The organism is Pseudoalteromonas sp. 23_GOM-1509m (genome assembly GCF_000518425.1).
Taxonomy (GTDB): Bacteria; Pseudomonadota; Gammaproteobacteria; order Enterobacterales; family Alteromonadaceae; genus Pseudoalteromonas; species Pseudoalteromonas tetraodonis.
This window is the reverse complement of record NZ_KI912433.1, coordinates 44571-102241: the sequence shown is the minus strand read 5'-3', so window position 1 is coordinate 102241 and position 57671 is coordinate 44571. Positions and strand designations below refer to the sequence as shown.

Sequence of the window (57671 nt, the reverse complement as noted above, 5' to 3'; positions counted from 1 at the left end):
AGGCAGTAAGCTAATGACTTTCCGGTGCCTGTGCCTGCTTCAATAACACAAATACGTTGTTTTTTATGGTATTCACCGGCTAATGTTTTGGCGATTTCAGCAACTAAATAGTTTTGACTACTGCGAGGGCGGTAATCGGTTAGGTTATTTGCAACATGCTGGTGTACTTGTCTAATTGTTTTTTTAAGTGAGCTCGATAGCATGTGATGATTAACCTAAAATATGTATATAATTACAGTGTATATATTAAGTGGGATCGAACATTGACACAAGCAATCTATCAGGGCTTTATTTTATCAAGGCAACAATACAGCGCTAAAAATACGCAAGGTATTACTTTGTGTTATTGGCTAAGCTCTGATCATGGCCCACTTAAAGTTATTATTGAAAACCAGCAAGCGCTGTTTTTCATCCCATTGTCAGCGCAACATACTGCAAATACTTTACTCGCACAGGCAAATATAAAAGCGCAGTTTAATAAGGTTGAGTTGTGTCATTTTAGTGGCAACGAATGTGTTGCCTGTTACTTTAACGATATAAAAAGTTTATATACTGCACGCGCTCTTTTAGAGCAAGCAATGCCTATTTACGAAGCCGATGTACGCCACAGTGACCGCTTTTTAATGGAGCGCTTTATTAAAGGAGGTGTGTGGGTAACGGGTAACGCCACAGCTAAAAATGGCTTTATTGAAATTAGTGACGCAAAGTTAAAAGCAAACAAAGATTACACGCCAACGCTTACATCTATTTCTTTGGATATAGAATGTAATGGCGATGGGGTGTTATTTAGTGTAGCACTTGTGGGAAATGGCCTAGATTGCGTATTGATGATAGGGGAGCCGCAGCAAAGTGATTCGACATTTGAAATAGACTGGTGCTATGACGAAATTAACCTGCTTACCAAGTTGCAGCAGTATATTATAAATAACGATCCTGATGTTATTATTGGTTGGAATGTTATTGATTTTGACTTTAGTTTATTGCAAGAACGCGCAGAGGCGTTAGGACTTACCCTTAACTTTGGCAGAGATAATCAACCTTTGTATATTAATAAAGGCCATTACACCCGATTAACGCTTCCTGGGCGGTGCGTCATTGATGGCATTGATACATTAAAAAATGCCACTTACCGATTTGACAGCTTTTCATTAGCCAATGTTGCAGAGCGTGTGCTTAACGAATCTAAATTAATAAAAACCGACAACCGACTAACTGAAATTGTTCGTCAATTTAACGAAGATAAGCTTTCTCTAGCGGCTTATAATCGTCAAGATTGTATTTTGGTTAATCAAATTTTCGAAAAATTAAAGCTATTTGAATTTGCCATTGTCAGAACCCAAATAACAGGGCTCGAACTGGAACGCATGGGTGGCTCGGTTGCCGCATTTACAAACTTATATTTACCGTTATTACATCGCAGTGGTTATGTTGCCCCCAACTTAGGTGATCATGGGCTCTCATTTGAGAGCCCTGGTGGCTATGTGATGGAGTCGACCCCAGGGCTGTATAAAAACGTTTTGGTATTGGATTTTAAAAGCCTATACCCTTCAATTATGCGTACGTTTTGTATTGACCCGCTAGGTTTAATCGCAGGGTTAAATGCACCAGAGCATGCGGTTGAAGGATTTAATCAGGCGTTATTCTCAAGAACGCAGCACCATCTCCCCAAATTAATTGCCCACCTCACCCAAACACGGCAAGAGGCAAAAGACACTAATCAACCTATGCTCTCGCAAGCGATTAAAATTATTATGAATAGTTTATATGGCGTACTCGGCTCTAAGGGTTGTCGGTTTTACGACCCGCGTTTATCGAGTTCTATCACGTTACGTGGCCATGAGATAATGCAAACAACCCGTAAATGGATAGAAGTGCAAGGCTTTGAGGTGATATATGGTGATACCGACTCTACGTTTGTAAAACTTTGCGAAGATAAAAGCCCTCAGGAGTGTAACGAAATTGGCTGCCAACTTGTTCATCATATTAATACCATGTGGCAAGCTGATTTAAAACAACGCTATGATTTACAAAGTTATTTAGAAATTGAATTTGAAACTCATTACAGTCCGTTTTTTATGCCAACTATACGAGGTAAAAAAACAGGCTCTAAAAAGCGATATGTAGGGCAAGTAACCAAAAATAATGAAAAAAAACTGGTATTTAAAGGTATGGAAACGGTACGTAGTGACTGGACTGAATTTGCACAAGAATTTCAAACCGAATTATTTGAGACGTTATTTACTGACAACTTCGAAATACAGCAACTGCACGATATTATAAATAGCTACACTCAAAAACTTTATAATGGTGAGTTCGACCGTAAATTAGTATATAGAAAGCGGTTAGGGCAGCACCTTAACGATTACATCAAAAATATTCCTCCTCATGTTCAAGCTGTTAAAAAATACAAAGCGAATCATCCTGAGTTTGAAATAAAACGCGGGCAGGTGATTGAATATGTTTACGCAGTAACCGGCGCTGAACTTTATAACGGTAAAAACATACTGAACTATCCACTGTACATTCAAAGACAGCTCGACCCTGTTGCGCAAATGATATTAAGCGCATTAAACACAGCATCTGAATCTACACAAGCCTCGTTGTTTTAGCTTAACTATGAGCTTAAAAAGTCTTTTATAGTTAATTATTCGCCTATAAACTTCAAAGGTGAATAAAAAATTTAAAGGTAAATTAACAATTGTGGCCTTGGTTACAATTTTATCTAAAAAGAATACAAAGCGTAATTTAAAAAATAATTTATTCAAACTCATAAAAATCAATTGGTTACCATGATGTTGTTTTTAATTCTCAAGTTTGTTTCTAAATCGTATCCATAAATTAATTTAAAAAACTAATAAAATACCGCCAAAAATGATAATGAAAAGTCATGCAAAGTGCTTTTAAGGTTAATTTAATGTTGACCGCGTTGTGTTTGAAGTATTATCATCTGAAGCGTGATCACAAATTAATTAACAAGGTGTGATCAAAAAAATACAAAAACAAATAGTATTCTAGGGAGAATCAAATGTTAAATAACAAAGTTTCAAAAGCAGTTCGCTTAGCGATCGCTTTTGGTGCAGCTTCTACTGCTGCTTTCTCAGCAAGTTCATTTGCTGCAGAAGAAGGCGCAGAAAAAGTTGAACGTATTCAAGTTACAGGTTCACGCATCAAGCGTACTGATTTAGAAAGTGCTAGCCCGGTTTTAGTTCTTAGCCGTGATGATTTAAATGTTAGTGGTCAATTAAGCATCGGTGACATTCTTCAACAAATTCCAGCTGCGGGTGCTGCACTTAATACTGCCTTTAATAACGGTGGTACTGGCGCAACAAACATGGATTTACGTAACTTAGGCGCACAACGTCTTCTTGTATTAGTAAATGGTAAGCGCTGGGTTTCATCTTTAGGTTCTACAGTTGATTTAAACACAATCCCATCGTCAGCGATTGAACGTGTTGAAGTTGTTAAAGACGGCGCTTCTGCTATCTACGGTTCTGATGCTATTGCTGGTGTTGTAAATATCATCACTCGTAAAGATTTTGAAGGTGTTGAGGTTTCTGTATACGGTGGTGAAAACTTAAAGTACAACGATGGTCGCCAGTATTCTGCAGACATCACTGTTGGTACTACTTCAGACCGCGGTGGCTTAATGTTTAATGCTAGCCATGTAACTCAACAAGAAATTTGGGCAGGTGATCGCGATATTTCTTCTATGGGTAACAGCTCTACAACTGAAAAAGGCCGTTTACGTCTTACTTCAAGTGCAATCAGCCCTGAACTTCGTGATAGCTTACTTGCTCAAGGTTACACTGAAAACAACGCTGGTAAGTCAAACGCTGGTTTTGATTTAGTTCCTAATGGCGCAGGTTCAGCTGTAGGTTTAGATTCATTCCGTGACCGAGCTGGTGATGTTTACAACTACGCGCCTGAAAACTACCTTGCAACGCCACAAGAGCGTAACAGTTTTTATGTTCAAGCTTTTTATGACTTAAGTGATGACGTTCGTTTCGTATCAGATTTCATGATGACTAACCGTAAATCTTCACAGCTACTTGCAGCGATGCCATTAACAATTGGTGCATCTTTTGGTGCAGCAGCTAGCCGAGTAGACATCCACGAAAATAATATCTACAACCCATTTGGTGAAACACTGTATGGTGATGCTTCTCGCTCAGGTGTAGAAGGTTATATCCCATTTGCTGGTCAACGTCGTTTTGTAGAAGCTGGTAACCGTATTTACAGACAAAATGATACTACTTACCGTGCAATGGTTGGTTTAGAGGGCGGTATTGGTGATACATCTTGGGTTTGGGATGCTTCTTACATTTATGGTAAGAATAGCCAAGACGTTTTAACAACAGGTCTACTTAACCTTACTCGTATAAACCAAGCATTAGGTGACAACTGTAATGCATCTACTTCTTGTGTACCACTTAACCTATTTGGTGGTGCTGGCTCAATTACAGAAGATATGGTTGATTTTGTAACATTTGACAGTGTTTCTCGTGAAGGTTTAGAACTTAAAGATTACACAGTAAACTTTGCTGGTGATGCATTTGAGTTACCTGCAGGTGTTGTAGGTATGGCCGTTGGCTTTGAACGTCGTGAAGAGTCAGGTTACGATACGCCTGATCCACTAACTCAAAGTGGTGAAACTTCAGGTAACCAACGTGATGCAACTTCAGGTGGCTTCCGCTTAGATGAAGCTTATGTAGAACTTTCAATTCCAGTATTTGATGGTTTAACTATTGCACCAGCAATTAGATTCTCTGACCACAGCGCATATGGTAGCAACTCTACAGCTAAAGTTGGTGTTGAATACCGTCCAATGGATGATTTACTTCTTCGTGGTACTTGGGCTGAAGGTTACCGAGCTCCTTCAATCTCTGACTTATATGCAGGTAATGCAGATGCATACCCTACATTAACAGACCCGTGTAACTCTGTAGAAGGTGTTGTTCCAAGCCTACCTGGTTGTGCTGGCGTACCAAATGGTTACACGCAAGCTAATACACAGATCCGTGAAACTCGCGTTTCTTCTCCAGATTTACAACCAGAAGAATCAGAATCTAAAACGTTTGGTATTGTTTATAACCCAAGCTATGTTGATGGTTTAGAATTCACAATCGATTACTACGATATCGAAGTTGAAAACTCAATTGGTCGTTACGGTTCTAATCGTATATTGAACGAATGTACTTCAGGAAGTAATGCATCTTCTTGTGATTACATTGACCGTGATGCTAACGGTAATATCGTTGATTTACGTAACTTCCTACAAAACTCAGGTACCTACAATGTTGAAGGTATAGATTTTTATACTGCATACAAGTTTGATACTGAGTACGGTAGCTTCAGAACATCTCTTGATTTGTCTTATGTAATGACTAACGAGTTCGATGGCGAAGATCAAGTAGGCGTACAGTATGGTGATGCTGGTTATCCTGAATATAAAGGCACATTTGCTCTAGATTGGTCTCAAGGTGACTTTGATGCGCATTGGCAAACACGTTATGTTGACCGTATGCAAAACTACTATGACATAGCTTACGGCGCAGAAAATTACCCAGGTATGGCTGATTACATTGGTTCTTACTTTGTACATGATGTATCTGTAGGTTATGCGCTAGACGCTTACAACACTAAAATTAGTGTAGGTATTGAGAACTTATTCGCGAAAGAACCTTCTCGTGAATACACTAACAATGACTTTGCAATCTCAACTAACAACTTCTCTGTTACAGAGTACGACGTTAATATGGATCGCTTTGTATATGTACGAGCTACAATTAAGTTCTAATAACTTAGAAACTTAAACTTTATTTAAAAGCCACTTTTTAGTGGCTTTTTTATTTTTGGAATATTTATGATTCAACTAAATAAAAATATTGATGTAGTTAATTTACATAGGGAATACTCTAAAAATAAGAGAATTATGGTTGATAGTGTTTTAGAGTTTGATGGTTTTTCTAAAATTACAGAAAAATTAAAACACAATATTCCTTATTTGAATGCATATTCTTTAAATGGCCAATACATTCAATCATCAGATGATGAATTAAAAAATATGTCTCCCAATAAAATGAGAGCGCTTCAGCAGACTATTTATGAAAATGCGAGTAAAGGGGTTGGCTTTTTTTATGGGCGATATGAAATAACTCAGAATGAAAAAGATGAGTTACTAAAGGAGCTATTTAATTATCTTAATGGCCAAGAAGTTTTAAAATTGATTAGTGATGTTACAGGTGTAAAGGGTTTAAAAAGTGCAAGTGTGCAATTAACACGCTATGTACCAGGAAATTTTTTGACACGACATAATGATGTACTCCCTACAAAGCAAAGAGCAATCGCTTTTGTTTTTGGTTTTACACCACAGTGGCACCCAGACTGGGGTGGTTTGTTACATTTTTATGAAATGGATGGAATGCTGACAGAGACGTTTATGCCCAAAAGTAATGTTTTATCCCTTTTTGATGTGCAATTACCACATTCTGTTTCTTATGTAACTCCATTTGCTCGTGCTGCAAGATACTCAATTACTGGCTGGTTTAACTTAAAATAATATTATTTAAGCGATGCCAAGTTAGTTTTATTAAGACTAATTAACATCTTTATTAATATGAGTAATAGGTAATCAGTAAAATTCTATTTAGACGAGGAGCCATGTAATTCTAAGAAATTGATAGATGAAAAAATTATTATTTGCTCTAAATAAAGCAAGTATTGTGATAATAAACTCATACAAAATAACTACTTAAGTCAAATTAAGTTATTTAGTATTTAAACCTTATAATTAGCCCAAGCTTTTGATACTAAATAATTAATTTTTTTAAAAGTATACTTTTAATTTAAATCGTTTATTTAACCTTTGAAAGAACTTGGTGATAATGTAAAAAAATAAAGTTAAAAATTGTGTTCTTGTAACTTATGTGTAAATGGGTTGTTGACCTTGTGCATAAATTAAGCTTAAGATGTTAAATAACAGACAGGTTTTAATGCTGATATTTGCCTGTTTAGTTAAATAAAAAATATAATAACACCTTAGGGAGAATTTAATGTTGAACAATAAAGTTTCAAAAGCAGTTCGCTTAGCGATCGCTTTTGGTGCAGCATCTACAGCTGCTTTCTCAGCAAGTGCATTTGCTGCAGAAGAAGAAAATGCAGAAAAAGTAGAACGCATTGAAGTAACAGGTTCACGTATATTACGTGAAGGTGCAATTTCACCATCACCGGTAACTGTAATTACAGGTGAGGATTTGGTTAGCACTGGTGCGATGAATATCGGTGAAGTATTAAATAAACTGCCAGCCTTAGCGACTACTTATTCACTTGCAAACTCTGGTCGTTTTATCGGCACTGCGGGTATTAGCTTACTAGATTTACGCGGTATGGGCAGTGCTCGTACTCTGGTACTTGTTGATGGTAAGCGCCATGTTGCAAGTGCTCCAGGTACATCTTCGGTTGATACGAATACAATTCCTAGCTCTTGGATTGAGAAAGTAGAGATTATTACTGGTGGTGCATCGGCTGTTTATGGTGCCGATGCGGTAACGGGTGTAGTTAACTTTATATTAAAAAAAGATGTTACAGGTTTTAATGTATCAGCAACAAAAGGCTTTGCTGATAATAGCTCATATCAAAATGAAAAATTCACTGTCTCTTATGGCCAAGACTTTGCAGAAGGGCGTGGTAATGCCGCTTTCTCTTTAGAGTACAACGCACAAGACTCATTAAATGCGCTTGATAACCCATGGACTGCAACATCCTACGCATCACTACCTTATGAAGTAGTAACAGGTCAAGCTCGCCCTGACGATCAACTCGATAGTGAAGAATACCCAGATAAAATCGTAATGCCAAATGCTGGTTACTACCTAATTTCTAATCAAGGTACTGTATGGAACCCGTTTACTGGTGGGATTATGGGCAAGTTCAATGGTGATAGTACCCTTGGTGATGTCTATAGTGGTCCGATTGCAGATGGCTCTTTTTGTGCGAGTCCGGGTTGTGATTTCATTAATCTACGTCAATATTCAGAGATACAGCCTAAATTTGATCGTATTAATTTTAATTTTAAAACAAATTATGATGTTACAGACGAGCTAAACGCATACTTCCAAGCTAAATACTCTAAAACAGAGGGCGAGAATGTAGGCCAACCGTTCTTCCGTTTTTACTCTGGTGCAAACCTGATACAACGCGACAACGCATTTTTAACACCTGATGTTGCACAATTAATGGATGATAATGATTTGCCATTTATTGGTGTGAACAAAATGTTTAACGATATAGGTCGTCGTCTTGAAGAAAATACTCGTGAAACAACTCGGTTTGTAGCAGGTATTCAGGGTTATATCAGTGATGACTGGGCAATGGATATCTCTTTAGTGCATGGTAAGTCAGAAATTGAACGTATTAACGGTGCAAACGTTATTATGGATAATTATGCTAATGCGATTGACGCTGTGTTTGATGACAATAACAATATTGTATGTCGTGACGCAGCAGCTCGAGCTGATGGATGTGTTGCTGCAAATATAATGGGTGATGGAGCAATTAGCCAAGAAGCTATTGACTATGTGACAACGACTTCAATTGGTACATCAGAAATCAAGCAAACAGTTTTTAATGCAACATTTAGTAATTCGGCAATTTATGAACTACCAGCGGGTATGGTTGGTTTTGCTGGTGGTGTTGAGTACCGTGATGAGACAAGTGTGACGATTGAAGATGCTTTTGCTAAAACTGGGGCTACATTCTTTAATGCACTTGGTGAAACGGATGGTGGTTATGATGTAACAGAAGCTTTCTTCGAACTATCAGTGCCACTGATTGAAGATGTATTTCTAATAGATACATTAGTATTTGATACCGCGGTTCGTTACGCTGATTACTCTACTATTGGCGATGCAACAAGCTGGAAGTTAGGTCTTGATTGGACTATTACACCAGAATTACGCGCTCGCTTTACCTTATCTGAAGCAATGCGTGCGCCTAATATCGACGAGTTATTTTCTGGTCAAAGTCAGTCTTTCGCAGGTGTTGACGATAGCTGTAAAGTTTCAGAGCTTGCACAATTAAGTGATGCAGGCCGAGCTATTCGCGAATCTAACTGTGCTGCTTTAGGTGTTCCAGCTGACTTTGATTCAAATTATGATAGTGCAACGCTAGAGACATTAGTTGGTGGTAATCCAGACCTACAACCAGAAGAATCTAGATCTATTACCGCTGGTATTGTGTACCAACCTGAGTGGTTAGAGGGTTTCAGTGTAACTGCCGATTACTGGGAAATTGATATTGATGACACAATCAGTGGCATTGGTTTCCAAACAATTATCGATCGTTGTGTAGATTCTCCAACCGGTATTGATAACCAGTTCTGTAAACTAATTACGCGTGACCCTAATACTAGTGAAATTACACTTCTAAAAGGTTTTGCGCTTAACATTGCACGCAGTCTTAACTCTGGTGTTGACTTTGAGTTTGGCTATGACTTCGACGCTTTAGGTGGTAGCTTCGGTACTAGCTTTATTGGTACTTATTTGATTGAAGCAAAAGACTTTCCATTCTCAGCTGAGCCAGAAAATTACACTGATTATGAAGGTGTTTTAGGTGATGAGACATGGCAGGGTAGTATCTCAGTTGATTATACATATGAAAACCTTGTTGTAGATTTCAGCACTCGCTTTATTAATGGTGTTGAGTTATACGATCATAAATCAATCGAAACAAACCCGAATCCTTCAAATCAAATGCGTTACGGTTCATACTTTATAACTGATGCTTCAGTCGCTTATAAATTTGATAGCGGAGTAGGTTTTAAGTTAGGTGTTGATAACTTATTCAATCGTGGATTACCGGGCTCAACAACCGGTACGGGCGCAGGTTCAGCGATTTATGATAATATCGGTCGTTTTGCCTACCTACAAGCTACATACAAATTCTAAAGCTACTAATTATTAGTATAAAAATTTTATACTAATAAAGTTCCTTAGAATTGCTGGTAAGCTCAGTAAATAATTAAATACCCTTAATGATGTTGATTAAGGGTTTTTTTTTATATTTATACATAATATAGTGCTCTAAATTTATAAATAGTTTCAAAGTTAGCTGATTATTTATGAATATAAATATTAAAACGAATGTGAAATAGAGCTGTCTTTCTAAAAATTAACCATTGATTAGATTAAGAATTCTTACCTTTGATGACCTACACCCTCAGACCCTACCAGAGCGAGGCGGTTGAACGCACCGTTTTACACTTTAGAAAAACTAACGAACCTGCCGTTATTGTGTTGCCTACGGGGGCGGGTAAAAGTTTAGTCATAGCTGAGCTTGCGCGTATTGCTAAACAAAAAATATTGGTGTTGGCGCACGTAAAAGAATTAGTTGAGCAAAATGCTCAAAAGTATAAAAGCTTTGGTCTTGAGGCGAGTATATTTTCCGCAGGTCTCAAAGAGAAGTCGTTAACCCACCAAATTTCCTTTGCCAGTGTGCAGTCGTTATCGCGTAATTTAGACAAACTTAATGAGCACTATTCATTACTCATTATTGATGAGTGCCACAGAGTGAATGGCGAAAAGAAAAGCCAATATGGTAAGGTTATTAATGCACTTAAATCTCACAACCCTGAATTAAAAGTATTAGGCTTAACAGCAACGCCTTACCGCCTTGGGTTAGGCTGGATTTATCATCATCATTACCATGGGTTTGTAAGAGGCAATAAAGAGAGTCCATTCAAACACTGTATTTTTGAATTACCTTTGCGCTATATGATTAAGCATAACTACTTAACTCCCCCTAAAGAGGTTGATGCTGCGATTAGCCATTATGACTTTTCATCTTTAACTAGCAATGCATTTGGGCAATATAGCAATGAGGATATGAATGCGCTGTTAAAAAAATCGACCCGTGCAACTCAAACAATTTTACAACAGGTTATACAATACAGTGAAAATCGTTACGGCGTGATGATTTTTGCAGCTACGGTTATGCATGCACAAGAGATAATGACTTATCTACCAGAGGATCACAGTGCGCTGATCACGGGGGATACGCCAAATAGCGAACGCGATAAAATAATAAAGCAGTTTAAAGCTAAACAGTTAAAATATTTAGTAAATATATCAGTACTGACGACGGGTTTTGATGCCCCTCATGTTGATTTTATAGCTATTTTACGGCCCACGGAGTCGGTAAGTTTATACCAGCAAATTGTCGGTCGAGGCTTGAGGTTGGCAGAAGGTAAAAACGATTGTTTAGTGATTGATTATGCAGGCAATGGTTTTGATTTATTCTACCCAGAGGTGGGAGATAAAAAAGGCGATAGCGATAATGAACCCGTGCAAGTCCTGTGTCCTGGGTGTGGCTTTGCCAATATATTTTGGGGAAAAACAGATGCTGATGGCAAAGTAATCGAGCACTTCGGCAGGCGTTGTAAAGGTTTGCTAGAAGATGATAACGGTTTAAGCGAGCAATGCGATTACCGCTTTCGTTTTAAAGAGTGTGAGCAGTGCGGCGCACAAAATGATATTGCTGCTCGAAAATGCCATGATTGTGACGCTGTGATGGCCGACCCTGATGATAAGCTGCGCAATGCGTTAAACCTTAAAGATGCATTAGTCCTACGTTGTAGCGGCTTGAGTGTGGTAAAACTTAAAGAGCAATTGTTAAGAATTACTTATTTTGATGAAGACGGAGCCAGTTGTGATGAAACTTTTGATTTATCAAACAAAGGTGCTCGGTATTACTTTAATCAGCAGTTTGGTAAGCGTGTAAGTCTGGGCCAATCCCCGATTGAATTTGTCAGTGCAGAGCAAGTTATGAAAGCGCAGTTTGATTTAATACCACCGGATTTTGTGATTGCGCGAAAAAGTAAAAAATATGGCTGGAAAGTAGCAGATAAACTTTTTGATTATAAAGGCAGCTTCAGAAAAGCAAACCAGCTAAGTCGATAGACTAAGCTGGATATCATTCATCATTCATCATTTAAATTAGGGATTATGCCTCTTCTGCGTCTAATCCCCAACCATCACCATAGCCATTAAAGCTGTTCGCTATGCTTTCAATGTATTGTTCTGCTTGGCCTAACAGTGCATGTTCAGGCACCATTTGTACATGGGCAATTACTTCCCAAACGCCGGTATCTTTGCATTTTTCAACATCAGCAGTTTGCACTAATTCATCGTTTACAATCTCAGTTGCAAATTTTTCGGCATCAACCTGTTGTTCAAATAAAATGTAAAAATCAATTTGTTGCATTTTACTTAAATCTACACCAGCGGCGGAAATTTCAGCAAGTAGCTGGCCATTGTCATCATCAGGGAATTGCATTAAAAAACTCATTAATTTTATTTTGTACTCGTTATAGCTATTGTAACCAAAATAAACCGTTAACGCGTACTAAATTTTGACTGCATCTTTGAGTGTTAATTGCGATTAAGTTAATGTTAGGCTCATTGTGGCTATGGTAGTATATCTCTGTCTAGCGGTTTATTTTATGGATACCACAGTAAGGATATTTACTTGTTCAATCAGCTTTTAAAGTTTTTTTGTTTTTTTTGCTTGTTAGTAAGCCTGTCTTCTATTGCCTCTGAAAATATAATTGAAGATTATGAAATTAAAGGGATCAGTGGCGACTTAGAAAATAACGTTGCACTTTATTTAAAACAACTTGTTGGTGAAAAACCAACCCGTACACTTCGTCGGTATGCAAAAACGCAAGTTGAGAACAGTATCAAAGCCTTAGGTTATTATAGTCCAGTAGTAAATATTGATTTTGATAAAGACGAGCGCGAACTTGTTGTAAATATAGAGCGAGGCCCAGCCACACGTATTGAGTCACTTAATATAACGGTTAATGGTGAAGCAAAACAGGATCCGTTCGTTCAAAAAACGATTGAAGATCTTAATTTAAAACAAGGTGATATTTTAAATCATGGGGTTTATAGCAGCGCGCATAAAAAAATAGAGTCAGTGTTGCTAGAGTATGGATATTTCGATGCAAAATGGCCTGTTAGAAAATTTGAAGTATCACTCAAAAAACACAGCGCAACCATTACTTTTACTATTGATAGCGGAGTTCGTTATCAATTTGGTGATATTTTAATTGCCAGAAATACTCCAGCCGAAAAATATATCCGCTCTTTGGCGCCATTTAAAATGGGTCAGTCGTACAAAGCATCCTATATTGCCGATTATAATCTTGATTTATCAAGTACCCCTTATTTTAAGAGCGTGCGTGTTTACGCCGATATTACAGCGAGAAAAAACAAGCAAGTTCCTATAAAAGTCGATGTGTTACATAAACCAGAAAATAGTTATGAAATTGGTGGTGGCTTTAGTACAGATTTAGGGCCGAAAGTACGTTTTAAATGGAGTAAACCATGGATCACCGATAACGGGCACTATCTTGAAAGCAATTTAAATGTTTCTCAAAAACAGCAAGATATTTCCATGGCTTACACCGTGCCGGTGAATGATCCGAACGATGATTTATGGCGCTTTTCTGTCGGTTATAAGTTGGAAGATGAATTAACCAATCAAACTTACAGTGAAATACTAACAGGTCAGTTACAGCGCCAATGGTTAACTGAGCATAAATGGGTACGAACGGCTTTTTTAAGGCGTGAGCAAGAAACCTACCGCATAGGGGATGACGAAGAAAAAACAACTGAAATGTTAATGCCTGGGATCAGTTATGCGCGTAAACAATCAAAGGGTGGCACCACACCTTATTGGGGGGAGCAGTGGTCTATTTCAGCTGAGTTTGGACTCGATAGCGTACTCTCAAGTACCAATTTGGTTAGAGTTCAATTACAGCATGCTTGGTTACGTACTTACCTTGACCGCCATCTGCTCTTTTTAAAAGCAAACGTGGGCGCAATGATTGTTAATGATATAAATAACGTGCCATTTTCTTTGCGATTTTATGCCGGTGGCGATCAAAGTGTCAGGGGTTTTGCTTATCAGTCGATTTCTCCGCAAAACGAGCAGGGTGAGCGTATTGGTGGTAAATATTTATTAGCGAGTACCGTTGAATACAACTACCAATTTGCTAAAAATTGGCGAGCTGCGCTGTTTGTTGATGGGGGGACCGCAACCAATGATTTTTCAGAACAATTTGAAGTAGGTGCAGGATTTGGTTTTCGTTATTTAACACCGGTTGGTCCGATAAGAGTTGATCACGCGTGGGGGCTCACAAAAGAAAGTAAAAGTACCCGTTTAAGTATTACCATAGGGCCTGAAATTTAATGTCAGTATTTAAAAAAGTAACGGCGATAGTTAGCGCCGTTTTAGCAACGCTGTTAGTTACACTGTTTTGCGTTTTGTTTACCGCCCCTGGTAATCAATTGCTTGCTTATACAGCGAATAAATTGGTTGATGGCTTAACCATTGAAATAAAAAATGGCCGATTTTTATACAATGACGCGTTTAACTTACAGTTTGACCAAAATGGCGTAAGCGTTAATGCACAGCAACTAAAGATAGATTTATTTTGGTGGCAATGTGATGGTATTTGTATTGATAATTTAAGCGCTAAGTCGATTAAATTAACCTTGCCAAAAAGCGCTGAGAATAAAGACGATACGCCAACCGAAGCATTAGAAAAAATAACCTTACCCTTTAATATTGCATTAAAAAATCTAGCTATTGATGAATTTATTTTAAATCATTCAAGTGCAAATGTAACACTTAACACTCTGCAATTGTCGGCAAAGGCTGAAGGGTCTGATGTTACAATTAAACGCTTAACCATTCCTCGTATTAATGTGGTATTAAAAGAGCAAACCGCAGCTCAACAAGCAGCGGCTAATCAACAAACAACAACGGCTATTAAGGAATTACCAGCTTTACCTAATATCGATTTTATCTCGCCACTTAACATCAATGTTGAGCAGTTCAATATCACCAACGTGACAATAAATCAGGGCGAGCAACACTATTCAATTGATGATATTGCCCTGCAAATGAGCGTAGAAGATGCCACTATTAAGGTACAGTCACTATCGGCAGGTTATCAGCAGTGGCAGTTAAATACTCAGCTTGATGCAACACTGGAAGGGGCAATGCCAATTAACGGCAACATTAGCTTAAAAGGGAATGAACACGGAGCTACTCTTGATATAAATGGTGATCTAGCCAAGCTTAACATTGCGCTTGATACCACAGGATTATTTCCTTTAAATTTGAGAGCAACAGCCAACCTCAAACAGAAAAATTATCCCTTTAGTGTTAATGGCAAAATTAATCAATGGCTTATTAATAGACAAAATAATGAGCTAAAGGTTAAAAACATCAATTTAAGTGCCCAAGGTAATGCTAACGACTATCAATTAAGTTTAACGGGTAATACTCAGCTAGATGCTTATCCAAGTGTAGATTTAAATGCTCAGCTAAAAGGCACACTAACCAACGCGACGCTTGAAACGCTTGCTTTAAAAACTAACGATAGCGCTGCGAATATTCAAGCACAGCTTGATTGGCAACAGGGAATTAAAGCGGACTTTACCGGCGTTTTATCAAATTTAAAAGCGCAATACTTAACCGATGCCCTAACCAGTGATGTTTCAGGGACGTTTAAAGGCGTATTTAACGCTCAAGCCGATACCTGGCAGCTACAAATGAACAATACTAAGCTAGCTGGCTTTTTAAACAACGTTCCCTTAGAGTTTGCTGCAAACTTTAAGTTAGATAATCAATTAAAAGCGGATATCGATAGTTTTTATTTAAGTAGTGGTGCTAACAAGTTAACTTTGAATGGGCAGGTAGATGATACATGGCAAGTTGACGGTGATATCACGCTTAATAGTGATGAGCAGGCTAATCTTCCTTTTATTGCTAACGGTAAAGCGGATTTAAAAGTACGCGGCAACAGATTAACCCCTTCGGTTAACTTAGCCGTCATGCTAGAGCGTTTTATTTTTAATGAGATAAACATTAATAAACTTGCTATAAAATCTCAACTAGATACGGCCGCTGATTGGCAAACTGATCTCAGTGTTAATGTTGCATCTGCACTGGTCGCTGGGCAGCAAATTAATAATATAAACATAGCTGCCAGTGGTGATAAAACAGATCATCAACTTAGCGCGTCGATTGATGCCGAAAAAGGCGCGGTGGAACTTGAGCTTAATGGCAAAATGAAAAATGCCATTTGGAATGGTGAGCTAAGTGACATAACCCTTAGTGATAAAAAGCTGAGTTTTAATAATACTAAAAAAATATCCGTTATGGTGAATACACAAAACGGGGATTTTGATGTGAGCGCTCATTGTTGGCAATCAGCTCAAAGTAAGTTGTGTATAGATACCTTGTCGCAATCAAAAGCGCTAGGGCAGTTTAATGCAAAGCTTGCTAACCTCTCACTTGCAGAGCTTAAGCACTTATTACCAGATAATATTCGCACACGCGGAGACTTAACAGGTGATTTTGCTGCTAATTGGCAGTCAGGTGCACTTAAAACACTCAGAGCCAATGTAAATTCTAATGGATTAAATGCAGTGCTAACCTCAGAAGAGGAACGATTTAAACTCCCAATAGAAACACTCAGTATTAGTGCTTTTTCAGATTCGCAAGTTGGTAAAATTGAAGCTAACTTGGCATCCAGTGTGTTAGGTAAAATAGCAACCGATATAAATATTGACGACATTCAAAATACACAAACACTCTCTGGTAACGTTAATATAGATAAAATTTTACTCTCAGACATTCAGCCATTTTTAGATACGCTTGAGCAACTTAAAGGGGCAATCAGCGGACAGGTTACATTAGCTGGAACGCTCAAAGATCCTCAGTTAGATGGTGAGCTTAATATAGCAGACATTAATTTAGAGGGAGAGCAATTACCTGTTGCACTTAAAGACTCTAATATACATATTTTATTTAATAAAACCACGGCAACAATTAAAGGTAACTTAAGTGATCCTCAAGGCGGGCAAGTTAAACTTACCGGTGATGTTGATTGGCAAGGTGAGCAACCCGCGGTTAATGTTGCAGTTGTTGGCAATGAGTTTTTTGTTAGAGCGCAGCAGGGTGTGATATTTAAAGTATCACCCGATCTAAAAATCGGCATAGCAGATAACGCGCTTAACCTTGTTGGTGAAGTGGTTGTGCCTTATGGACGTATAGAAATTGAAGAGCTGCCCGAGGGCGCAGTGCAAGTAAGCGATGATGAAATAATTATTGATCAAAAAACACAAGCGGCTAAAAAAGTCCCTTTTGATTATGATATAGACTTAAATGTAACAGTAAAAAATGATGTAAAAGTCGAATCGTTTGGACTCAAGTCTAAAGTAACTGGTGATTTAGCGCTTAAAATGAGCCAAGGTACGCCAATTATTGCAACCGGAGAGCTTAATTTAATAGAAGGGACGTATTTAGCCTTCGGGCAAGACTTGATAATTAGAACAGGGCAAGTAGGTTTTAGTGGCGCAATCGACAAACCGTATCTCAACATTAAAGCGATTCGTAACCCAGATAATACCGCTGATGGTGTGATTGCCGGGGTGACTTTAACCGGCAGTGTTGAGCAACCTACGTTAAAAGTATTTTCTGAGCCTGCGATGGATCAAGCCCAAGCCTTAGCCTATTTACTCAATGGGCAACCATTAGGAGAGGGCGACAGCTCTACAGATGCTATGTTAACTCAATTATTACTTTCTCAAGGTGTGAGTCGCAGTGAGGGAGTGGTTTCTAAGGTGGGTGAAACCTTTGGTTTATCTGATGTAAGCTTAAGCTCTAAAGGTAGTGGTGAACAAACAAAAGTAGAGATATCGGGTTATATAGCCCCAAGCTTACAGGTTAAGTACAGTGTCGGGGTGTTCGACTCACTCAGTGAAGTGGCTGTGCGCTACCAGTTACTCTCTAAACTATACATAGAAATAACCAGTGGCTTATACCAAAACGTAGACATACTGTATAAGTTTGATTGGGACTAATAGATAACAATAAAAAAGGAAAGGTATGAAAAAGTGTGTAGTGACCCTTTTAGTGTCGGCCTTGTTAGGTGGGTGTGCCCAGCACAGTACTCAATCACCAGCCTCATCGGCTAAAAAACTAACAAGCAGTGAGATTATTGCGGCGGCTAAAGATGATGAATGGCGATGGGTCGAATCAGAGAATATTCTAAAGTTAACCCTGCCCACAGGCGCTGCATATATTGAGCTTAACCCCAAACTTGCGCCTAAACACACTGCGAATATTAAAAAACTGGCAAGACAAGGCTTTTATCAAGGTACTCACATTTACCGTTTTGTTGAAGGGTTTGTAGCTCAAGGTGGCGATAGTACGGGTAAAAAGTTAGCCAAAACTAAAGATAACACGGTGCCAGCGGAATTTTATTTAACCACCACTGAGCCACTTTCAATAACCGAGATGGGCAGTGATGGTTATGCACCGGTAACGGGGTTTTTAGGTGGCTTTGCGGTTGCACAAAACCAAGCGCATACACAAACGTGGCAAGTCCATTGTCATGGCATATTTGCAATGGCGCGCGATAACGATATAAACAGTGCCAGCAGTGAGTTTTTTGTCACCATAGGTCAAGGGCCGCGTTATTTAGACAAAAATATTACCGTGTTTGGTCGGGTGCTTAAAGGCATGGCACATTTTCATCAGTTAGCGCGAACGCCAACTGAAAATACCGAGTTTAACCCCATTACTGATCTACAAGTATTAGCGGATGTAGCAGACGATAGCAGCCAATTTAAAGTAATGAAAACAGACTCTAATTCATTCAAACAATTAATTATTGCTCGGGGTAACCGCAGCGAGGAATGGTTTGCGTACAGCCATAATTATATTGATGTGTGTGGCATGGCGGTGCCAACTAAGCAACTTAATGACTAAAAAAGGAGCCTCAGGCTCCTTTTTTGTTAAGGTAACGCGACACTTATTGACGGTTTATTTTTACCGAAAATGGGGTTTCGTTATAATGTGTTGAGCGATATGGGTTTATATCAAGCCCACCACGGCGCGTATAACGAGCGTATACTTCAAGTTCTTTAATATGGAGTTGAGTGGTTAAGTCGCTGTAAATACGTTCCACACATTGCTCATGAAACTCATTGTGAGTTCTAAATGAAATTAAATAGCGTAATAATGACTCACGACAAACTTGCTCACCGGTATAGCGAATAATAATACTCGCCCAATCCGGTTGTGAAGTAATTAAACAGTTAGACTTAAGCAAGTGGCTATGCAAAGTTTCGGTGACTATTTTATTGCTTTGTGATTTAAGTGAATGGGCATCAATATGGTAGTTATCTATCTCAATATCTAACTCATCAATACACTCACCTGGAAGCGGTGTGCAAGGAATACAATTGTAGTCATCAGCGCTGTATAAGGTTACCTTTACAGGGCTGTTTACCGCATTGGATAAGTCGTCAATTAAATGTTGTTTAACAATTTCAATACTCCCAAAACGGCTTTGATTAAAGCTGTTTAAATAAAGCTTAAACGACTTTGATTCAATAATATGACTACTTTGACATTCGAAAGTAAACAATGCCACCGCAACTTGAGGCTTACCTTTAGTATTTAACCAAGACAGTTCGTAACCTGTCCATATGTCTTGGCCTTTAAACGGCAGCGCAGTTTCATCAATACTTAATGAATCGCGATTAAGCTTGCGAGCAATAGGAAAAAGCAAGCTGGGCGTGTATTGATCGACATACTCAGTAGATTGACCAAGTACGCTGCCTTTAAGATCGGGAGAATTGCTGTAATCTGTCATGTTTGCTCTTAAATAGTTACAATGGATGCATTATATATAAATTAAATGAGTTTCACAGTATGTCTGTTGCAATGCAATTAGCTCAACTTCACGAAAAATTTAGCGAACAAACGATTACTAATACACAAAAGCGCCCATTAATCGTCCACGATGTGCAATGGCCAAGCCCATGTGAAATAGGTAGCGCCGATGAACATGGCATGATCCAATGGCAAGCGATAGTTAGAGAGCCTACAGGTTCATTAACCGATCTCGCTAACGCATTGGAGCTTGAGTTTCCAGAGGCGTTGAGTCAATTTTATGGCCATATGTTTGCTGGCAGTGTTGTAGCCAATATTGACGGACATCAAGTGGAATTATTACAAGCATGGAATGAAGATGATTTTGACCTACTGCAACAAAATATCACCGGCCATGTTTTAATGAAACGTAAACTCAAACAAGCGCCAAGTGTATTTATTGGGTTAACCGACCAAGACGATTTGCTTGTTACCGTATTAGTAGAAACAGGTGAGGTGTGCTTAGAGTATGTAGGTAAAAAGCCACATCATGTACTTGCCAAAAACCTCAGTGAATTTATAGCATCGTTGACAGTATAATTATAAGGTAGTTTTAAGGTGTGATGTTTTTAGACATAGCACCTTAAGTGTGGGATTTATTGAAAATCCCACGAAATATTAGAGACTAAACCACACGGTTCACACCTAAAATCAAACAAGCCAAACCAAGGCTCGGGTAATTTCCATTCACCATGGCAACTCGGGCATTTACGCTCAAGTTCAGAGGCTTTATCAACCCCCCCTACACGGTATAAATAATAGTAAACAGGCTTTTTAGTTAAAAAACTAATCCGTTTAGTTATATCTTTACCACGGCGGTATAAATCACTTTGGGTGCTGGCTATTTCTTCAAGCGCTGGAAATTCACAGCGTGTTGCACCATTAATTTGAATTTGATCGCACGCTTGCCAATCTTCTTGCCATTTAATTAGTGTTTTATAGTCACCATTAGCAATCGCAGGAATATTAAATAGCGGCACGGGTAAAAAGTCATCGCCACAATACAGTGGGCTACATGTATGCACATAGGTGGTATATAAAATATAGCTTGATGGCTCTTTACAGCCATCGGCACCATTGGAGTGAATATCTTGGCCGATGACCTTTACTTTGGGAGCAAGCAAACCAGCGCCATGAAGCTTTTCAACACTGTGTTTAACAAACGCACTGTTATTAAGTGGGTGCATGGCGTCTTCGGTCGGGCACATTACACGAGTAATAAAATAGCCATCTTTTAAAATCGTTGGAAATTCCTCTCCAATGATTTGGCCATTAAAGCGTAATGCATTCACTAAGCGGTTTATTGCCTGCTCGGCTTGCTCTAGGGTTGTGTCTTGGTAGCAATCAAATGTTAAATCAACAACAAACATTTATAGTCTCAAATTATTTTTGCTCTAGCAAAGCAAGTAATCGATCAAGTTTTTGCTCAATTCTATCTAACTGAGTGTTTTTAGGATCTGAGTTACTTGCTTGCTCGGGTGTTTTCATTAAATTATAAATTGAATCGGGATTATTTTTATATTGACTCACTGCCGCAATAATAACCGGCATAGGAAGTGGTTTTACTAAACGGCTTTTAGTTAGTGCAACAGTGGGGACTTTGCCTTCATCAAGAAGGACTTTAATAGCTTCAAATACAGCAGCATTCATTCGATTTATAACTCTTTAATAAAGTAAGCTCGCAACATGGAAGTTGCGAGCAGGTATGGTAACAATAAAGTGGCTCAGACACATTAAAATGTGCGATTTAATTATTTTGACGAAGGCGAGAGTCGAGTTCGTCAATTACCTCACTCCAATCGCCATCAACCGCCAGCGATTCAGCAATAAAGTGTTGTTGGGCTTCATCCCAAAAGGGAGCATCTTGCAATAATGTGGTATCCGAAATGGCATGCGATGCAATAAATGCATCTATTTCTGCTTCTGTATTAGGTAACCCTAATTGTGCAAACAATGTATTTATGTCGTGCTTAGTCGTATCCATAATCGTGCTCCTTAATGAATTAATACTTAATACTTAATACTTATTAACTCTAGGGAGGAATGATATATCTAGCCAGTTTAACCCTTACTGAATTTACGCTTTATTTACTCAGTAGTAAGTCGCTAAAGCATGATCTGACTCAATGCAGTGGATGAGCGTACTAACTAAAATGTAAATTCGCTTATTTGTCCCACTTAGGTATATAGTTATATGAGCATTTGGTCATCGTTGTAGTTCAAAATTAATCCCAAACAAGTTACGGGGCGTAATGACAAAGGGTATAAAATAATAAAGGAAATAAAATGACAGCCACAGCAGAATCCACAGACACGTTTAGCGTGCAACATATTGCACCAGAAGATATCAGTACCGCTGCAAGCCTTATATATCAGGCCTACCAAAATGACCCTATTTTACAAACTCTGCTAGGGTATAACGAAAAAAGCCCTCTGGACTATGAAAAAAAACTCCGTGCGCTTATTCGCGAAGAGCTCAGTAGCTTTTGGCAAGAAAAACAGCCTTTAATTGGCCTTTACCGTAACGATAAGTTAAAAGCAGTTGCTTGTGTATTTGAGTCAAGTAGCCAACTTCAAGCAGAGCGTTATTGGCATTGGCGATTAAAGTTGATGTTAAGTGCCGGTTATTTGCAAACGAATCAATTAATTGAAAAAGAAAAAACTATTCGTGATGCACTAAAGCCGCAAGGCAATTACTACTTTTTAGCGTTTATCGCCGTTGACCCACATTTTCATGGTCAAGGGTTTGGCCGCCAATTACTTAAAGGCTTAGATGGTTTATTACATGACAATCCTGAGTCCTCTGGTATAGCGGTATTTGTGACTCGTGACGAACATACGCAATTTTTTAAATCACAAGGCTTTGAGCACTTTAAGCAGCTCACATTTAACCGAGTTAAAGGTGAATTACTTTTTAAAACTGCTCTATCTGTACAAGGCTAGGTGTTTAGAATTGTGATTATGTAAGCCAATGTTCCAAATAGGGCGCACTTACGTGAGATATATCTTACATTAACGTGCGCCTTGTCAGTTTAACTCCGTATTTTATCTTCTTAAAAACATCAAGCCATTGTTATTTATAGTTATTTTTATTTTTCAATTTTATGACCGTAATTTTTTTTGTTTTCCTCACTATCATACGAAGCCGTTTGCTTTAAACTTTACTTTGTCAAGACGACATAGCCCAATGATTGAGCTACTGCCACGGATAAGGAATCAGGCAACTAAGTAGTTACTAGCAGGAAGCACAAAGGACAAGTTAACACGGATGCAGGGATGAAACAGGAAGTACACGGAGTACTAAAATAGCTGGGAGCTATTTAAAGGACACCAAGGATGATGCGATAGGAAATTGCAGGAGCGTTAGTTTACGCAGGATAGCCAAGGCGGCAAGTGGATATTGCAGGATGCAATGGAGAGTAAACACGGTAGTTTGCTCGTTCAGAGGATGATAAACAGGGAATAGGTAAAGGATACCTTACAGGATGTTTGCAATTGGGGCGTAACTGAGGTTACGCCTTAGTTTTTTGTGCTAAGAAATTATATTCTATGTGGTGGCACAACCACTCTTTTTAGTTTTTCATCTTCCATGATTAATACCCCTTGGTAGGCGTTTTCACCGTCACTTGAAAACTCAAAAATAAATTCGCTTTTCATGCCCGGTTTACCACTTTTTAAAATGCCAAATCGACGCTTGTTGCAAGCTACACTCATAAGTTGCACTTGCAATTGCTCGCTTTGCCGTTTGGCATGAACGTTCGCTGCTTCGGCTATTTTACGATTTAGCCAAAAAAAATAAATTACAGCACCAATAAGTATGAACGTCCATAAACTAGCCATTTAAGAGAATAACCTTCCAATTGCGCGAGCTAATGTCTCGCTTCTGTTTTCTTCACGTAATAAAGCTAATAAGTGAGGGCGAATAGTCGCAATTGCAACTAAATCTGCAAAAACGCTAGGAAATAATTCAGCTATTTTCTCATGATGCGCACAGTTATCCATAAACACATGTAAACGCTGTGGCTGTTCTAACTGTTTGAAGCAGCGACCAGCAATGGTCAACAAAATATCAGAATCTTGCCCTAAAGGTGAGTTAAGCGCGCAGTCAACAAGTTGTGCGCTAAGCCCTGCTGCTTGCCCTGATGATATTGCACGCAGCGCGGCAGAGGCCGCAACAACATCATTATTACTAAGGGCGGTTTGCCCATAACTTAACAATAACTCACTTAACGAGGGCGGTATTTCGATGTGTTCAAGCATTGCACTTAATGGCTGTAATACTTCAACTGGTAATTTAGGCCACGCTGCTTGTAAGTGCTTTAAGTTATCAGCACTATGAAGACGATAAGCAAAATCGGCAATGCCTTGTAACGCGACATTTTGCCAATTATCAAAGCCAATTTGGCCACTAAAGTAGAGTTGGGCGTGCTCGTAGTATTGAGACGCTGGTTGCTTTAGCAACACTTTAACTTGTGCATTAAACGCCGCTAATTTATTCGCGTTCGGAGTAAATACATAAGGGTTGTTATCGAGTGTGCCATCGGCTTGCTCGCCGGTAATTTCTGTTCCTAGTGCCTGAATAACCATATCTGCAAAGTGATCACGGCTCGCGCTTACTAACTTACTTTGCTCATCAAGTGGGAATTTTAAGAACCACACATAGGGTTCTTTACTGGCTTTGCTATCCCAAAACTGAATCGCTAACCATGCATGACCTGCTAATGGGTAAGGATAAGGAATTTGAGCTTGTTCAACGGCTAAAAATTGTTGTTTATCAAGCTTGGTAATGTGCCTGCCAATATCAAAAGCACGCCATTGAGTGCCTGCACCATCTAAAAGCTGGCCTAACGTAGCTATATGTTCACTCATGGATTTCCAACTGTTTTTACTACAAAATTACCTTAATTATACGCCATAGCGACTGTTGTGGGAACAGGGTATACTTGCATAATACACAGACCAAAGGGTGATTATGTACCAGCAAACCCACATATATTTACAGCAATTAGCGGCACTACTTAAAAAGCATCAACTGTGGCAGGTTGAGCCACTGAATCCCGATTTATTAGATTCTAGCGTACCGTTTTGTCACGATACACTGGTATTTGAACAATGGTTGCAGTTTGTATTTATTGAAAAGTTACAGCGGCTAATTGACAACAAGCAGCCGTTACCGCGCAATTTTGCAGTCGCCCCGATGGCGCAAATGACACTCACTGATAAATCAGGCAGCGAAGACATTATCGCTTTACTGACCCAATTAGATTCATATTTAGGAGAGCCTAATGAGTGAGCGCCCAGAGCCTATTGAATACGGCGAACTGTCGATTCTTTATCAAGATGAAAATTATGTAGCAATAGATAAACCCTCTGGGCTACTTGTTCATCGCTCATTTTTAGATAAACATGAAACTCAATTTGCAATGCAAATGCTGCGCGATCAAATAGGGCAACATGTGTTTCCTGTTCACCGTCTTGATAGGCCTACTTCGGGTGTATTACTGTTTGCATTAAGCTCAGAGGCGGCGCGTGATATGAATCAATTATTTATTGAGGGCACAATAACAAAACGTTATTTAGCGTTGGTACGCGGGTTTGCGCCTGAATCTGTTTTTTTAGATAAACCGTTAAAAGAAGAACTCGACAAAATAGCCGATAAGTTTGCTGATCAAGACAAAGCCGCGCAAGAAGCACAAACCCAATTTAATTGTTTGCATCAAGCTGCGCTGCCTATCCCAATAGGAAAATACCCAACGGTTCGTTATTCTTTGGTAGAGTGTTTTCCTAAAACGGGTCGCAAACATCAAATACGCCGGCATTTAAAGCACTTGTCTTTACCTATTATTGGTGATGTAAATCATGGCGATAACCAGCATAATCAGTTTTTTAGGGAGCATTTTTCGCTTCGCCGTCTAATGTTGTTTGCATCAGAGCTTAGCTTTGTGCACCCTTACAATAATGAACCCATAACAATTAAAGCGCCGCTGGGTGATGCAATGTTAAACATTTGCAAACAGCTGGGGTGGCCAGAACAAGAAGAGGATTATTAAATGGCACATATTAGTATTTTTGTTGGCAGCGTGTATGGCGGTGCAGAGCGATTAAGTGAGCAAGTTAGCGACACGCTAGAGCAAGCTGGTCATCAGGTTAGTGTCTTCGAGCAGCCTACTTTAGATGATATAAAAAATGCTTCGCATATTTTAATTGTTACCTCGACCACTGGGCAAGGCGATATTCCTGATAATTTAGCGGATCTTTATCATCAATTAAATAGTACTTTTCCAATGCTAACAGACAAGCCTTTTGGTATTGTTGCCATGGGTGATAGAAGTTACGGTGATACGTTTTGTGGGGCAGGGCGCAGCTTTGATGAGCTACTACGTGATTTACAAGCTAAACCTGTTGGTAACCGACTAGAAATCGATGCCTGTGAAGACTTTGAGCCATGGCCGGTAACTGAGCCTTGGTTGCAAGCTTGGCTTGGTAAATTACCCTCATAAATGCGCAGACTCTAAATGAAAAAACATAAACTGAGTTTGGTTGTGCTTGCGGGTGGCTTAGGTAGTCGCTTTGGTGGCAATAAACAAATAGCAGAAATACCTGGGCTAAATTGCACGATTATGGAGTTAAGCATTACTGATGCGTATCGCGCCGGTGTGACACAGGTTGTACTGATCATCAATCAAGCCGTTCGCTGTGAGATAGAACACACTATTTTACCTCGCTTACCTAAAGCCCTTGACGTGGTATTAGTAGAGCAACATAACGTGCTTGTTCCTGATGCATACAAAGCACTATCACAGCAACGTATAAAACCATGGGGCACAGGGCATGCGTTACTGTGTGCCAAAGCATATATTAACAACCCTGCAATTGTTATTACCGCAGATGACTATTATGGTGCGTCTTCATTTTTATTGCTTAGTGAGCATTTTAAAAATAGCCCCGAATGGGCAATGGTGGGGTACCCGATTATCAATACCCTCTCTGAGCACGGTGGGGTTAATCGCGGGGTATGTAGCATTGCTGATGGAAAGCTTGTTGCAGTGACGGAATATTTAAATATTCAAAAAGAGTCTGCACATATTGTTGGAAATAATCCTCAGGGCTTGCGTGAAAAAATTAGCCAAGATGCGCTAGGATCTATGAGTTTTTGGGGGATCACGCCGTGCTTTTTTGATTATTTGCAACAAGGTTTTGAGACGTTTTTACAGCAATATAACGTTAATACTCAGCAAGAATATTACTTACCTGATCAAATCCAGCAAGCGATTAATGTAAAAGCACAGCCTGTATTTGTATACACTGCAAAAGAGCCTTGGTTTGGGGTTACCTATAAATCAGAACTGACAAGCATTGCGGCTACTTTGTGCGCATTACGTCAAGCGTAAAGGTGTTAATACCAATTTTATTAAAAACATGATCAATCTAGCGTATTAAATAACCCGCTACCTGCGTTAAAAATTATTTATATAGAACAACTATGTATCATAATTTTCGCCTTGTTATCGCGTTATTTCCTTGTCGCTGTAATCGTTCACTAATTTAATGCAATTGATATAAATTATTGTCGCCTTGGGCGAAAAGAGTGAAGTAGAAAATGAATTCAATTCCTATAGAAGTTTACTTATCTGAGAGTTTTGGCCTTGACGATAAGCATGCGAGTATAAAACCCATTGGTAGTGGGCATATCAATACTACCATGTTATTGAGCACACCTAAGCGGTCATTGGTTGTACAAAAGCTCAATACGGTGGTATTCCCAAAACCACAGTTACTTGTTGATAATGCAAGATTAATAGAACGACACTTAAGCAAAAAGCAGCAAGTCGGTGAGTTCAACTTAGCAATTGTGCGGCATGTAGCAACAACTCAGCATGACTATTTAGTAAATAATAATAACGATACTTGGCGAGCCCTTGAGTTTATTGGTGGCAGTTACAGCGAAGATGTGGTTAATACTGTTAGCCAAGCGCAAACCGCGGCTAATGCATTTGGCCAATTTGCTGCAGCATTAGAGGATTTTGACGCTAACAAATTACATGCAGTTATCCCTAACTTTCATAATTTAGCCATGCGTGCAGAGGTTTTTAAGCAAGTTATTAACGCCGATCCTCATAAACGTGTAGCTCATTGTCAGGAGGAGGTTGATTTTTGCTTGTCGCAGTTCTCACTCATTGATGAGCTCAATGCATTAGCTGGAAAAGTCCCTATTCGCGTGTGTCATAACGATACTAAAATAAACAACATGCTATTTTGTTCAGATTCAAATGATGCAAAAGCGGTGATTGATTTAGACACCTGTATGCCAGGTTATTGGCTTAATGACTTTGGCGATATGGTCAGAACATTCTGCTCTGCAGAGCAAGAAGATTCAACAGCGCTTGAAAAAGTAGGTGTTCGTGAAGACATTTTTGCAGCAATTGTTAAAGGTTATGTTGAACCATTAAAATCAGTATTAACGGCCGCGGAAAAACAAAGCTTTTGGTTAGGTGCTAAAGTGATGCCTTTTATGATTGGCTTACGCTTTTTAACCGACTATATAGACGGCGATAATTACTTTAGTGTTAAACATGAGAGACACAATTTAGATCGCGCAAAAAATCAATTTGCGTTGTACAGGGATATAGTAAGTAAGCAGCAGGTATTAAAGGCGATGTTAACTCAGATATAAGCCCAATTGGTTATATTGCTCAAAGTGTTAAAGCTAAGCTTTGAGCAATATAAAGCGAGGTTAAACGCTGAAAATACGTATAAACTTCCAACCCCTCAATCGTTATTAAGCATCGGCTAGTTTTACGCGGATTTTGCTTTTATCAACGGTTGTTTGATTAAGGGCTTTAATAGCGCCTTTAACTTCAATGTCGTTTGGCATTTCTACAAAAGCAAAACCTTTTGATTGGCCAGTTTCTTTATCGAGTACTAAGTTACAGGTGGTCACTTTACCGTGCGCTGTAAATAAAGTACGAAGCTCATGCTCAGTGGTAGCACGAGATAAGTTGCGAACTAATAGTTTCATAATGAACCTAATTAAGGGTATCAGCGGTAATTATCTCAAGTAACCCCGCTTTAGCCTAACTTTATTTTACATTTGCTGAAAATAACGCCCATAAACAAAAAAAGCTGCTCGTTGGCAGCTTTTTGTTAATCAGCAGGCTTATTTACCAGCCGGTTGTTCAGCAAGGCTTATTTTACTTCTTTACCCGCTGCTTGTTGATCTGCGTGATAGCTTGAGCGTACAAACGGGCCAGAAGCCGCGTGTGTAAAGCCAATTTCATCAGCATACTCTTTTAGTGCATCAAACTCAGCAGGCGGCACGTAGCGTTTTACTGGTAAGTGATGCTTAGAGGGTTGTAGGTATTGGCCTACGGTTAGCATATCAACGTTGTGCTCACGTAAATCACGCAGTACTTCTTCAATTTCGCTAATTTCTTCACCAAGGCCAACCATTAACCCCGATTTAGTTTTAACCTCAGGGTGTGCTTCTTTAAAGCGACGTAATAATTCAAGTGACCACTTGTAATCAGCACCTGGACGCGCCAATTTGTACAAACGTGGTGCTGTTTCTAGGTTATGGTTAAATACATCTGGCGGCGTTTCAATTAATATTTCCAACGCTCTGTCCATACGACCACGAAAATCAGGGACTAATATCTCAATGGTGATTTCTGGATTGTGCTTGCGAATTTCACGGATACAATCGGCAAAGTGCTGAGCGCCACCGTCACGTAAATCATCACGGTCTACCGAAGTGATCACTACGTAGCTTAGCTTCATGTCTTTAATGGTCAGTGCAAGCTTTTCAGGCTCTGCTGCATCGGGCTTTAATGGACGGCCATGTGCTACATCACAAAATGGGCAACGACGTGTACAAATAGCCCCTAAAATCATAAAGGTCGCCGTACCGTGGTTAAAACATTCTGATAAGTTAGGGCACGAGGCTTCTTCACATACCGAGTGAAGGCCATGCTTACGCATTGCTTGTTTTATGCCGTCAATCCGCTCAGTTGACTTGGGTAGGCGGATTTTAAGCCACTCTGGCTTACGGAGCATTTCGGTTTTTTCAGTTGGTAAAACTTTAACGGGGATCAACGCCATTTTTTCTGCGTCGCGTAGTTTTACACCTGGTTCCATTTTGACTGGTTTATTCATTCGTTTTCAAACCCTTCAGTATGCTTAACCTGTGTTGCATTAAGCTTTTTGATCATGTGTTTTACCAGCCCTTGACCTGCAGCTTCAAGGTTTTGAGGGCCATTTAATTCTTTAGTTTGCACCATATTCATGCCCGCATAACCACAAGGGTTGATGCGTAAAAATGGACTTAGGTCCATGTTAACATTTAATGCTAAGCCATGAAATGAGCAGCCACGACGAACTCTTAGGCCTAAAGAGGCAATTTTGCTGTCGTTCACGTAAACACCGGGTGCATCGGCTTTTGCGTATGCATCAATACCGTACTCAGCAAGGGATTCAATAATACATTCCTCAAGCCATGTTACTAGCTCTCGTACGCCAATCTTTAAACGACGTAAGTTAAATAATACATACATCATTTGCTGACCTGGGCCGTGGTAAGTTACTTGTCCGCCACGATCCACTTTAATCACTTCAATGTCACCTGGGGCGAGCAAGTGCTCATCTTTACCGGCTTGGCCTTGGGTAAATACACTTTCGTGCTCTACCAGCCAAATTTCATCTGGGGTATTTTCATCACGGGTGTCGGTAAACTCTTGCATTTTTTGCCAAATCGGCATGTAACGCTGACGACCCAGTTGGCGTACGATTAGGGTGTTTTCGCTCACAACAAATCTCAACTATGGATTAAAGCATATGGCGTACGTCATCGATGTTGCTGATCACGTTGTAAATTTCTTCAATGTGTTTGCCGCTTGTTACAGTAGCTACTAGCGTTACAGACTCGTAATTACCTTTACTGCTTGGTTTTACTTTTGGCGCATAATCACCTGGAGCAATAGGTTGTAATTTAGCTAAAATTTGATCAGTTAAGTTTACATTAGCTAGACCCATAATTTTAAATGTAAATGGGCAAGGGTACTCTAAGTACTCATCAAATTTAGTGTCTTTAACAGGTTCAACCACGACGGGAACTCCTCAAACAAAAAGTGTTGGCTTTGCTAAAACGCGAAGCTTAAAACTGACAGGCTAATGGCAATCTTGAAATGATGCTATTGTTGACCCAAGCCAATGATAGTCATTCAATACGATTGGTATATATGGGGCGCATTCTAGCACTTTTCAAGCAAAAAAAAACGCCTCACAGTGGAGGCGTTAATATTACTTTACTCGCAATTACATAATCTGTAAGCGTAAGTAGTCATATATTTTACTAAAGAAGCTACCTTCTTGTATTTCTTCAAGTGTAACTAGCGGATATTGTGCAATATCTTCGCCTTCAAGCTGTAAAAATAAAGTACCTACTTTTGTGCCTTTAGCTAAAGGTGCCTCAAGGGTATCGTCTAGCTCAAAGTTTGCTTTAAGGTTTTTATGCTGACCACGAGGAATAGTAATAGGTGTATCTTCTAAAATTCCTAAAGAAACATTCTCTTTATTGCCCATCCAAACACGTTGCTCAGCAAAGCTGTCGCCGGCTTTATACGGGGTAATTGTTTCAAAAAAGCGAAAACCGTAGTTTAGTAGTTTTTTACTTTCTACTTTACGCGCGCGCTCACTTGAGGTGCCCATTACAACGGCAATTAAACGCATGTCGTTTTTTGTTGCAGAGGTGACTAAGCTGTAACCGGCATCAGATGTGTGACCCGTTTTAATACCATCTACATCTAGGCTTTCATCCCACAACAACGAGTTGCGGTTATATTGCTTTATGCCATTGAAGGTAAAAGACTTTTGTTTATATAGAGCGTATTCATCAGGCACATCTCTGATAAGTGCGGCCCCTAATGTTGCCATGTCGCGTGGCGTTGTATAATGCGCATCAGTATCAAGGCCATGGCTATTAACAAAATGCGTATTAGTCATGCCTATTTTTTCGGCATGAGCATTCATTAAATCTGCAAACGCGCTTTCGCTACCAGCAATATGCTCTGCCATAGCAACACATGCATCATTTCCTGATTGAATAATAATGCCATGGTTAAGATCATCGACACTAACTTGTTTACCGACTTCAATAAACATTTTTGATGATTCAGGGAAGTTTTTTGCCCACGCTTTTTCACTAACAGTAACCATATCGGTAGGCGCAATATTACCAGCATTAATTTCGGTACCAATTACATAACTGGTCATCATTTTAGTTAAGCTGGCCGGTGCGAGTTTGGTATCAGCCTCGCCTTCTGCAATAACTTTACCTGTGGTGAAGTCCACCAAAAAGTAACCTTTTGCATTAACTTGAGGAGGCGCTGGAATAATTTGGGCGGTGGCTGAAAATACGGCGGCAGAACAGACTAAGCCGCAAACACCAGTAAGAATTTTATGTTTAATAGATTTCATCATACTCATTAATGGTTAAAGTTAAAAATATGCGTATTCCCATTCTAAAGGGCTTACTGAGTGTAAAGCAAGAACGCGTTTTGAAATTGATTTTGTTTTAATGTTTCTAGTACTTGTTGCGCATGTTGGGCATCTTTTATTGGCCCTAAGTGCAATCTATAAATAGCGTCTTTTTCAACGATATTTGTCGGTAACTTATACTGTTCTCGCAGTGTACTTGCTAACGCTTCTATGTTGGCTAAGGTACTGCCCGCGGCAACTTGAACGTAGGTTTTTCGTGCATGGGTATCGGCTAGAGTAATGGCTTCTAGCTTAACCTCTGCTGTACCGTACTTATGGTATCCAAGTTTGTATGCAGCGGCATAAGAAAGGTCAATAATTCTATTATCATGAAAGGGGCCACGGTCATTAACACGAACAATAATTGATTTGCCATTAGCCGTATTTGTTACCCGCACAAAACTAGGTAAAGGCAACGTTTTATGGGCTGCGGTCATCGCGAACATGTCGTAAATTTCGCCGTTAGAGGTGTGATACCCATGAAATTTACGGCCATACCACGAAGCAATGCCCGTTTCTGAATAGCCGGTTTCATCGAGCATCGGGGTATAACGTTTGCCAAGCACTTCGTAGGGGCGCGTAGTACTCGCACTTTTAATAACTTGAGTAACAATGGCATCTTGCATTTCTAATTCGGTCGGTGCACGAAGCGGCGCCGCATCATGGCGCATGCTGTAACGACTATTTGAACTGCTGCATGCACTTAAAAAGAGGCTAACGAGAATAATAATTATAAGTTGTTTGTAAAGGCGCATTATTTTAAGAGCATCCTTTTATCTGTGGCAATCGACATAATAATGCCAAATGCAGCCATCAGGGTCACCATCGAGGTACCGCCATAACTAATTAATGGCAACGGTACACCTACAACAGGCAACAAACCCGATACCATGCCAATATTTACAAAAATATAAACAAAAAATGTGAGCGTGAGTGAGCCGGCTAATAGTTTACCAAACGCATCTTGTGCGTTAACCGCAATATACAGTCCACGGCCAATAATAAATAAATATAAACTAAGTAAAACACACACACCAAATAAGCCAAACTCTTCACTCAGTACTGAAAAAATAAAGTCAGTATGTCGTTCAGGTAAAAATTCTAGCTGCGATTGCGTGCCTTGCAGCCAGCCTTTTCCTTCGATACCGCCTGAACCAATGGCAATTTTTGATTGAATAATATGATAGCCAGAACCCAGCGGATCGCTCTCAGGGTCTAAAAAGGTCAGTACCCTTTGCTTTTGATAATCGTGCATACCGTAGTGCCAAAATGGCCATGCTGCCAAAGCAACAACCGAGCTTAAAAAGCCGATTAAACGCCAGCTCAAGCCTGATAAAAACAATACAAATACACCGGAACTGGCAATCAAAATTGAGGTGCCCAAATCAGGTTGTTCTTTAATTAGTAGGGTAGGCAGCATAACAATGGCAAAGCCAATGACTAAATGTAACGGACGCGGCGGCAAATGGTGGCGGCCAATATACCAAGCAACCATCATCGGAACCGCTAGTTTCATTAGCTCTGAGGGTTGAAAGCGAGTAATGCCTAAATCTAACCAGCGTTGAGCTCCCTTAGAACTTACACCAAATAGCAGTACCCCAACCAGCATGAGTAATCCTAGGCAATACATGGGAATAACTAAACGTTTTAAAGTCGCTGGTGGAATTTGAGCAAGTACAAACATACCTATAATGGCGCCAGCCATTCGCGTAATATGGCGAACCATCATGGCAGAGTCTTGCCCTGAGGCGCTGTATACAATGGTGATACTACCGGCCATCATCAACAATAACGCAATAAAAAGTGGCAAATCAATATGCAGTCGCAGCCAAATAGAGCGCTTATCATGTAAAGCTGTCATGGTGCTTTGTCCCCTGAAGATTGGATTGGGTTAGCTGCAAAATAGTAATCCATTAATTGGCGCGCAATGGGCGCACCTACTGAGCTTCCCCCACCGGTATTTTCTACCACAATAGAGACAACAATTTGTGGGTTATTAAACGGGGCAAAACCTATATAAATGGCGTTGTCGCGTTGGCGCTCTTTGAGTGCATCGGCGTCGTAACGCTCGCCCTGAGCAATACTCACCACTTGGGCAGTACCGGTTTTACCTGCAGGGTCATAAGTAGCCCCTTTAAATGCACGATGGGCAGTTCCGGTAGTTTTTTTAACGGTGTTATGCATGGCATCAATCGCGATGCGCCAGTTATCTTCGTTATTGAGTACAACCGGCGGTTTTTCTTCATTATTGAGCTGAGTAATTTGATCTTCTTTTTTAGCAACTTGCACTAAATGAGGAGGGTGATTTATCCCTCTGTTAACTAAAATATTAGTGGCATTCGCTATTTGAATGGGGGTGGCAGTCCAATAACCTTGGCCAATTCCTACAGAAATAGTATCTCCAGGCCACCAAGACTCTTTAAAACGGGCTTCTTTCCACTCTTTTGAGGGTAAAATAGCGGTTGTTTCTTCATGAATATCAATACCGGATAATTCACCAAAGCCAAAGCGAGCCATAAAGTTACTTATTTTTGTGATCCCCATTCGATAGGCTGCGTCATAAAAGTAGGTATCGCATGACTCTTCTATTGCTTTATAAACATCAACATGGCCATGGCCCCAACGTCGCCAATCACGCCATCTATGCTCTACGTTGGGAATTTGAAAAAAGCCCGGATCCCACATGCTGGTGGTTTCTTGCACTATATTTTCTTCTAATGCCAAAATAGCCATGTGTGGTTTAACAGTAGATGCTGGTGCGTAGCGACCTTGAGTCGTGCGATTGATCAGTGGACGATCAGGGTTGAGTAAGGCTTTGTAGTCTTTACTGCTAATACCGTGCACAAATAAATTGGGATCATAACTTGGGTTTGAATACAGTGCTAAAACGCCGCCATCTTTTGCATCCATTACCACAATAGCGCCGCGCATATCTTTAAGTGCATGTTGGGCTATTTGTTGTAAACCAATGTCGAGAGTAAGTACTAAGTCGTCACCCGCTTGCGGTGGATCCATACTTAAAGTGCGGATAATTCGGCCGCGGTTATTAACTTCAACTCGTTGTGAGCCAACTTGGCCATGTAATAACGGCTCGTAGTATTTTTCGATACCCAGTTTACCAATATCATGCGTGGCTCGGTAGTTTGTGGCTTCATCTTGTTGTTCAAGCTTGTTTAATTCTTTTCTATTGAGCTTTGCGACATAGCCTAATGCATGGGTTAAAGTATCGCCAAAGGGGTAATATCTCGCTAGGCGTGCCTCAATACTAAAGCCTGGGAACTTATGTTGGTTTACTGAAAACATCGCTACTTCGTTTTCATTTAAACGGGCTTTGAGGACTTGACTTTTAAAACGTCGAGTATGTTTTATATCATCAAGAAAATCAGCTTGTTGTTGCTCGGTTATTTCAATGATTTTGCTGATAGACTTCAAAGAGGCGGTTAAATCATCAACTTCTTCGGGGATCACCTCAAGGTTATAAACGGGCTTATTTTCGGCCAGCAAAACACCGTTGCGGTCGTAAATTAAACCGCGATTGGGGGCTATAGGTATAACTTTTATACGGTTATCATTAGAACGAGTTTGATAATCTTGATGATCATCAACCTGGATTTTATACAAGTTAGACAGCAATATTGCTACAAGGACTAATATAAAAATAAAACCCACGAATGCACGCCGAGCAAATAAATTAGCTTCTGCTGAGTGGTCGCGAATGGTGGGTCTTCGTTTTAGCATAGCAAGAAACTACTCGCGATGATAAGGATGGTTGTTATTTAAGCTCCAGCCTCTGTAGAGGCTTTCAGCAACAATAATGCGTACTAAAGGGTGTGGGAGCGTTAAATTTGATAACGACCATTTTTGCTCAGAGGCAGCAATACACTCTGGGGCTAAGCCTTCAGGTCCGCCAATTAATAAACTGACATCGCGACCATCTAGTTGCCACTTTTCCATGTTTTTCGCTAGTTGATGAGTATCCAGTGCTTTACCGGTTACTTCTAGTGTGACAATACGATTGCCTTTAGGTATGGCGGCTAAGGTTTTTTCACCTTCAATGTGCAAAATACGCTTTATATCGGCATTTTTTCCACGTTTACCAGCAGGGATCTCAATGAGTTCCAATGCCATATCTTTGGGAAAGCGGCGTTGATACTCTGCAAAACCTGTCTCTACCCATGCTGGCATTTTTGTACCAACAGCAATCATTTGTATTTTCACGACGTTACTTCCGAGCGTTGTCTAAAATAGGGAGCAATTAGCCCCAAAGCTTTTCTAGATCGTAATAGCTACGTGCTTGATCTTGCATAACGTGAACAATCACATCACCTAAATCAACGAGTGCCCATTCACCATCGCTTTGGCCTTCATACCCTAATGGCTCTTCACCAGCGTGGCGAGCTTCTTTTGCTAAGTTATCAGCAATTGACAATACATGACGTCTTGATGTGCCTGAACATACAATCATGTAATCGGTTACGTCTGAGCTGCCAGTTACGTCAAGTTGAATCACATCGCGTGCTTTCATATCGTCAATTTTGTCTAGTGCAAAAGCGAGTAGTTGTTTCGAATCCAAGGTTTTGTCTCAATTTAAAATTTAATAGCGGTTATTTTAACACGCTGAGGGGTTTATACCAATCACTCTTGATAAAGCTGGTGCTGCTTAATATAGTGACTCACGGCGTCGGGTAATAGTTCACTCTTTTTAGTACTTTTTTTAAGGGCTTGACGGATCTCGCTGGATGCGGCATCCAGCTGTTCCCCCTCTAAAAAGTAAAGGTGTCCGGCATTTGTTTTTTGCAGCAAGGCAATATCAGTGGTAACAGCGTTATGTTGATAGCATTTAAGTTCACCCTGTGTATCACAAATTTGGCCAGGGCGTTGATACACCACCAGATGACAAAGGCTAGTTATTGTTTGCCATTGATACCATTTATCGAAATTGTTGAATGAGTCCATGCCAATTAAAAATAAAATAGGGGTATCGGGGTTTTCTGCTCTTAGCTCTTGCAAACTTAATAAAGAATACGACGGACCGCTGCGTTGCAGTTCTCGTAAATCAAGTTTGAACGGCGCATAAGGTGTAATTGCGGCTTTAAGCATTGCTATACGATGCTCGGTGCTGATCCCCGGTGCCGCTTTGTGCGCGGGTATTGCACAGGGCATAAAATAGAGTGAGTGTAATTTAAAGGTCGCAACGCATTGCTGCGCCATATTAAGGTGTCCCAAATGAACGGGATCAAAAGTACCACCAAAAATTGCAATCATGTATTTCCCTTTATTGACGGTTACTATGGCAGGGAAGTGGAATATCGAGCGGTTGGCAGAACTTAATGCAAATATGCGCCAATGCTTGATAAGGGGCAATCAATGCGCCTTGCTTGTAACTTGCATCAAACAATGCCAGTTCACTGCTAATATTCTCTAGGGTATGAATGTTTAGCCTGTTAATGGCTGTTTGTACTGGCGCTTGTTGATTTTTCCAAATCGCTTTTTGTTTAAATAAGGTTGCTAATGACTCACCTTGCAATAATCCCTGCTGCACACTCAATAATGTATTAAGGTCTTTATTGATGGCCCATAAGATACTCACAACCTCAGTGTTATCACTGGCAAGTTTGTTAAGTACTTTTATAGCCTGAGCGGTGTGGCCGTTTAAAAGCGCATCACTTAAATCAAAAATATCAAACTTAGCTTGGTTTAGTAGTCCTTGCATCACCAGTTGTTGCGTTATCAGAGCGTCACCGTGTATTAATGCTAGTTTTTCAAGCTCTTGGTAACACGCAAGTAAGTTGCCTTCAGTGGCATTAATTAAACTGAGTTTGGCCTCGTTTTGAATATTTAGTGACAAGCGTTGGCACTGCTCATCAAGCCAACGCTTTAAGTGATTTCCGCTAAGTGGGTAACAGGGTACAAATAACCCATGCTTATCAAGTGCTTTAAACCACGCGCCGCGCTGAACATCTTGACTGGCCTTAGCGCCTTTCACGATTAAGATCGTATCAGGGTTTTCAAGCTCTACTATTTTTTTAAAGGTGTTTGCGCCGGGTGTCCCCGGTTTTTGCTGGTTTAAATCAAGCTCAATAATAGTGCGCGCGCTAAACAACGACATACTTTGGTATTGCGCGATTATTTCTTGCCAATCAAAGCCCTGAGCTAAAGTGAATTTAATTACTTCATCAAATCCTTGTGCCTTTGCCGTGTCGCGAATGAGCTGTACACATTGCGCTTCTTGAAAAGGCTCTTCGCCAAAAACCAAATAAAAAGGTTTTAAGCCTTTTTTTAATTCACTCGGTAGCTGATTTGCATAACAACGCATTATAGTTGCGACAACTCTCTAACAATACGACGACTCGCTTGTTGGCGAATTTCGCTAATTAGCAGCTCAAGCTCTTTTGCTTTTGCTAGTGCGTTATCTGGATCGTCTTGGTAGTTACGGTATAACTCAAAGCGTTTTTCGATGGCTTTTTGTTTCGGGCGTTTTACTACATAACTTACGCTGTATGCCAGTTCGTACTCAGCTACTTGTCCGTTTTGGAACAACGATAAGGTTTGACGCTCTAGTTGTTCTTTAAATAAATAAAGCTGCGCTGATTGTTTACTTGCAGGCACTAAAGTGACATCGCTCATAGCCAGTTCGCTTTGCAAATAGCTAAATAAAGCAGATTTTTGATCATCCCCCACAAGCGTTAGCTGTTTTAAATCATCGGGTAGGCTTGATGCTTTTTTAAGATGAAAGCCACAGCTCGATAACAAAAAACAGACTAGCACTAAGGCTAGTCCGTTTTTAATGGCGTTTAAAGCAGCCATATTAGTTAGCTACCACGTTAAGTAATTTACCGGGTACATAAATGACTTTGCGTATCGTTGCACCATCAGTAAATTTAGTCACGTTAGACTCTGCAAATGCCAAAGCTTCTACTTGCTCTTGCGTAGCATCAGCAGCCACTGTTAGTTTTGCACGCAGCTTACCGTTTACTTGTACGATGATTAGTTTTTCATCTTCAACAAGAGCAGATTCGTCAACTTTTGGCCATGCCGCATCTAAAATATCACCTTCTTTACCTAGGTCTTGCCATAATTGATGCGATAAATGCGGTGTAATAGGTGCCAGCATAATTATTAATGCTTCCAGTGCCTCGTTAGCAATGGCAACATCTTGTGTGTCACTTAATGGCGCTTTTAATAGCTTGTTAGAAAGCTCCATAATTGCGGCAATAGCGGTGTTAAAGGTTTGACGACGTTCTACATCATCGCTCACTTTTGCGATTGCTTTGTGTAGCTCACGACGTAGTACTTTTTGCGGGTTAGTAAGCGCCGATTTATCAAGTGCTTGGTAACCTACTGTTTTAACATCTACCGCATATTTCCACACACGCTTTAAGAAACGATGTGCGCCTTCAACGCCTGAATCTGACCATTCAAGTGTTTGCTCTGGTGGTGCTGTAAACATCATAAATAAACGCACTGTATCTGCACCGTATTGGGCAATAACTTCTTGTGGGTCTATACCGTTGTTTTTCGACTTAGACATTTTGCTCATGCCAGATGAGAACACCGGTTCACCATCTTTTTTATGCCATGCTTTAGTTACGCGACCTTTGTCGTCGGTTTCGGTGTTTACATCACTTGGCGAAATCCAAATGTCGCCACCTTTTTCATCTTTACGATAAAATGTTTCAGCAAGTACCATACCTTGACAAAGTAAGCGGTCGAATGGTTCATCTGAATTAACTAAACCAAAGTCACGTAATAATTTGTGGAAAAAGCGCGAATATAATAAGTGCAATATAGCGTGCTCAATACCACCAATGTATTGGTTTACTGGTAACCAGTAGTTAGCTGCTGCAGGGTCTAACATGCCTTCGTCATGGCGTGGGCTACAGTAGCGAGCGTAATACCACGATGATTCCATAAAGGTGTCAAAAGTATCTGTTTCGTGAGTAGCGGGTACACCGTTTACAGTTGTTTTAGCCCAATTTGGATCGGCTTTAATTGGCGATGTAACACCATTCATTACCACATCTTCTGGTAAACGCACAGGGAGCATATCTTCAGTGGCAGCAAGCTCGTTCCCGTTTTCATCGCTCAGCATTGGGATTGGAGAGCCCCAGTAACGTTGGCGGCTTACGCCCCAATCGCGAAGACGGAAGTTTACTTTACGCTCACCTACACCTAATGCTTCTAATTTGTCGGCAACAGCGTTAAAGGCGTTTTCAAAATCAAGGCCATCAAATTCACCTGAGTTAACCAGTACGCCTTTTTCGGTGAATGCTTCTTTGCTTAGGTTTACTTCAAGCTCTGAACCTTCAGCAGGGGCAATAACTTGTTTAATATCGAGGCCATAAGCGGTGGCAAATTCAAAGTCACGTTGGTCGTGCGCTGGTACTGCCATTACCGCGCCTGAGCCGTAATGCATCAATACAAAGTTTGCAACCCAAATAGGCACTTGCTCGCCCGTTAATGGATGCGTGGCGTAAAAGCCCGTTGCAATGCCTTTTTTCTCCATGGTTGCCATATCCGCTTCGGCAACTTTAGTGTTTTTACACTCTTCAACAAACATCGCAATCGCGTCGTTGTTTTTAGCCGCTTCTTGCGCGATTGGGTGGCCACCGGCAACGGCTAGGTATGTCACGCCCATAAACGTATCTGGACGAGTGGTGTATACACTAAATTTTTCGTTATTGTCGGTACGCGTAAACTCGATATCTAACCCTTCAGAGCGACCAATCCAGTTGCGCTGCATGGTTTTAACTTGCTCAGGCCAATCTTCTAGTTTGTCTAAGTCGTCTAATAGCTCTTGAGCATAGTCGGTAATTTTTATAAACCACTGTGGAATTTCTTTTTGTTCTACTACCGCACCTGAACGCCAACCACGACCATCAATTACTTGTTCGTTAGCTAATACTGTTTGATCCACAGGATCCCAGTTAACCGTTGACATTTTTTTGTACACTAGGCCTTTTTCGTAAAGCTTAGTGAAGAACCATTGTTCCCATTTATAATATTCTGGGTGGCATGTCGCAATTTCGCGATCCCAGTCGTAGCCAAACCCTAATTGCTTAAGCTGGTTACGCATGTAATCAATATTTTCGTAAGTCCACTTTGCAGGGGCTGTTTTATTTTTAATAGCCGCGTTTTCTGCAGGTAAACCAAACGCATCCCAACCCATAGGTTGCATTACGTTTTTGCCTTGCAAGCGCTGAAAGCGAGAAACCACGTCACCAATGGTGTAGTTACGCACATGACCCATATGCAGTCGACCACTTGGGTAAGGAAACATTGAGAGGCAGTAGTACTTTTCTTTGCTCTCGTCTTCAGTGACTTTAAATACTTGGTTTTCTTCCCAGTAGCGTTGGACTTTTGACTCTATGTCTTGTGGGTTATATTGCTCTTGCATTTACGTTTCCAAACTTCTTGCATACTAATAAAAAATTGTCGATAGGATACCCCAAATAAAGCGTTATTCACAGCGCCAAAGCGGCGCTTTTTACAAATTTGCCGCTAAATTAGTTTTCAGTGCAGGTTAACCTATACTTATCTATGTTAGGAGTCAGTTTTAACTTAGCGTTTGTTAATCTTTTTAGTTGAGTTTACACGCAAGTATTTGAGGTTTAAGCTAGGCAAAGCCTGTATGGTGTTGTTTTTATCAACAGCTAATAGCGCCGTATAAATATCAGTCCCCTCACAATTTTGAAGGAGTAAAAAATGGCAGATTACAGAGCATGGCTAAGCGATTTAACCGATTGGTTAAAAGATGTAAAAGAGCATGAAGTTAAAGCAGCAGTAAAGCGATTTATTGAATCCGAGCAGGCACTTAAAGATTTAGGTGAAGAAAAATATTATCTTTATCGTAATTACCTAATGCGTGACATTTCTCATCTACAAGAAAATAACAACTACTATAATTCGCTTGCATGGCAGGAGCTTAAAGAGTCATTGTGGTTTGAGCTTTCTCATATTGAAGACAAAACACAGCTTGAATGGCAGTCATTAAGTGAAGATTTTAAGCATAATGGTGTTTATCACGCAGGTGAATGGATAGCCATGGGCACATTAGTATGTAAGAATTGCAACCATAGTTACGATGTTTATCATGCAACGCAAATTATTCCGTGTACACAGTGTGATGGCATCTATTTTAGCCGCCAGGCTTTACAACCTTAAATATGAATATTGAGTGGCTTATATAGCCACTCAATACGTCCAAAACCTAGCGAATATGCTGGTAAAAAAAGAAGTTAGAATGACGAAAAAATTGCTGCCACTACCCGTATCAAATCTTGCACCGAGTATTTCATCGAGCCATGTAAACACTTGCATGAGTAATCCATACCCTGAGCAACTTACCTTTATAGGCCAACAACGTGCGCAAAGTGCATTGGACTTTTCTTTAGGAATGGACCTACCCGGTTATAATGTTTATGTAATGGGAGAGGCGGCACACGGGCGTTTTACTTTAGTAAAAGACAAATTAAAACAACACGCTAAAGAGCGCACAACACCGCATGAATGGTTATATGTTAATAACTACGACGATCACCGTGAGCCTATTGCGTTATTTATGCATGCAGGGCAAAGCAAACAATTAGCCGATGATATTGACTCATTTATTGATGAAGTACTCGACACTTTTCCTGCTGCATTTGATAACCCAGCCTATCAGCGCAAGAAAAAATCGATAGACCGTGAATTTAACGATGCTTACGACGGCGCAATTACCGCAGTAGAAATAGCAGCACTTGAACAAAGTGTGGCACTAATTGAAGAAAAAGGCGTAGTCGGCTTTGCACCGCTGATTGATGGTAAACAACTTACCGATAATGAGTTTTCTGATCTTGAAGATGACTTACGCGAGATGTTTTTTGAGCGTATAGAAAAATTAGAAGATGCCCTCATTGAGGCGCTTATTGAGTTACCGCGCTGGAAACGCGAGTCGAAAGAAAAGCTCCGCAACCTTAAAAAGTCTACTGCTGAGCAAGCCACTAAACCGTTATTAAAAGATTTAGAACATAAATATGCCAGCCATATTGGTGTACTGCGTTATTTAAAAGATATACGTGTAGAAATTATTGATGCCGTCCTTGAATGGCTCGACGATGAAGGCGAAAGCGAAGAAAACAAAGAAGACTTTGATCGTAAAGGCATGCTTACCGACTTTTTTGCGCCTAATATTTTGGTCGAATATAAAGAAGGCGATGCGGCACCGGTTGTTTACGAGCCGAACCCCACTTTTGGTAATATTTTTGGCAAAATTGAATACGCAACATCGCAAGGGTCGTTAATTACCAGCTATCGATCAATTCAACCAGGTGCATTGCACCGCGCGAATGGCGGCTATTTAATTATGGATGCTGAAAAAGTAATGGCTCAACCCCAAGTGTGGGATGGGCTAAAGCTGTCGCTAAAAACGCATCAAATAAAAAATGATTTACCTTATCAAGACAGTGTAGTTGGCAGTAGCTTTACGCTTCGCCCGCAGTTAATACCGCTTGATGTGAAAATTATTTTACTCGGCTCACGTGAACTCTATTACACCATCGGTGAATACGACGAAGAATTTGCCGAGTTATTTAGAGTACTTGCCGATTTTGATTATTACTTACCAAGCAGCGATAAGCTGCAGTATCAGTTTATTACTAAAGTCAGTGATTACTGCGAGCAAACATTAAAGTGCACGTTAAACGAATCAGCAATGGTGCGATTGCTTAAGTTTAGTTATCGCCAAGCTGAGCACCATAATAAACTCTCAGCCCGTTTTGCTGATGTACTAGAGCTTGTGGCTGAGGCTAGTTTTTACGCTAAGCAAGATAAGCTGACGGTGATTGATGCTCGCCATATTGACGAAGCGATTGAAGGCAAACAATACCGTACAGGGCAAATTAGTGAAAATATGCTCAGCGATATAAAAGAAGGCCACACCTTAATTGCGACCGACGGGCAAGCCGTAGGTAAAGTAAACGGTTTAACGGTACTGCACATTGGTGATACTTCGTTTGGTACACCTGCACGCATTACCGCCACTGTTTATGCGGGTGCTGATGGCGTTATTGATGTGGAACGCGAAGCTGAGCTGGGTAAAGCAATTCACTCAAAAGGGGTAATGTTGCTTACCGGTTATTTAGGTAACAAATATGCGCAACACTTTAGCTTAACACTCAGTGCGAATATTGCCATTGAACAAAGCTATGGCTATATAGATGGTGATAGCGCCTCATTAGCTGAACTTTGTGCGCTAATATCGGCGATCACCAGTTTACCAATAAGCCAATCTATTGCACTAACCGGCTCTATTAATCAGCATGGTGATGTGCAAGCAATCGGTGGCGTAAATGAAAAAATAGAAGGCTTCTTTAAGCTATGTAAAATGCGTGGTTTAACGGGTGAGCAAGGCGTTATTATTCCAAAATCAAACCAAGTTAACTTAGTACTTGATGATGAAATACTGAATGCGGTTGAACTGGGTAAATTTAATATTTTCGCCGTTGAAACAGTTGACCAAGCGCTAAACTTACTAATGGATATTGACGCGGGTGACATGATTGATGAGCAGTACCCAGAAGATTCAGTGAATGGCATTGCATTAGCACGATTAAAAGATATTGCTGATATTGTTAACGGCGATAACAGCGACGATAAAGACGACTCAGAAGATGAAAAAGGGGAGTTATGATCAATATTATTTTACTGATTGTTATCGCTATTTTTTGCGTTTTGATTTTTAAAAACAGTAAAAAAGCCAAGCAGCAAGCAATCGCTAATGCGCAAATTGAAAGTGATTACTTAATTGCCAATGCAAAGGTAGAAGGCGTTCAAGAAACCGCGTCTGGCTTGCAATATAAAATAATCCATAAAGGGGATAGCGAAAATACACCTAGCCCAACGAGTATGGTGAAAGTGCATTATCACGGCACTTTAATCGACGGCACTGTATTTGACAGCTCAGTGGAGCGTAAAACTCCGATTAGCTTTGGCTTGCACCAAGTTATAAAAGGCTGGACTGAGGGTCTGCAACTGATGAGCCCGGGCGATAAATTTCAGTTTTATATACCGCACCAGCTTGCCTATGGTGAAAAGCGGGTAGGGAGTATACCTCCTGCGTCATTGCTTATTTTTGAGGTGGAATTACTGGCTATTGAGTCGTAATTTTAAGGTAAAAAATACTTTAAGCCCTGCTTTAATCAAGTAGGGCTTTTTTATTTGCTCTTATCAGTCAATCCTACTCAAGAATTTAAATCGTCAGTCGATACCTAAAATAGTGACAAATTCATTTTAGGGATAAAATAATGAAGATTTCAACCAGCTCAATCCAATATCAAGCATCTAATTACAACAACCAGCCTTTAATAGAATCAGAACAGCAACGCATTGATGATAAATCAGAGGAAGAACCTGACTATGTTTTATCAGAGTTTTTAGATGCAAAGGTTCAAAAATACAGCGAAGATAACGCAACATTTGCTGAGCAATATCAAAATTTAGAAAAGGCATATAAATATTTCACCCAGCAAGTAGTTGCATTGCAAGAACAAGTAAATAAGCTTAAGCAGAGTACGGTACAACGCAGTTTAACCATAGATAATAGCCAATATGGGCCAGCTGAAGGCGATAGTCGCTTAACTATGGATGCTGAGCATATGGGAGCTAAAAAGTATAAAACCGAGCAACAACAAGAAGAGATAAATAGATTGGAGCTGCAACTTAGTGAGGTAAAGTCACAGCAGGCAGCAATAAAACAACAAATTATTGAGCTAGTAATCAACGAAATGAAAAGGCGAGGCGACGACTTTACTATTTAACCAAAGTCTAACTGTATTAGTTCAGGTTATTTAACCTTGTAATGTACGCAGAAAAGTTAGTTTTTAAACTCAATTTTTCCAACCTCAAGCCTAAATTCTCCCGCTTGTTTACCTGCAATCATAAACCCAAGCTGCTTTATATCTTTAAAGTTAATTGTAGGTTGTTGTTCAAGTAAGCGGCCGCGATAAGTAAGCTGAAAATCCTCAGGTAAAAACTCAATATTAAGCCACTCGCTCTTTGTGGTACTAAACGAGCGGGTATAAGCCGCACCATCCATGTACTCATTGGTTCTTAAACGTAATTGATAGGTTTGACCATCGCCCTTAACACGTAGCATAATTTTAGTGATGTCTTGGCTTTGTACATCCAATAGCGTTCGGATAGAAGCAAACCCTCCATTGTTTGCAAGCGATACATTGCCTGTAAACATTAAATTGTCGTTTTCATACAAAACCTGACTATTAGAAATGCCACCCATCACCGAATCATTCACTACATACCAGCGAGCATTGGCGTTTGCCTCGGTTGTGGCAAACAGTAAGTTAAAAACAAAAAGTGATGAGAGTTGTTTGGCGGTCATGAGTAATTCCTTAAAACCATTATTAACAATAATACGTTTTGATGTAATAATTGTTCACATAATTATTTTAATACTGGGATAAGGCAATCCTTGATTAAAATACTGACCAAATTAAAGACGTCATAAAATATAAGGATATTAATTTATATGACAAAAAAGCCTGTGATTCTCGTTATCATAGCATTTATTGTTATGATGATCGCGCCTGTTGGCCTATATGAGTGGTACACTTCAATCGACCCCTCCTTTATCCCTAACCGTTTTTATGACTTTTTAAGTTTTTGGGTTTTAGGCTTTATTACTATTTCTTTAGTGTGTGCCTTTCTATTTCATTTAATAAAAACGCCAAATGCAAAAGAAGAGTTTAATACTCACTTTGATCAAGAAGGGGTTATCCTTAAATATTTAAGTATCATGATGATACCTATTTTGCTGTATGCATATCTTTGGGCTGTCATTTGTGCGCCGATTCAACTATGGGCGCATTATCATTTAGGCGATTATTGGTCTGAAGAATATATCTTAGTTGAGTCTGAGGCTTGTTATAGCGATTATGAGCCGAATTGCGTTCGTTTACTCTTTGCAGATATATCTACAAACAAACAGCATAACATCAGGTGGTATTTAGATAAGCACAAGCTTTTAAAACTTAAAAATACAAAAGTGAACTTAGTCGGCGAAAAAAGTTACTTTGGCTATCTTGTTAACGAAATACAATGGTAAAAACGAAAGGGAATTAAATGAAAAGTAATAATTTTAACGAGAGTATAAAAGGCTTTTTTTGGGGAGTTGGGTTTGTAATAGCAATGCTTGGCGGCATTAGTGCGTTCGCCCTTACAATCGCCGCTGATGTTGACAGTGGATTTAAAACAATGGTTTCTAATAAAGCATTAGAAACAAGTGATGAAATTAATAATGATTATAAACTAACTCTTTCTGAAATATATAAAGAAAATGGTCAAGTAAGAATCGCGGCTGAATTAAAAAATATTACTAACGAGAGCATTTATACGGGAACCGTTATTGCTTCTACATTTGACGAAAGTGGTAAGTTTATTGGTAACTGTGTAGGTAAAAGCACAGACAGCTTTCTAGAACCTAGCGAAGTTAGCTATGTTGACATTAAATGCAATTTATTTAGATCACAAGCAAGTAAAGTTCACTCGACAAAGCTTAAAATTAAGTGGTTTTAGGGTAAGTTTAAATAAAAAGAGCCATACTTCGTATGGCTCTTTTTTATTTGAAATAGATGTAATAGAGTTATTTTATTGAGGCAATAAACTCTTCATCTGCATATAGGTTTGTTAGTAATTTTTGAACTAACTCTACGTAGCTTTTTTGACCATTAGGGATCGCGATCGCTCCCATAAATGAAGAGTCAAAAGTGTGTTCGGCCATGATTTCTTTTTCGAATAAGATAATATTCTCTTCTGAAACGATAAAATTTACTTTTATAAATGAACTTCCCTCGGAGAAACCCGTAACATCAATATCTTGGTCAATTACTTTGCCAGTTACTTGCTTTTTAGCAACACCAGACCAAAGCTTGGCTAACTTAAGCTCTTGCAACAAAGCATTTTCAATATATTTACCATAACTGTTGCCTACAGATGAAATAAGAGGTGAGCCTCTAAGTGAAATTTTATTTAGTTTCTTTTCAGACTTAATTGTGCCAACAGATAAAGGGGAAACCGTTTCTTGCTTTAATTTTGAAACGTTACCAATGTCTGCACTATAAGGAGGCACTTGAATTGTACATGCACTTAAGAATAAAACCCCGATTAATCCTATTAAACTTCTATACTTCATTTTAATTCTTTCCTTACTCATAGTTTTGACTGCTCTAACTCTACAACTAGTTTGTTAAATGCTTCTTCTGTTGCACGCTTTGCTGATAAAGAAAAGTCGTTTTTAAACTCATCAAATTCAGCTTTGCCAAAACCTTTAACTTCAGTATTCCATGCTATATCGCCATTGCTATTTAAAGTTTTACAGTTTAACGTGAAAGTAAACTCTGTAGGTGGCCATGTAAATAAACTATCTGAACTAGATTCAGTTGTTATTGTAGGTATAAATACATATTCAATTTTATTGTCTTGTAAAAATGTATTATCAGTTAATGATTCAAGCTTATAAACGTTTTCAAATTTATTAGAAAGTACAGTATATAATGCAGCTTCTGTGTCTTTATAAGGTTTGTAACTAACATTATCGCCACCACCACCAAGTGTTTTTACTTGTTTTTTAATATCATCTTCAGAAATATAATAACCTACAACGGATATTGATTTATTTTCTGAAAGCTGAAGTTTTTCAGTGTCTGGATTTAAACTTATCTGGTGGGCACAGCCACTTAAAACAAGTACCGAAAACAAGAAAAACATGTTAGTTAATAACTTCAAAATATACTCCATATATTTAATTTTTAAAGAAAAAGCAGTTTCATCGATAATATATGTTTTGTAGTTGCATTGTAAATAATGTTAACTTTATATTTGTAAATGGTTGTAACTTTTGTATTTGATATTTTTTGTTTTGAGGTGTTTTTATTTTAAATAAAGATGAGTTCGCTTGAGCAAAAATTAAAAAGCGCGTAATTTAATCGCGTTACCTATTTTAATAACAAGTATAATAATGAAAGCACAAGAATTAGAACAATTAGCGTTATCTAAAGCCGAAACTCGAGAAGTGATCACGCCATATGCCTTTGAGGTTGATAATGCTTTACTTGGCTTGCCTTTGGCTTCGCCGACTCGGCGCGCATTAGCTATGATTATTGATGTTGCATTAATATTCATAGCTGCAAAGCTCAGTGCGACTATTATTGCATTCGTTGCTGCGATGGCTTTTTACAAAGGAACGGCGCAGCAATACCTTCCTAAAATGTCGAGTGTGTGGCGAAGAATATTAAAAATAGTAGCAGCAAGTATTTTATTTGTAAGCGCTCTTGCTGTGCTTTCAATTGGCATAGATTACTTAGAAGGCGATGACCCTGTTCAAGGCTTAAAAATACAGGATGACATTCAGCTTACCTCCACAGAAAAAAAGCAGGTAAATGCCTACTTAGTGCAAACAGCCGACGAAAGCTGTGAGCAACTTTGCCAACAAAATGCGCTTGATAATTTGATAGGGCAAGTACCCAAATTAGCCGAAATGGACGACTTACAAAACCCACAACTTGCAAAAGCATTTTTACAATTATTAGTGTTTGGTGAAAATAATGAATTAAAGCTTGCGCAGTTAATAGAAGATAAATCCGCACAAACAACCACGCACAGTATTTTGCAGTGGGGTAAAGGTATTATTCAAGATTTAGGTTTGGGTTTTGGCTGGGCGGCTGTGTACTTCACACTGTTTTCTTTATTATGGCGCGGTCAAACCCCTGGTAAAAAGCTCTGTAACACCCGAGTGGTTGCATTAAGTGGTGAACCGCTGGGTTTACTTGATTGTTTTGGCCGCTACGGTGGTTACGGCGCAGGTTTTGCCACCGGCTTGTTAGGCTTTTTACAAGTGTACTGGGATCCAAACAGACAAGCCATTCAAGATAAAATATCAGCCACGGTAGTTATTCAAGGGAATGTGAACCAAGTTGTGAATGCCCAAACCGTAGAAAGTGCAGTTAAAGATTAGTTTTGGTTAACATAACTTCATAAAGCTATAAGTATATTTATTTTGAATTGCGATACCACTACTAGATGGCAATATAATGAGTAACGCTAAAGAGTACTATCAAGTTAGTCTGCTAAATTTGAGGGAGTGATATAGTTACTTATTCAGGTTGTCTTTAGAATAAGTAATTTTAGAAGCCAAATAAATACATTTAAAAATGTAGGGCTAAATATGTAGGCTCTACATCTTAAATAGCGAGATTAACTTCTAAACCTAACCCCAAATCCAATCATACCCAATAACAATATAAACCCCCATACAAACCCATTGCCGTATTGGCTATATACGCTGTCGCCTTGTATGAGCTTTATATTGGCTTTAAGTGTTGTTGCTTCAAACTGTGGCATAGTTTGGCGTGTTTGGCTTATGGGGTCATATACACCGCTTATGCCGTTGTTGGTAACACGTACCAATGGGCGCTGTAGTTCAAGGGCGCGCATGCGGGCAATTTGCATATGCTGGTGGGGGCCGATTGAATCACCAAACCAGGCATCGTTGCTTACGGTAAATAGTAAATCAGAGTCGCTTTTGTAGTTACCCCGCACTAAATCGGCAAAGACTATTTCATAGCAAATAGCGGGCAGTAGATTAAAGCCATTCGCGCGTAAGTTATTTTGCACTTTATCACCGCGAGAGAACGACGACATAGGCAAATCAAATAACGGAGCTATGGGGCGTAGTATGTCTTCAAAAGGAACAAATTCTCCAATAGGCAATAACTGATGCTTTTGATAGCGGTTACTATCTAAGTAACGGTAGTGGCCGTGTTCATCATTTTGCTCTTTGTTACCGACCACAATCAGCGTATTAAAAATGGTTCTTGTATCGCGTTGGTAATCGACAATACCCGTTACTAGCGCGGTTTTATTAAATGAGGCGGCACTGTCTAAGCCTGCTAAATATGAATCAGCGAGGGCTTCTATTTCAGGGACTGCGGCTTCAGGCCACACAATTAAATCAGCATCCCAGTGACGGCGCGTCATATCCTGATACTTACTCATGGTGGTCCAAAACTCACTGGGGTCAAAGCGCAAGTGTTGTTTTATATTACCTTGTACAAGCAGCACAGAAAGGTCTTTATTGGAGTAATGGGGTGCCTTTGTAAAATGTGCACCTGCAAAAGCTAAAACAACCACAGCAGCGGTAATAGCAGGCACTTTATATTGTTTTTGGGTTAAGCTGTACAATGCAAAACCAATGGCAATACATAATAGCGTGAGTCCAAATTCACCAATAAAAGGAGCAAGGGCATTCAGTGGACTGTCGGTTTGTGTATAGCCAAAGCTTAACCAAGGAAAACCGGTTAACAGCTTGGCTCGCAAATACTCACTAATCGCAAAACAAGGGAGTAGTAGCGCTGCAAAACTTATAGAGCCGTTTGAAAAACGAGTGGTTGCCCACAGCGCCAACGCAGGAAATAATGCAAGGTAGCTGCACAGTAATACCATTAACGAAATGGAAGCGATAAGTGGCATACCACCAAAGGTGGCAATAGATACATGCACCCAGCTAATGCCTGCACCAAACCAGCCTAGACCAAATATAAAGCCATATTTAGCCGCCGTTTTAGCGTGGTTTTTTCCGGTGAGGTTTGCAGGGATACAATAAAATAATGCGGCCAAGCTAAAAAATACAATTGGCCAAAGACCAAAAGGCGCGTAGCTAAAAGTCAAAACAAGGCCCGCAACCAGTGCGAGCCATGCTTTTTTATCTTTTGCTAGTAGGGTGAGGCTAGTTAGCAGTTTCTTCACTGTCGTTATCATCAGCCTTAGGAATGGTGACTTGCAGTTGTAATATACGACGGTTATCAGAATTAGTTACTTTAAACTGAAATCCGTCTATATCAATGGTTTCGCCACGACTAGGCATATGGCCAAAGGCATGTAATACGGTACCACCAATAGTATCGGCGTCTTGCGAGCTATAGCCTGATTTAAAATGCTCGTTAAAGTCATCTACAGGGGTTAGTGCTTGCACAACGTAAACATGTTTAGCTAGTTGACGAATATCTTGTTGTTCTTCTTCTTCATCGTGCTCATCTTCGATTTCGCCAACAATGATCTCAAGAATATCTTCAATGGTGACCAAACCAGATACGCCGCCGTATTCATCAATCACAATCGCCATATGGTAGCGTTGCTGACGAAACTCGTTAAGCAGGGTATCAACCCGTTTACTTTCAGGCACCACCATAGCAGGACGTAAATAGTCACGAAGCGATGGCAAATGCTCATCTTTGTTTAAAATGAGAGGTAATAAATCTTTTGCGAGTAAAATCCCTTCTACATGGTCTTTATCTTCACACACAACCGGAAAACGAGAGTGGGTAGAGTCAACCATCATAGGTATATGCTCTTCAAGCGGGCTATCAATTTCCAAAGTGACCATTTGTGAGCGCGGTATCATAATATCTCGCACTTTAAGCTCAGACACACCAAGCACACCTTCAATCATTTCTTTGGTTTCAGGATCGATTACATCCCGCTCTTGGGCATCGGCAATCACCTCAACCAGCTCTTCTCTATTCTGGGGTTCCCCTTGCAACATGTGGGTTATACGGCCCAGCCAAGTCCTGCCAGAAGAACCCTGGCTAGATTGCGAGTTATCGTCGCTCATTACGTCTAATTGCTCCGTTTATTTAAATATCGTCCCGGTATGGGTCTGCTATGTTTAGTTCAGCAAGTAATTGCTTTTCTATACTTTCCATCTCTAACGCATCTTCACTCTTTATATGGTCAAATCCAAGTAAATGCAAGCATCCATGAATAACCATATGGGCAAAGTGGTCATGAAATGACTTTTCTTGCTCTTGCGCCTCAGCCAAAACGATGGCTGGACAAATAATTAAGTCACCTACAAGTGGGATATCAATGCCCGGTGGCGCTTCAAATTCAAACGATAATACGTTGGTAGGCTTATTTTTACCACGGTAGTCATTATTGAGCTGTTGCGACTGTGCTTCATCGCTAATGACAATGGTCAGCTCAGACTCATCGCGGTATTGGCTAAGTACTTTATCGGCCCACATTGCAAACTGCTCAAGGCTGGGTAAGTTGTCAAACTCACACGCTATTTGTAAATCAAGTTCTGTTTTCACGGTATTACTCTTTAGTCGCAGGTTGCTCATGAGCGGCAAGCGATTCTTTAGCTTGTTGTTTCTCTAATCGCTTTAGGCGCTCACGTTCATCGTTGCGCTCATAGGCTTCAACAATGCGTGCTACCACAGGGTGGCGTACTACATCGTGCGATTTGAAAAAGTTAAAGCTAATTTCATCAACGCCATCTAACACCTCAATAGCATGACGAAGGCCAGAGCGCGCTCCCCGAGGTAAATCAACTTGGGTTATGTCGCCGGTGATCACCGCTTTAGAATTAAAGCCAATACGGGTTAAGAACATTTTCATTTGCTCTGTGGTGGTATTTTGGCTTTCATCTAAAATAATAAACGCATCATTAAGTGTGCGTCCGCGCATATAAGCCAGTGGCGCAATTTCGATGATGTTTTTTTCAATCAGCTTTTCAACACGCTCAAAGCCAAGCATTTCAAATAAGGCATCGTAAAGTGGGCGTAAGTAAGGGTCTATTTTTTGGCTTAAATCACCGGGTAAAAAGCCAAGTTTTTCACCCGCTTCAACCGCAGGGCGAGTGAGCAATATACGACGTATTTCTTGGCGCTCTAGTGCATCAACTGCCGCCGCAACGGCAAGATAGGTTTTACCTGTACCCGCAGGGCCAATACCAAAGGTAATGTCGTGGTGCAAAATATTAGCAACATACAAGCCTTGGTTATCGTTACGCGGTTTAATAACGCCACGACGGGTTTTAATCATCATTTCTTTGCCGTAGGCGCTACTTGAGGTGTCTTGCTCAAGCGCTTTAGACTCAGTGATGGCTAAATGGACGTTGTCAGGCTCAATTTCGCCAATTTCCCCACGGACAGGCTGAGTATCAATATAAAGGTTTTTTAAGATCTCTACCGCGCCGGCGCTACTGTGTAGTTTACCGGTTACTTTAAAAAAGTTATCACGATGAATAATTTCAACACCTAGACGGCGTTCAATTTGTTTGATGTTTTCGTCAAACGGGCCACATAATGAAGAAAGGCGTTTGTTGTCGGCAGGTTCTAAATAAATCTCTAATGTTTTTAACTGATTACTCAAAATTACTTCCTATTACAGTGCGCCAGCGTTAACTGGCGCAATGAATTTTTGCAACTAAGGTACGAAAGTAGCAACGCCAATTTCGTTAGCTGTCTCGGTTTTTTGCTCACTCGCTGCTTTGGTTAAAATAGCTGAAGGGGCAATTTCGCGGCGTAAGTTCATTTCTGATTCTGTACGAATTAAATCGCCACGTAAAGAGTTTGGTAGTGCCTCGGTAATACGTACATCAACAAACTGACCGATCACTGTGTGTGGGCCAACAAAGTTAACTACACGGTTGTTTTCAGTTCGGCCACGTAATTCCATTGGGTTCTTCTTAGAAGGACCTTCAACTAAAATACGTTGTTCGGTATCAAACATTTGGCGGCTAATTTGCTGTGCCATTTGTGTAATACGGTTTTGTAATAAGTACAGGCGCTCTTTTTTCTCTTGCTCGGTTACGTCATCTGGCAAATCGGCCGCTGGCGTACCTGGGCGTGCACTGTAAATAAAGCTAAAGCTCATATCAAAACCAATATCGTTGATAAGGTTCATGGTCGCTTCAAAATCGGCCTTGCTTTCACCTGGGAAACCTATGATGAAATCTGACGACATACTTAAGTTAGGGCGAATTTTACGTAGCTTACGAATAGTTGATTTGTACTCAAGTGCAGTATGGCCGCGTTTCATTAAGTTTAAAACACGATCTGAGCCACTCTGTACTGGAAGGTGTAAGTGATCAACCAGCTCAGGCACATCGGCATAAGCGTCAATAATGTCAGGCGTAAACTCAACGGGGTGTGAAGTGGTGTAACGAATACGGTCAATCCCGTCAATTGCGGCTACTAAACGGATAAGGTCTGAGAAATAGCAAATTTCACCATCGTGTGTATCACCACGGTACGCATTTACGTTTTGACCTAGTAAGTTAACTTCACGTACGCCTTGCTCGGCTAACTGTGCAACCTCTAATAACACGTCATCAACAGGGCGACTTACTTCTTCACCACGCGTGTAAGGTACAACACAGAAAGTACAGTATTTAGAACACCCTTCCATAATTGATACAAACGCAGAAGGACCTTCTGCTTTTGGCTCAGGAAGACGGTCAAATTTTTCAATCTCTGGGAATGAAATATCAACCACTGATGACCCTTTGTTACCTTGCACTTGTTTGATCATTTCAGGTAAACGGTGCAATGTTTGTGGGCCAAAAATAACATCGACAAACGGCGCGCGTTGACGAATTGAATCGCCTTCTTGCGATGCTACACAGCCGCCAACACCAATAATCAGGTCTGGTTTGTCATCTTTTAATAACTTCCAACGACCTAATTGGTGGAATACTTTTTCTTGCGCTTTTTCACGAATTGAACAGGTGTTAAGTAATATAACATCAGCATCAGCAGCTTCTTCAGTTAGCTGATAGCCGTTGGTCGCATCTAGAAGATCAGCCATTTTCTGAGAGTCGTATTCGTTCATCTGACAACCCCAGGTTTTAATATGCAGCTTTTTGCTCATTGAAATATAGCCTCGTGTTCAATTCGATAGTGGCACAAACATGTGCTAGAAACAGGTATAAGTGGCGCAATTATTAAATTTTGCTCGACTTAAAGGACGCGTATTTTAGCTGGATACACGCTCAAAACCAAGTATAGATTTCATGTTTGTGATCTGAAATCAATATAGTATGGGTTTAATAAGAGAATTAAGCGAAGCGCTCACACAGAGCAAACTAATTACGATACAATCAAAGTAGAGTTAAGTCAGAAGTAAAATGATGAAAAACATGGCTAAAAATAATGTAATTGTAGTAGGCGGCGGCATGGTTGGTGCCGCTATGGCTATTAAATTAGCGCAACAAGGTAAAGCCGTACGTGTTATTGAAAAACACCCAATAGATGCATCACTAGTGCTTAGTAGTGATGCAGTTGATATACGTGTATCAGCTATTAACCGCTTTTCGGAAAAACTGCTTGATCAGCTTGGTGCTATGCCATTGCTGCGCGAAAATAGACTCGCTCCCTATGAGCAATTAGAAGCTTTTGAGCGTGGTAACGATCATTTATTATTTGATTGCCATGCCATCAATACCACGCATTTAGGTCATTTAATCGAGAATAAGTTAATTCAAGCAAGCTTATGGCAGCAATTCGGGCAGCATAATATTGAAATGATTAATCCTTCATCGGCTTTAACTGCAATAGAGCAAAACCCTGATAGCATTACCTTGCACTATAACGAACAAAGCTATACTGCTGATTTAGTCATTGCAGCCGATGGTGGGCAATCACAATTACGTAGCAAAGCCAATATTGGTATAACTGGGTGGCAATATCAGCAGCATTGTATGGGCGTGCTAATAAAGCTCGATGCACCACAACAAGTTAAAACATGGCAGCAGTTTACACCTACAGGGCCTGTTGCGTTTTTACCTATGCAAGCACCTTATGCAAATTTAATTTGGTATGACGATGCAAATACCCTCAAAGCATTTAAAGCCCTACAACCTAGCGCATTAAAAGCTCATATTATTGAAAAGTTTCCAAAGCTCGCTGGTGATTTTGAAGTACAAAGCCATGCTATATTTCCTCTAGCAAGGCAGCATGCTAATAATTATTCACAAGGGCGACTCGTTTTAGTGGGTGATGCGGCGCACACCATTAATCCTCTGGCAGGACAGGGCGTTAATTTAGGCTTTCAAGATGTGGCTGCCTTAGCTGAAGTGTTGCGTACAGCTGATGATGTAGGTTGCCCGCTAATGCTTAAAGAGTACGAACGTAGTCGTCGTAACGCTAATTTATTAATGATGAGTATGATGGATGCTTGCTACTTTGGTTTCTCAAACCAAATAGCCCCATTAAAATGGGCGCGCAGCACATTTTTAAAGTTAGCTAATAATACAGGGCCGGTAAAAAACTGGGTATTAAAATACGCAATAAGTGGTGAGCTTAGTTAGTTGATGAAAAGGCTCAAATTTGGGTCTTTTTTTATATCTGAAAAAATGTGGTATTGGATTATAAAAGTAAAAATATTAGTGATTTTGAAGCTAGTGTGGGGGGCAATCAAAAAAGTGTGCAAATTGGCTGGGATACCAGGATTTGAACCTGGGAATGCCAGGATCAAAACCTGGTGCCTTACCGCTTGGCGATATCCCAACT

53 protein-coding genes and 1 tRNA gene (1 of these 54 only partly in view) are annotated in these 57671 nt (G+C 39.9%); 23 read left to right on the top strand and 31 right to left on the bottom strand.

Annotation, left to right across the window (positions count from 1 at the left end):
• Positions 1-203 carry the beginning of an ATP-dependent DNA helicase DinG gene (gene dinG / locus N523_RS0113830; protein ID WP_028834065.1) on the bottom strand. The gene continues 1873 nt to the left of window position 1, outside the view, so the window shows 203 of its 2076 coding nt (coding positions 1-203); the start codon lies at positions 201-203; the stop codon falls past the left edge of the window.
• Positions 204-263: 60 nt separating this feature from the next.
• On the opposite strand from dinG, the gene N523_RS0113825 reads away from it, so the two are divergent.
• The 5 genes from N523_RS0113825 to N523_RS0113805 all read left to right on the top strand — a co-directional run bounded on the left by N523_RS0113825 (position 264) and on the right by N523_RS0113805 (position 11954).
• Entirely contained in the window at positions 264-2609 is a 2346-nt protein-coding gene (locus N523_RS0113825) for a DNA polymerase II (RefSeq protein WP_028834066.1), read from the top strand.
• A 416-nt stretch (positions 2610-3025) separates the two neighbouring features.
• Positions 3026-5797, top strand: coding sequence for a TonB-dependent receptor plug domain-containing protein (locus tag N523_RS0113820; protein WP_028834067.1), 2772 nt, complete (start codon positions 3026-3028; stop codon positions 5795-5797).
• Positions 5798-5863: 66 nt separating this feature from the next.
• Entirely contained in the window at positions 5864-6559 is a 696-nt protein-coding gene (locus N523_RS0113815; RefSeq protein ID WP_028834068.1) for a 2OG-Fe(II) oxygenase, read from the top strand.
• A gap of 493 nt (positions 6560-7052) precedes the next feature.
• On the top strand, positions 7053-9944 hold the full coding sequence (locus N523_RS0113810) for a TonB-dependent receptor domain-containing protein (protein WP_028834069.1): 2892 nt from the start codon (positions 7053-7055) through the stop codon (positions 9942-9944).
• 258 nt (positions 9945-10202) lie between these two features.
• On the top strand, positions 10203-11954 hold the full coding sequence (locus N523_RS0113805; protein WP_028834070.1) for a DEAD/DEAH box helicase: 1752 nt from the start codon (positions 10203-10205) through the stop codon (positions 11952-11954).
• 43 nt (positions 11955-11997) lie between these two features.
• Here the strand turns inward: N523_RS0113805 and N523_RS0113800 are convergent, their stop codons facing one another.
• Positions 11998-12330 (bottom strand): ribonuclease E inhibitor RraB, encoded by a 333-nt coding sequence (locus tag N523_RS0113800; protein WP_028834071.1) that lies wholly within the window; start codon positions 12328-12330, stop codon positions 11998-12000.
• A 192-nt stretch (positions 12331-12522) separates the two neighbouring features.
• Here N523_RS0113800 and N523_RS0113795 point away from each other — a divergent pair, with 192 nt between their 5' ends.
• Genes N523_RS0113795 through N523_RS0113785 form a run of 3 tightly spaced genes read left to right on the top strand, consistent with a single transcriptional unit; the run spans position 12523 to position 18846 of the window.
• Positions 12523-14250 (top strand): autotransporter assembly complex protein TamA, encoded by a 1728-nt coding sequence (locus N523_RS0113795; protein ID WP_028834072.1) that lies wholly within the window; start codon positions 12523-12525, stop codon positions 14248-14250.
• Positions 14250-17936 (top strand): autotransporter assembly complex protein TamB, encoded by a 3687-nt coding sequence (gene tamB / locus N523_RS0113790; protein ID WP_028834073.1) that lies wholly within the window; start codon positions 14250-14252, stop codon positions 17934-17936. Before N523_RS0113795 ends, tamB begins: the two co-directional genes overlap by 1 nt.
• 25 nt (positions 17937-17961) lie before the next feature.
• Complete coding sequence (locus tag N523_RS0113785; RefSeq protein WP_028834074.1) at positions 17962-18846, top strand: peptidylprolyl isomerase; 885 nt, start codon at positions 17962-17964, stop codon at positions 18844-18846.
• Between the two features lie 43 nt (positions 18847-18889).
• Here the strand turns inward: N523_RS0113785 and queF are convergent, their stop codons facing one another.
• Positions 18890-19735 carry an NADPH-dependent 7-cyano-7-deazaguanine reductase QueF gene (queF, locus tag N523_RS0113780; RefSeq protein ID WP_028834075.1) on the bottom strand — a complete coding sequence of 282 codons (846 nt, stop codon included), beginning with the start codon at positions 19733-19735 and terminating at the stop codon, positions 18890-18892.
• A gap of 59 nt (positions 19736-19794) precedes the next feature.
• Between queF and syd the strand changes: the two genes are divergently transcribed.
• A complete protein-coding gene (syd, locus tag N523_RS0113775) occupies positions 19795-20334 on the top strand; it encodes a SecY-interacting protein (protein ID WP_028834076.1) in 540 nt (179 codons plus the stop codon).
• A 56-nt stretch (positions 20335-20390) separates the two neighbouring features.
• Here syd and N523_RS0113770 read toward each other — a convergent pair whose 3' ends face one another.
• From N523_RS0113770 to N523_RS0113760, 3 genes are all read right to left on the bottom strand, one after another.
• Positions 20391-21164, bottom strand: coding sequence for a Zn-ribbon-containing protein (locus N523_RS0113770; RefSeq protein ID WP_028834077.1), 774 nt, complete (start codon positions 21162-21164; stop codon positions 20391-20393).
• A 13-nt stretch (positions 21165-21177) separates the two neighbouring features.
• Positions 21178-21444: a hypothetical protein gene (locus N523_RS0113765; protein ID WP_024601586.1), complete on the bottom strand. Its 267-nt coding sequence runs from the start codon at positions 21442-21444 to the stop codon at positions 21178-21180.
• A 97-nt stretch (positions 21445-21541) separates the two neighbouring features.
• Positions 21542-21778 carry a DUF2789 domain-containing protein gene (locus N523_RS0113760; RefSeq protein WP_013465367.1) on the bottom strand — a complete coding sequence of 79 codons (237 nt, stop codon included), beginning with the start codon at positions 21776-21778 and terminating at the stop codon, positions 21542-21544.
• Positions 21779-22080: 302 nt separating this feature from the next.
• Here N523_RS0113760 and N523_RS0113755 point away from each other — a divergent pair, with 302 nt between their 5' ends.
• Positions 22081-22737: a GNAT family N-acetyltransferase gene (locus tag N523_RS0113755; protein WP_028834078.1), complete on the top strand. Its 657-nt coding sequence runs from the start codon at positions 22081-22083 to the stop codon at positions 22735-22737.
• A gap of 597 nt (positions 22738-23334) precedes the next feature.
• On the opposite strand, the gene N523_RS0113750 is transcribed toward N523_RS0113755, so the two are convergent.
• Together N523_RS0113750 and N523_RS0113745 are read right to left on the bottom strand one after the other, a co-directional pair.
• Positions 23335-23634: a DUF3301 domain-containing protein gene (locus N523_RS0113750; RefSeq protein ID WP_028834079.1), complete on the bottom strand. Its 300-nt coding sequence runs from the start codon at positions 23632-23634 to the stop codon at positions 23335-23337.
• Positions 23635-24663: a DUF3549 family protein gene (locus tag N523_RS0113745; RefSeq protein WP_013465364.1), complete on the bottom strand. Its 1029-nt coding sequence runs from the start codon at positions 24661-24663 to the stop codon at positions 23635-23637.
• Between the two features lie 103 nt (positions 24664-24766).
• On the opposite strand from N523_RS0113745, the gene N523_RS0113740 reads away from it, so the two are divergent.
• From N523_RS0113740 to N523_RS0113720, 5 genes are all read left to right on the top strand, one after another.
• The gene (locus N523_RS0113740) at positions 24767-25087 is read left to right on the top strand and encodes a YqcC family protein (protein WP_028834080.1); all 321 of its coding nucleotides are present in this window, start codon (positions 24767-24769) and stop codon (positions 25085-25087) included.
• Positions 25080-25844: a tRNA pseudouridine(65) synthase TruC gene (gene truC, locus N523_RS0113735; RefSeq protein WP_013465362.1), complete on the top strand. Its 765-nt coding sequence runs from the start codon at positions 25080-25082 to the stop codon at positions 25842-25844. The genes N523_RS0113740 and truC overlap by 8 nt, the downstream gene beginning before the upstream one ends.
• Positions 25845-26294 carry a flavodoxin gene (locus tag N523_RS0113730; RefSeq protein WP_013465361.1) on the top strand — a complete coding sequence of 150 codons (450 nt, stop codon included), beginning with the start codon at positions 25845-25847 and terminating at the stop codon, positions 26292-26294. It abuts the gene before it with no gap.
• A gap of 15 nt (positions 26295-26309) precedes the next feature.
• A complete protein-coding gene (locus N523_RS0113725) occupies positions 26310-27185 on the top strand; it encodes an NTP transferase domain-containing protein (protein WP_028834081.1) in 876 nt (291 codons plus the stop codon).
• A 209-nt stretch (positions 27186-27394) separates the two neighbouring features.
• A complete protein-coding gene (locus N523_RS0113720; protein ID WP_028834082.1) occupies positions 27395-28468 on the top strand; it encodes a phosphotransferase enzyme family protein in 1074 nt (357 codons plus the stop codon).
• Between the two features lie 105 nt (positions 28469-28573).
• On the opposite strand, the gene N523_RS0113715 is transcribed toward N523_RS0113720, so the two are convergent.
• The 14 genes from N523_RS0113715 to leuS all read right to left on the bottom strand — a co-directional run bounded on the left by N523_RS0113715 (position 28574) and on the right by leuS (position 41722).
• Positions 28574-28813 (bottom strand): RNA recognition motif domain-containing protein, encoded by a 240-nt coding sequence (locus tag N523_RS0113715; protein ID WP_008109433.1) that lies wholly within the window; start codon positions 28811-28813, stop codon positions 28574-28576.
• 167 nt (positions 28814-28980) lie between these two features.
• Positions 28981-29946: a lipoyl synthase gene (gene lipA, locus N523_RS0113710; RefSeq protein WP_013465357.1), complete on the bottom strand. Its 966-nt coding sequence runs from the start codon at positions 29944-29946 to the stop codon at positions 28981-28983.
• On the bottom strand, positions 29943-30596 hold the full coding sequence (lipB, locus tag N523_RS0113705) for a lipoyl(octanoyl) transferase LipB (RefSeq protein ID WP_013465356.1): 654 nt from the start codon (positions 30594-30596) through the stop codon (positions 29943-29945). Before lipB ends, lipA begins: the two co-directional genes overlap by 4 nt.
• 19 nt (positions 30597-30615) lie before the next feature.
• On the bottom strand, positions 30616-30894 hold the full coding sequence (ybeD, locus tag N523_RS0113700; protein ID WP_016898950.1) for a DUF493 family protein YbeD: 279 nt from the start codon (positions 30892-30894) through the stop codon (positions 30616-30618).
• A 210-nt stretch (positions 30895-31104) separates the two neighbouring features.
• Positions 31105-32265, bottom strand: coding sequence for a serine hydrolase (locus N523_RS0113695; protein ID WP_028834083.1), 1161 nt, complete (start codon positions 32263-32265; stop codon positions 31105-31107).
• A 53-nt stretch (positions 32266-32318) separates the two neighbouring features.
• Positions 32319-33080: a septal ring lytic transglycosylase RlpA family protein gene (locus tag N523_RS0113690; RefSeq protein WP_028834084.1), complete on the bottom strand. Its 762-nt coding sequence runs from the start codon at positions 33078-33080 to the stop codon at positions 32319-32321.
• Positions 33080-34186: a rod shape-determining protein RodA gene (gene rodA, locus N523_RS0113685; protein ID WP_013465351.1), complete on the bottom strand. Its 1107-nt coding sequence runs from the start codon at positions 34184-34186 to the stop codon at positions 33080-33082. The genes N523_RS0113690 and rodA overlap by 1 nt, the downstream gene beginning before the upstream one ends.
• Positions 34183-36063, bottom strand: coding sequence for a penicillin-binding protein 2 (gene mrdA / locus N523_RS0113680; protein WP_028834085.1), 1881 nt, complete (start codon positions 36061-36063; stop codon positions 34183-34185). Before mrdA ends, rodA begins: the two co-directional genes overlap by 4 nt.
• Positions 36064-36072: 9 nt before the next feature.
• Positions 36073-36543: a 23S rRNA (pseudouridine(1915)-N(3))-methyltransferase RlmH gene (gene rlmH / locus N523_RS0113675; protein WP_002958522.1), complete on the bottom strand. Its 471-nt coding sequence runs from the start codon at positions 36541-36543 to the stop codon at positions 36073-36075.
• Positions 36544-36580: 37 nt separating this feature from the next.
• On the bottom strand, positions 36581-36898 hold the full coding sequence (rsfS, locus tag N523_RS0113670; RefSeq protein WP_013465348.1) for a ribosome silencing factor: 318 nt from the start codon (positions 36896-36898) through the stop codon (positions 36581-36583).
• Positions 36899-36960: 62 nt separating this feature from the next.
• Positions 36961-37590, bottom strand: a complete 630-nt coding sequence (gene nadD, locus N523_RS0113665; RefSeq protein ID WP_028834086.1) for a nicotinate-nucleotide adenylyltransferase — start codon at positions 37588-37590, stop codon at positions 36961-36963.
• Positions 37591-37600: 10 nt separating this feature from the next.
• The gene (holA, locus tag N523_RS0113660; protein ID WP_028834087.1) at positions 37601-38641 is read right to left on the bottom strand and encodes a DNA polymerase III subunit delta; all 1041 of its coding nucleotides are present in this window, start codon (positions 38639-38641) and stop codon (positions 37601-37603) included.
• The gene (locus tag N523_RS0113655) at positions 38641-39132 is read right to left on the bottom strand and encodes an LPS-assembly lipoprotein LptE (protein ID WP_016898943.1); all 492 of its coding nucleotides are present in this window, start codon (positions 39130-39132) and stop codon (positions 38641-38643) included. The genes holA and N523_RS0113655 overlap by 1 nt, the downstream gene beginning before the upstream one ends.
• A 1-nt stretch (position 39133) precedes the next feature.
• Positions 39134-41722, bottom strand: a complete 2589-nt coding sequence (leuS, locus tag N523_RS0113650; RefSeq protein ID WP_024601592.1) for a leucine--tRNA ligase — start codon at positions 41720-41722, stop codon at positions 39134-39136.
• A gap of 308 nt (positions 41723-42030) precedes the next feature.
• On the opposite strand from leuS, the gene N523_RS0113645 reads away from it, so the two are divergent.
• The 4 genes from N523_RS0113645 to N523_RS0113630 all read left to right on the top strand — a co-directional run bounded on the left by N523_RS0113645 (position 42031) and on the right by N523_RS0113630 (position 46121).
• Complete coding sequence (locus N523_RS0113645; RefSeq protein WP_016898941.1) at positions 42031-42489, top strand: zinc ribbon-containing protein; 459 nt, start codon at positions 42031-42033, stop codon at positions 42487-42489.
• Positions 42490-42568: 79 nt separating this feature from the next.
• A complete protein-coding gene (locus N523_RS0113640) occupies positions 42569-44995 on the top strand; it encodes a Lon protease family protein (RefSeq protein ID WP_008467997.1) in 2427 nt (808 codons plus the stop codon).
• The gene (locus N523_RS0113635) at positions 44992-45468 is read left to right on the top strand and encodes an FKBP-type peptidyl-prolyl cis-trans isomerase (protein WP_008467995.1); all 477 of its coding nucleotides are present in this window, start codon (positions 44992-44994) and stop codon (positions 45466-45468) included. The genes N523_RS0113640 and N523_RS0113635 overlap by 4 nt, the downstream gene beginning before the upstream one ends.
• A gap of 140 nt (positions 45469-45608) precedes the next feature.
• Positions 45609-46121 (top strand): hypothetical protein, encoded by a 513-nt coding sequence (locus N523_RS0113630; protein WP_028834088.1) that lies wholly within the window; start codon positions 45609-45611, stop codon positions 46119-46121.
• 56 nt (positions 46122-46177) lie between these two features.
• On the opposite strand, the gene N523_RS0113625 is transcribed toward N523_RS0113630, so the two are convergent.
• The gene (locus N523_RS0113625) at positions 46178-46702 is read right to left on the bottom strand and encodes a CIA30 family protein (protein WP_028834089.1); all 525 of its coding nucleotides are present in this window, start codon (positions 46700-46702) and stop codon (positions 46178-46180) included.
• 147 nt (positions 46703-46849) lie between these two features.
• Here N523_RS0113625 and N523_RS0113620 point away from each other — a divergent pair, with 147 nt between their 5' ends.
• Positions 46850-47425, top strand: coding sequence for a hypothetical protein (locus N523_RS0113620; protein WP_028834090.1), 576 nt, complete (start codon positions 46850-46852; stop codon positions 47423-47425).
• Positions 47426-47442: 17 nt separating this feature from the next.
• Complete coding sequence (locus N523_RS0113615) at positions 47443-47895, top strand: hypothetical protein (protein WP_028834091.1); 453 nt, start codon at positions 47443-47445, stop codon at positions 47893-47895.
• Between the two features lie 67 nt (positions 47896-47962).
• Here the strand turns inward: N523_RS0113615 and N523_RS0113610 are convergent, their stop codons facing one another.
• Positions 47963-48511, bottom strand: coding sequence for a hypothetical protein (locus N523_RS0113610; protein WP_028834092.1), 549 nt, complete (start codon positions 48509-48511; stop codon positions 47963-47965).
• A 17-nt stretch (positions 48512-48528) separates the two neighbouring features.
• Entirely contained in the window at positions 48529-49104 is a 576-nt protein-coding gene (locus tag N523_RS19095) for a hypothetical protein (protein ID WP_028834093.1), read from the bottom strand.
• A 232-nt stretch (positions 49105-49336) separates the two neighbouring features.
• On the opposite strand from N523_RS19095, the gene N523_RS0113600 reads away from it, so the two are divergent.
• Complete coding sequence (locus tag N523_RS0113600; RefSeq protein WP_028834094.1) at positions 49337-50332, top strand: RDD family protein; 996 nt, start codon at positions 49337-49339, stop codon at positions 50330-50332.
• Positions 50333-50571: 239 nt separating this feature from the next.
• Here the strand turns inward: N523_RS0113600 and lnt are convergent, their stop codons facing one another.
• From lnt to miaB, 5 genes are read right to left on the bottom strand one after another with little or no spacing between them, the layout of a single operon-like run.
• Positions 50572-52122: an apolipoprotein N-acyltransferase gene (gene lnt, locus N523_RS0113595; protein WP_028834095.1), complete on the bottom strand. Its 1551-nt coding sequence runs from the start codon at positions 52120-52122 to the stop codon at positions 50572-50574.
• Positions 52103-52987 carry a CNNM family magnesium/cobalt transport protein CorC gene (corC, locus tag N523_RS0113590; protein WP_013465334.1) on the bottom strand — a complete coding sequence of 295 codons (885 nt, stop codon included), beginning with the start codon at positions 52985-52987 and terminating at the stop codon, positions 52103-52105. Before corC ends, lnt begins: the two co-directional genes overlap by 20 nt.
• Positions 52988-53009: 22 nt before the next feature.
• Positions 53010-53468, bottom strand: a complete 459-nt coding sequence (gene ybeY, locus N523_RS0113585; protein WP_008115159.1) for an rRNA maturation RNase YbeY — start codon at positions 53466-53468, stop codon at positions 53010-53012.
• A gap of 4 nt (positions 53469-53472) precedes the next feature.
• On the bottom strand, positions 53473-54531 hold the full coding sequence (locus N523_RS0113580) for a PhoH family protein (protein WP_028834096.1): 1059 nt from the start codon (positions 54529-54531) through the stop codon (positions 53473-53475).
• 54 nt (positions 54532-54585) lie between these two features.
• Positions 54586-56031, bottom strand: coding sequence for a tRNA (N6-isopentenyl adenosine(37)-C2)-methylthiotransferase MiaB (gene miaB / locus N523_RS0113575; protein WP_008467975.1), 1446 nt, complete (start codon positions 56029-56031; stop codon positions 54586-54588).
• A gap of 256 nt (positions 56032-56287) precedes the next feature.
• On the opposite strand from miaB, the gene N523_RS0113570 reads away from it, so the two are divergent.
• Positions 56288-57469: an FAD-dependent monooxygenase gene (locus tag N523_RS0113570; protein ID WP_028834097.1), complete on the top strand. Its 1182-nt coding sequence runs from the start codon at positions 56288-56290 to the stop codon at positions 57467-57469.
• A gap of 124 nt (positions 57470-57593) precedes the next feature.
• Here N523_RS0113570 and N523_RS0113560 read toward each other — a convergent pair.
• Positions 57594-57668: transfer RNA gene (locus N523_RS0113560), tRNA-Gln, on the bottom strand.
• Between the last annotated feature and the right edge of the window lie 3 nt (positions 57669-57671).

Coding starts and splice junctions, on each gene's coding strand:
- rodA (WP_013465351.1), bottom strand. CDS start 34,186: ATGACAGCTTTACATGATAAGCGCTCTATTTGGCTGCGACTGCATATT.
- miaB (WP_008467975.1), bottom strand. CDS start 56,031: ATGAGCAAAAAGCTGCATATTAAAACCTGGGGTTGTCAGATGAACGAA.
- N523_RS0113805 (WP_028834070.1), top strand. CDS start 10,203: ATGACCTACACCCTCAGACCCTACCAGAGCGAGGCGGTTGAACGCACC.
- N523_RS0113715 (WP_008109433.1), bottom strand. CDS start 28,813: ATGAAACTATTAGTTCGCAACTTATCTCGTGCTACCACTGAGCATGAG.
- queF (WP_028834075.1), bottom strand. CDS start 19,735: ATGACAGATTACAGCAATTCTCCCGATCTTAAAGGCAGCGTACTTGGT.
- N523_RS0113800 (WP_028834071.1), bottom strand. CDS start 12,330: ATGCAATTCCCTGATGATGACAATGGCCAGCTACTTGCTGAAATTTCC.
- N523_RS0113720 (WP_028834082.1), top strand. CDS start 27,395: ATGAATTCAATTCCTATAGAAGTTTACTTATCTGAGAGTTTTGGCCTT.
- N523_RS0113765 (WP_024601586.1), bottom strand. CDS start 21,444: ATGAATGCTGCTGTATTTGAAGCTATTAAAGTCCTTCTTGATGAAGGC.
- N523_RS0113655 (WP_016898943.1), bottom strand. CDS start 39,132: ATGGCTGCTTTAAACGCCATTAAAAACGGACTAGCCTTAGTGCTAGTC.
- N523_RS0113640 (WP_008467997.1), top strand. CDS start 42,569: ATGACGAAAAAATTGCTGCCACTACCCGTATCAAATCTTGCACCGAGT.
- N523_RS0113635 (WP_008467995.1), top strand. CDS start 44,992: ATGATCAATATTATTTTACTGATTGTTATCGCTATTTTTTGCGTTTTG.
- N523_RS0113740 (WP_028834080.1), top strand. CDS start 24,767: ATGTACCAGCAAACCCACATATATTTACAGCAATTAGCGGCACTACTT.
- truC (WP_013465362.1), top strand. CDS start 25,080: ATGAGTGAGCGCCCAGAGCCTATTGAATACGGCGAACTGTCGATTCTT.
- N523_RS0113615 (WP_028834091.1), top strand. CDS start 47,443: ATGAAAAGTAATAATTTTAACGAGAGTATAAAAGGCTTTTTTTGGGGA.
- syd (WP_028834076.1), top strand. CDS start 19,795: ATGTCTGTTGCAATGCAATTAGCTCAACTTCACGAAAAATTTAGCGAA.
- N523_RS0113745 (WP_013465364.1), bottom strand. CDS start 24,663: ATGAGTGAACATATAGCTACGTTAGGCCAGCTTTTAGATGGTGCAGGC.
- N523_RS0113630 (WP_028834088.1), top strand. CDS start 45,609: ATGAAGATTTCAACCAGCTCAATCCAATATCAAGCATCTAATTACAAC.
- holA (WP_028834087.1), bottom strand. CDS start 38,641: ATGCGTTGTTATGCAAATCAGCTACCGAGTGAATTAAAAAAAGGCTTA.
- leuS (WP_024601592.1), bottom strand. CDS start 41,722: ATGCAAGAGCAATATAACCCACAAGACATAGAGTCAAAAGTCCAACGC.
- N523_RS0113730 (WP_013465361.1), top strand. CDS start 25,845: ATGGCACATATTAGTATTTTTGTTGGCAGCGTGTATGGCGGTGCAGAG.
- tamB (WP_028834073.1), top strand. CDS start 14,250: ATGTCAGTATTTAAAAAAGTAACGGCGATAGTTAGCGCCGTTTTAGCA.
- N523_RS0113785 (WP_028834074.1), top strand. CDS start 17,962: ATGAAAAAGTGTGTAGTGACCCTTTTAGTGTCGGCCTTGTTAGGTGGG.
- N523_RS0113695 (WP_028834083.1), bottom strand. CDS start 32,265: ATGAAATCTATTAAACATAAAATTCTTACTGGTGTTTGCGGCTTAGTC.
- N523_RS0113760 (WP_013465367.1), bottom strand. CDS start 21,778: ATGGATACGACTAAGCACGACATAAATACATTGTTTGCACAATTAGGG.
- N523_RS0113600 (WP_028834094.1), top strand. CDS start 49,337: ATGAAAGCACAAGAATTAGAACAATTAGCGTTATCTAAAGCCGAAACT.
- N523_RS0113690 (WP_028834084.1), bottom strand. CDS start 33,080: ATGCGCCTTTACAAACAACTTATAATTATTATTCTCGTTAGCCTCTTT.
- N523_RS0113625 (WP_028834089.1), bottom strand. CDS start 46,702: ATGACCGCCAAACAACTCTCATCACTTTTTGTTTTTAACTTACTGTTT.
- N523_RS0113750 (WP_028834079.1), bottom strand. CDS start 23,634: ATGGCTAGTTTATGGACGTTCATACTTATTGGTGCTGTAATTTATTTT.
- N523_RS0113810 (WP_028834069.1), top strand. CDS start 7,053: ATGTTGAACAATAAAGTTTCAAAAGCAGTTCGCTTAGCGATCGCTTTT.
- mrdA (WP_028834085.1), bottom strand. CDS start 36,063: ATGCTAAAACGAAGACCCACCATTCGCGACCACTCAGCAGAAGCTAAT.
- N523_RS0113820 (WP_028834067.1), top strand. CDS start 3,026: ATGTTAAATAACAAAGTTTCAAAAGCAGTTCGCTTAGCGATCGCTTTT.
- N523_RS0113770 (WP_028834077.1), bottom strand. CDS start 21,164: ATGTTTGTTGTTGATTTAACATTTGATTGCTACCAAGACACAACCCTA.
- N523_RS0113620 (WP_028834090.1), top strand. CDS start 46,850: ATGACAAAAAAGCCTGTGATTCTCGTTATCATAGCATTTATTGTTATG.
- N523_RS0113755 (WP_028834078.1), top strand. CDS start 22,081: ATGACAGCCACAGCAGAATCCACAGACACGTTTAGCGTGCAACATATT.
- corC (WP_013465334.1), bottom strand. CDS start 52,987: ATGAGCGACGATAACTCGCAATCTAGCCAGGGTTCTTCTGGCAGGACT.
- N523_RS0113610 (WP_028834092.1), bottom strand. CDS start 48,511: ATGAAGTATAGAAGTTTAATAGGATTAATCGGGGTTTTATTCTTAAGT.
- N523_RS0113815 (WP_028834068.1), top strand. CDS start 5,864: ATGATTCAACTAAATAAAAATATTGATGTAGTTAATTTACATAGGGAA.
- N523_RS0113725 (WP_028834081.1), top strand. CDS start 26,310: ATGAAAAAACATAAACTGAGTTTGGTTGTGCTTGCGGGTGGCTTAGGT.
- nadD (WP_028834086.1), bottom strand. CDS start 37,590: ATGATTGCAATTTTTGGTGGTACTTTTGATCCCGTTCATTTGGGACAC.
- N523_RS0113570 (WP_028834097.1), top strand. CDS start 56,288: ATGATGAAAAACATGGCTAAAAATAATGTAATTGTAGTAGGCGGCGGC.
- N523_RS0113645 (WP_016898941.1), top strand. CDS start 42,031: ATGGCAGATTACAGAGCATGGCTAAGCGATTTAACCGATTGGTTAAAA.
- lipA (WP_013465357.1), bottom strand. CDS start 29,946: ATGAATAAACCAGTCAAAATGGAACCAGGTGTAAAACTACGCGACGCA.